The organism is Mycobacterium sp. E3298 (assembly GCF_001666895.1).
Lineage (GTDB): Bacteria > Actinomycetota > Actinomycetes > Mycobacteriales > Mycobacteriaceae > Mycobacterium.
On the sequence record NZ_LZJB01000076.1, the window covers coordinates 1 to 57,069 of the forward strand.

Genomic DNA, 57,069 nt, shown 5'->3' on the forward strand with positions numbered 1-57,069 from the left:
GCTGCGCCGCTAGCTACGGTTGCCGTACTCGACCCGGTTGAGCACTGACGACTGCGGATCGCCCCCGGGGAGTGGCGGTTTCGTGTCCTGCTGCACCATCAACGTGATCCCGAAGATCGCTGCCGCGCCGAGCAACAGACCCACCACCACGCTCGCGGCGGCGGGCGCAATGATCCGGTTCATCGACGGCTCCTCACAGCATCTTCGAAAACGTGGCGGCGGCTTAGCGCCAACCTAGCAGAACCCCGGTCGGCGCTCGTCAGGGCAGACAGTGCCCGTGAAAGCACCGGTCGCCGTATTGCACCAGGTGGGGCTCGAGCGGGATCAGCGCGGCCGGACGGACCGGCACCGCCGTCAGGCCGTGGTCGGCGACGGCGAGCGTGACGCCCAGGGTGGTCGCGACGCCGACCGTCAGACCCACCGCGATGCTGGCCGCAGCCGCCAGGGTGAAACCGGTCATCGCTGGCTCCTTGATCTCGCCCCCCGCTAGCCCAGCTAGCACCTGCCCACGAATGCCCGCGCGGCCGAACAAGAAAACCTCGCCACTCCCCAGACCCGGAGGCCTGGACCCCGCCGTGCAAACATGGCCCGATGTCATTCTCGCGCACCATGACCGTCGCGGGGGCCGTGCTCGCGTCCGTGTCGGCTTTGGTGGCGGGCTGCGCCCACCACGCCGCCCGGCCACCCGGCCCGTCGACCTCGGTCAGCAAGCCGGCGGCCGCGCCGGCGCCGCCGGCCTGCGGTGACGTCACCGCGCTCCCGGTCCGCGACAAGCTGGCGCAGCTGCTGATGGTGGGCGTGAAGAACGCCGACGACGCCCGCTCGGTGGTCGACGGCTATCACGTGGGGGGCATCTTCATCGGAAGCTGGACGGACCTGTCGATCTTCAAGGGCCCGCTGGCCGACATCTCGGCGAAGGCCGGACCGCTCCCGTTGGCGGTGAGCGTCGACGAGGAGGGCGGCCGCGTCTCGCGGCTGCGGGCGCTGATCGGCTCGGCGCCGTCGCCCCGCCAACTGGCACAGACCATGACCCCCGACCAAGTCCACGCCCTGGCGGCCGACCGCGGCAAGAAGATGCGCGACCTGGGCATCACCATCGACTTCGCCCCCGTGGTCGATGTCACCGACGCCACCGACGGCGTCATCGGGGACCGCTCGTTCGGCGGCGATCCCAACACGGTCACGGCCTACGCCGGGGCGTATGCGCAGGGCCTGCGCGACGCGGGGCTTTTGCCGGTGCTCAAACACTTCCCGGGGCACGGGCACGGCTCGGGGGATTCGCACACCGGCGGTGTGGTGACCCCGCCGTTGAGCGAGCTGCAGGGCGTCGACCTGGTGCCCTACCGGACGCTGGTGACCGCGGCCCCGGTCGCGGTGATGCTGGGTCACCTGCAGGTGCCCGGGCTGACCGGTGACGACCCGGCGAGCCTGAGCGCCGCGGCGGTGCGACTGCTGCGCGACGGCGTCGGCTATGGCGCCCCGCCGTTCAACGGCCCGGTGTTCACCGACGACCTGTCCAGCATGGGCGCCATCTCCGACCGGTACGGCGTCGCCGAGGCGGTGCTGCGCACCCTGCAGGCCGGCACCGACGTCGCGCTGTGGGTCACCACGGACGAGGTGCCCGCGGTCCTTGACCGGCTGCAGAAGGCCGTGGCCGCCGGCGAACTGCCCGGGCAGCGGGTCGACGACGCGCTGGGGCGGGTGGCGACGATGAAGGGCCGCAGCCCAGCGTGCGGCCACTAGCGGGTCGGCCACTAACGCGTGTGCGGTCACCGCGCGTTGCTTACTCTGGAGTCAGATAGACGAGCTAGAGAGGCGAGCGATGGCGGGTGGCACCAAGCGGTTACCGCGGGCCGTCCGCGAGCAACAAATGCTCGACGCCGCCGTCCAGATGTTTTCGGTCAACGGCTACCACGAGACCTCCATGGACGCGATCGCCGCCGCGGCGCAGATCTCCAAGCCGATGCTGTATCTGTACTACGGCTCCAAGGAGGACCTTTTCGGCGCCTGCCTGAACCGGGAAATGGGCCGCTTCATCGACGCGGTCCGCGCCGACATCGACTTCAGCCAAAGCCCGAAAGACCTGCTGCGCAACACGATCGTGGCGTTCATGCGCTACATCGACGCCAACCGGGCGTCGTGGATCGTGATGTACACCCAGGCCACCAGCTCGCAGGCGTTCGCGCACATGGTGCGCGAGGGGCGTGAACAGATCATCGAGCTCGTCGCCGGGCTGGTGCGGGCCGGCAGCCGCACCCCGCGGACCGAACGCGAACACGAGATGATGGCCGTCGCGCTGGTGGGCGCCGGCGAGGCGACGGCCAACCAGCTGTCCACCGGGGACATCGACGCCGACGAGGCGGCCGAGATGATGATCAACCTGTTCTGGCACGGCCTCCGGGGCGCACCGGGGGAGCGGGAGGCCGCGGCCGCCGCTCTGCCCAAGAAGGGCGGGAGCGGCGCCGCCAAGCGCTAACCCCTAGATTCGTGATGTGGCTCGACCGCCCGCCCGCCGCAACGTCGACTTCTTCTGCGCCGTAATCATCGTCGGACTGCTGGCCGGCGTGGCCGGGCTGGCGACGACGTTCGTGCTGCGCTTCGTCCAGCACGTCACGTACAACTACTCCTTCGGGGCGCTGCTCGCCGGGGTCGCGGCCAGCAGCCCGGTGCGCCGGGCCGTGGGACCGATGATCGGCGGCGCGCTGGCGGCGATCGGCTGGTGGCTCCTGCGGAGCCGGACCGACGTTCCGCCCATGGCCGAGACCATCTCGAGCCGAGAGCGGATACCGCGGCTGGCGTGGAGCCTGGACGCCATGCTGCAGGTGCTGCTCGTCGGGTCGGGCGCGTCGCTGGGCCGGGAAGGGGCCCCGCGCCAATTCGCCGCGGCCCTCGGTGATTTCGGGACCGCCTGGCTCAGGCGGCTGTCGCCGCGCGACCGCGAGGTGCTGCTGGCCTGTGCGGCCGGCGCCGGGCTGGGCGCGGTCTACGCCGTTCCGCTGGCGGGTGCGCTGTTCTCGGTGCGGATCCTGCTCAACACCTGGCAGCCGCGGGCGGTGGGCGCGGCGTTCATCTCCTCCAGCCTGGCGGTCGCCGTCGGTTCGGCCATCACCCGCGACGAACCGAACCTGCAGTGGCCGATCGGGGAGTCCACCTACCTGCTGACCGCGCACGGGCTGCTGCTGGCGCCGGTCGCGCTCGCGGTGGGGCTGGCGTTCAACCGGTTGATGGCGGCGGCCCGGCCGGCCAAGCCGATGCGGAACTGGGTGCTGGTCCCCGCGCTCGGGGCCGCCGGGCTGGTGATGGGCATCTGCTCGCACTGGTGGCCCGAACTGCCCGGCAACGGCCGAAGCATCCTGACGGTCAGCCTGGCCAGCGGCATGACGCTGTTGTCGGCGCTCGCGATCCTCGCGTTGAAACCCCTGCTGACCGCGCTGTTCCTGCGCGCCGGCGGGGCCGGCGGGATGCTGACGCCGTCACTGGCCACCGGCGCGGCCGCGGGGGCTGCGCTGGTGCTCGCGATCAACTGGGCGGTCGGGACGCACTTGCACGTGCCGGCGGTATCGCTGGCCGGCGCCGCCGGTGTGCTCGCGGTGACGCAGGGCTCACCGATCTGGGCGGCGATCTTCGTCTGGGAGCTCGCCCGGCCGCCGCTGTGGCTGTTTCTTCTGTTCCTGCTGACCGCGACCGGGGCGCACGGGCTGAAAGTCCTTGCCAACGGCCGCGGCCCGACGCATTCGGGCTAGAACCGCTGGAACTAGAGCGCCCGAACCGTCCCGGTCAGGTGCGGATAGCCCTTGGCGATGTTGCGCAGCGAGATGTCCCAGCCGTCATGGGTTTCGTCGACGTAGAGCCCCGCGGTGGCCGGCAGTACCAGCGGCTTGCCGAACCGCACGGAATACTTCACCGCGTCCGGCAGCCGCGCTTCGACGTTAGCCAATACCGCTGCGGCGCTGAACATTCCGTGCGCAATGACGGTGGGGAAGCCGAACAGCTTGGCCGCGATCGGGTTGGTGTGGATCGGGTTGTGGTCGCCACTGACCGCGGCATAGCGCCGGATCAGGCCGGGGCTGACGCGCACGACGGTGCTGGGCGGCGGCAGCTTGGGCTGTTTCTGTGGCGCCGGCTTGGGCTCGTCGGACAGGCTGGTGCGCTGCTGGTGCAGGAAGGTCGTCACCTGATGCCACGCGGTGTCGTTGCCGACGTTCACGTCGGTCACCAGGTCGACCAGCAGGCCCTTGCGGTGCTCGCGCAGGTTCTCCGCGTGCACCTGCACACCGACGGTGTCGGTGACCGCGATCGGCCGGTACTGCGTGATGTGGTTCTCCATGTGCACCGAACCCATTGCGGCGAAAGGAAAGTCGAACCCGGTCACCAGCGACATCATCGTGGGGAACGTCAACGCGAACGGATAGGTCAGCGGCACGTCGTTGCCGTAGCGCAGGCCGGTGACCGCCGCGTACTCGGCCACGTTCGCCTGGTCGATGGGCAATTCCTCGATGGTCACCGTGCGCGTGGGCAGCTGATTGCCACGGGACACCAGCGGCAGCGCACCGGCCGCCGCGCGCAGCATGTTCTTCAGGCCGCTTGGCTGATTCATCGCGATCTCCTCAGGCCTATGCGCCCAGCATGGCCTGGCCGCAGACGCGGATGACGTTGCCCGTCACCGCATTCGAGGCCGGACTGGCGAAGTAGGCGATGGCCTCGGCGACGTCGACGGGCTGGCCACCCTGCAGCAGCGAATTCATCCGCCGGCCTACCTCGCGGGTGGCCAGCGGGATGGCGGCCGTCATCTGGGTCTCGATGAAACCCGGCGCGACGGCGTTGATCGTGATGCCCTTGGCGTACAGCTCCGGCGCCAGCGCCTGGGTGAGACCGATCATCCCGGCCTTGGTGGTGGCGTAGTTGGTCTGCCCGCGGTTGCCGGCGATGCCGGCCATCGAGGACAGCCCGACGATCCGGCCCCCTTCGCCGATGGTGCCGTTGCCCACCAGTCCTTCGGTAAGCCGAAGCGGCGCAAGGAGATTGACGGCCAGCACCGCGTCCCAGCGGGCGTCGTCCATGTTGGCAAGCAACTTGTCGCGGGTGATGCCGGCGTTGTTGACCAGCACGTCGGCGTGCCCGTCGTGGTGCTCTTGCAGGTGCTCGGTGATCTTGTCCACGGCGTCGTCCGCGGTGACGTCGAGCCACAGCGCGGTGCCCCCGACCCGGCTGGCCGTCTCGGCCAGCGCCTCGGCGGCCGATTCGACGTCGATAGCGACGACGCGGGCGCCGTCGCGGGCGAACACCTCCGCGATCGTCGCGCCGATGCCGCGGGCCGCGCCGGTCACGATGGCCACCTTGCCGTCCAGCGGCTGCTCCCAGTCGGCCGGCGGGGTGGAGTCGGCCTCGCCGACGTAGAACACCTGGCCGTCGACGTAGGCCGACTTGGCCGACAGGATGAACCGCATGGTCGATTCCAGGCCCGTCGCAGCCGGTTTGGCGTCGGGCGACACATACACCAGCGCCACCGTGGTGCCGTTGCGCAGCTCCTTGCCCAGCGAACGGGTGAACCCCTCCAACGCGCGCTGCGCGATCCGCTCGTGCGGGCTGGCGGCGGCGTCGGGCGTGGTGCCGACCACCGCGACCCGCGCGGAGTGGCCCAGGTTGCGCAGCAGCGGCGTGAAGAACTCGTACAGCCCCCGAAGGCCCTCCGGCGAGGTGATCCCGGTGGCGTCGAACACCAGGCCGCCGAACTGGTCGGCCCAGCGTCCGCCGAGATTGTTGCCGACCAGGTCGTAGTCCTTGTCCAGGGCGGCGCGCAGCGGCTCGACGATCCGCCCCTCACCGCCGATCAGCAGCGCGCCGGCCAGGGGCGGATCACCGGGCCGGTAGCGGCGCAGCGTCTCGGGCTGCGGAACCCCGAGCTGCTTGGCGAGAAACGATCCAGGACCGGAATTGACAACCTGAGAGAACAGATCGGACGAGACCTTGGGAGCCACCGGAGCTACCTTCCATGAGCGTGCGAAGTCGGGGTGTGCCTACAGCACAACCGTATCGGGGACGAACTTACTTCAGAGTAAGAACAGTGGGTAGTATGGCCCCAGACGGGCATACCAAAACCGACAGACGGCAGATACACGGAGAAGACAGTGGCCCCTGCAAGTTCCGAGGCAAGCAACCAGCGCATTTCGCAGCGGCGACCCGTCGCCGTGCTGGGCGGCAACCGCATCCCGTTCGCCCGGTCCGACGGCGCGTATGCCGAGGCGTCCAACCAGGACATGTTCACCGCCGCCCTGGGCGGGCTGGTGGACCGGTTCGGGCTGGCCGGCGAGCGGCTGGGCGTGGTGGTCGGCGGCGCCGTGCTCAAGCACAGCCGTGACTTCAACCTCACCCGCGAGTGCGTGCTGGGCTCCGAGCTGTCGTCGTACACGCCGGCGTTCGACCTGCAGCAGGCGTGCGGGACCGGGCTGCAGGCGGCCATCGCCGCGGCCGACGGCATCGCGTCCGGCCGGTACGACGTCGCCGCCGCCGGCGGGGTGGACACCACCTCGGACCCGCCGATCGCCCTGGGTGACAACCTGCGCCGCACGCTGCTCAAGTTGCGCCGGTCCAAGTCCAACGTCCAGCGGCTGAGGCTGGTGGGCACGCTGCCCGCCAACCTGGGCATCCAGATCCCGGTCAACAGCGAGCCGCGCACCGGGCTGTCCATGGGCGAGCACCAGGCGATCACCGCCAAGCAGATGGGCATCAAGCGCGTCGACCAGGACGAGCTGGCCGCGGCCAGCCACCGCAACATGGCCGCCGCCTACGATCGCGGCTTTTTCGACGACCTCGTCACCCCGTTCCTCGGGCTGTACCGCGACGACAACCTGCGTCCGGACTCGTCGGCGGAGAAGCTGGCGAAGCTCAAGCCGGTGTTCGGCGTGAAGTCCGGGGACGCGACGATGACGGCCGGCAACTCCACCCCGCTGACCGACGGTGCCTCGGTCGCGCTGCTGGCCTCCGAGGAGTGGGCGGCCGCCCACTCGCTGACGCCGCTGGCCTTCCTGGTGGACGCGGAAACGGCGGCCGTGGACTACGTCAACGGCCGCGACGGCCTGCTGATGGCGCCCACCTACGCGGTGCCGCGGCTGCTGGCCCGCAACGGCCTGAGCCTGCAGGACTTCGACTTCTACGAGATCCACGAGGCGTTCGCCTCGGTGGTGCTGGCGCACCTGCAGGCGTGGGAGTCGGAGGACTACTGCAAGGAGCGGCTGGGCCTCGACGCCGCGCTCGGCTCGATCGACCGGTCCAAGCTCAACGTGAACGGCTCGTCGTTGGCGGCCGGGCACCCCTTCGCCGCCACCGGCGGGCGGATCCTGGCCCAGGCGGCCAAGCAGCTCGCCCAGAAGAAGGCGGAGCAGAAGGGTGCGGCCAAGCCGCTGCGTGCGCTGGTGTCCATCTGCGCCGCCGGCGGCCAGGGCGTGGCCGCGATCCTCGAGGCCTGAGCGCCCCGCCGGGTGGGCGGTTCCATGAAATCGGTCACAGCGGGTTAGTAACTCCGGCGGCTGGGTAACCGTATGCGCGGATGACCCCGTGTTGTGGTCTGACCCCCCGACCCCGACGGCAATACGGGGCATCCCTGAAACGGCCGCCGGTCGGCGTGGACGGGCGTACGAGAAGGGCCGCCGCTGGAGTGAGGGGATCCAGCGGCGGCCTTTTTGTATGCCCGTCTGTGCCCGATTGACCGCGCCCAATCAAAAGCCCCGCTCCCATTTCGGAAGCGGGGCTTTTGATCTGCCTGTCAGAAGGCGGCTTCGTCGAGCTCCATGATGTCGTTGTCCAGCGTCTCGATCACCTCGCGGGTGCTGGCCAGCAGCGGCAGGAAGTTCTTCGCGAAGAACGAGGCCACCGCGACCTTGCCCTCGTAGAAGGACCGCTCGTCGCCGCTGGCGCCGGCGTCCAGCGCCTGCACGGCCACCGCGGCCTGCTGCTGCAGCAACCAGCCGATGACGAGGTCGCCGACACTCATCAGGAAGCGCACCGATCCCAGGCCCACCTTGTAGAGGCTGGTCACGTCCTCCTGCGCCGCCATCAGGTAGCCGGTCAGCGTGGCCGCCATCGCCTGGACGTCGGCCAGGGCCTTCGCCAGCAGCTCGCGCTCGGACTTCAGCCGGCCGTTGCCGGACTCGCTGTCCACGAACTTCTGGATCTCACCCGACACGTGGGCCAGCGCCACACCCTTGTCGCGGACGATCTTGCGGAAGAAGAAGTCCTGCGCCTGGATGGCCGTGGTGCCCTCGTAGAGGGAGTCGATCTTGGCGTCCCTGATGTACTGCTCGATCGGGTAGTCCTGCAGGAAGCCGGATCCACCGAAGGTCTGCAGGCTCTCGGTCAGCTTGGCGTAGGCCTGCTCGGAACCGACACCCTTGACCACCGGCAGCATCAGGTCGTTGACCTTCACGGCCAGCTCGGCGTCGACGCCGTGCACCGCCTCGGCGACCGCCGCGTCCTGGTAGGTCGCGGTGTAGAGGTACAGCGCACGCAGACCCTCGGCGTAGGCCTTTTGGGTCATCAGCGACCGGCGTACGTCGGGGTGGTGCGTGATGGTCACCCGCGGGGCGGTCTTGTCCGTCATCTGGGTCATGTCGGCGCCCTGCACGCGCGACTTGGCGTACTCGAGCGCGTTCAGGTAGCCCGTCGACAGGGTGGCGATGGCCTTGGTGCCGACCATCATGCGGGCCTGCTCGATGACCTCGAACATCTGCGCGATGCCGTTGTGCACCTCGCCGACCAGCCAGCCCTTGGCGGGCACGTCGTGCTGGCCGAAGGACAGCTCACAGGTGGCCGAAACCTTCAGGCCCATCTTGTGCTCGACGTTGGTCACGAAGACGCCGTTGCGCTCGCCCAGCTCGCCGGTCTCGAAATCGAACAGGAACTTGGGCACGAAGAACAGCGACAGGCCCTTGGTGCCCGGACCCGCGCCCTCGGGACGCGCAAGCACCAGGTGGAAGATGTTCTCGAACAGGTCGCCGGAGTCGGCCGAGGTGATGAACCGCTTCACGCCCTCGATGTGCCACGAGCCGTCGTCCTGCTTGATCGCCTTGGTGCGGCCCGCACCGACGTCGGAACCGGCGTCCGGCTCGGTCAGCACCATGGTGGAACCCCATCCGCGCTCGGCGCAGATCACGGCCCACTTCTTCTGCTCCTCGGTACCGAGGTGGTAGAGGATGTTGGCGAACCCGGCGCCGCCGCCGTACATCCAGACAGCGGGGTTCGCGCCGAGCAGGTGCTCGTGCAGCGCCCACACCAGGGCCCGGGGCATCGGCATGCCGCCGAGGACCTCGTCGATGCCGACCTTGTCCCAACCGGCCTCGGTGACGGCGCGCACCGACTTCTTGAAGGACTCCGGCAGCGTCACCGAGTGGGTCTTCGGGTCGAAGACCGGCGGGTTGCGGTCACCCTCGACGAACGACTCGGCGATGGGCCCCTCGGCCAGCCGGCTGATCTCTGACAACATCTCGCGCGCGGTGTCGACGTCCAGATCGCTGTAGTCGCCGGCGCCCAAAGCCTTTTCAACGCCCAAGACCTCGAACAGGTTGAAGACCTGGTCACGGACGTTGCTCTTGTAGTGGCTCACTACGGTTCCTCCTCGTTGAGAATGCCACCTTGTGGTTGGGTACTACTTCTAAGTTACCCACCAGTAACACCGCTAAAATATCGCTCTCGGACAGTTCAACGCAAGTCAATGTGAGCTAAATTTCATCGTCTAATTAACCAACCGGTTGGGAAGCCCGCGCGGTGGGCCTGACCTGCGGCGATAACGAAACGGATCTCAAACTATGGGATGCATCACCTCCCTGCCCGTAGTGGATCTGCGCACGTCGGCGGCCGAATTGCGGCGGGGGTTGCGCGAGGCCGCGCACGAGGTGGGCTTCTTCTACCTGACCGGCCACGGTGTGCCCGGCGAGCTCTCCCGCAGGCTGCTGGAGGCGGCACGCAGGCTGTTCGAGCTCTCCGACGCCGAGAAGGACGCGGTCGCCATGGTCCGTAGCCCGCATTTCCGCGGCTATACCCAGCTGGGTGGCGAGCTGACCCGCGGCCGGGTGGACTGGCGGGAGCAGATCGACATCGGGCCGGAACGCGCCCCGGTCGGCGGCCCCGGCAGGCCCGACTACCTGTGGTTGCAGGGGCCCAACCAGTGGCCGGCGTCATTGCCCGAGCTGCCCGGCATCATCGCCGACTGGGACGCCGCGCTGTCCGGGGTGGCCCGCACCCTGCTCCGGCACTGGGCGGCCTCCCTGGGCAGTCCGCCGGGCGTGTTCGAGCCGGCCTTCGCCGAGACGCCCGCCACCCTGATCAAGATCGTGCGCTATCCGCGAAGCGCGGCCTCGCCGCAGGGCGTGGGCCCGCACAAGGACTCCGGAGTGCTGACGCTGTTGCTGGCCGAGCCGGGCAGCAGCGGTCTGCAGGTCCGCCGGCCCGGCGCCCGGGAGTGGATCGACGTGCCGCCCACCGACGGCGCATTCGTCATCAACATCGGTGAGCTGCTCGAGGTGGCGACCGGGGGCTACCTGCGGGCCACCGAGCACCGGGTGACCCTGGACGGGCAGCGGGCGGATCGCATCTCGGTGCCGTACTTCTTCAACCCGCGCCTGGACGCACAGATCCCCGTGTTGACGCTGCCCCCGGAACTGCGGGCGCGTGCCGGCCGCGTGGCCGACCCGGCGGATCCCATCTTCTCCGTCTACGGCCGCAACGCTTGGAAGAGCCGGTTGCGCGCGCACCCCGATGTGGCTTCAGCGCACGGGTATTCGGCAGGTAGGGTCGGGGACGAGAATCCCGTTCTCGGCTCAAGGGGCGAATGAATTCCGGTGAACTCGCACACGAACCTGACACCGTCCACACTTCGCGAGGCCTTCGGCCACTTCCCCTCGGGGGTGGTGGCCATCGCCGCCGAAGTCCAGGGCACCCGGGAGGGCCTGGCGGCCAGTACCTTTGTGCCCGTCTCACTGGACCCGCCGCTCGTGTCGTTCTGCGTGCAGAACACGTCGACGACGTGGCCCAAGCTCAAAGACCTGCCCATGCTGGGCATCAGCGTGCTCGGCGAGGCCCATGACGAGGCGGCGCGAACGCTGGCCGCCAAGACCGGCGACCGGTTCGCCGGCCTGGAGACGGAATCCCGGGAGAGCGGCGCGGTGTTCATCAAGGGCACCGGCCTGTGGCTGGAGAGCGCGATCGAACAGCTGATCCCGGCCGGGGATCACACCATCGTGGTGCTCCGGGTCAACGAAGTCACCATCGACGCCGACGTCGCGCCGATCGTGTTCCATCGCAGCGTGTTTCGGCGCCTCGGCGCCTGAACACCGCTACGGGCGGCGGCCGAGCTCCGCCCGGAAGCCCGCTATCCGCTGCTCGATCTCGGCGGCGTCGTCGTCCCGGCCTTCCTTGTGCGCAAGGTCGGCGCGGGCCGAGAGCTCCCGGATCGCCGTTCGAATTTCATTGACGCTGGTGGTTTCTCGCATATCTCCCACGCTGCCTTCAGGTTGGGTTGCTATGCGGGTACCCGGCGCCTCGGACGGGCTAACGCCCGGTCAGCGCCGGAACAGCTTGTTGCCCAGCCACACCACCGGGTCGTATTTGCGGTCCGCGACCCGCTCTTTCATCGGGATCAGCGCGTTGTCGGTGATCTTGATGTTCTCGGGGCAGACCTCGGTGCAGCACTTGGTGATGTTGCAGTAGCCGAGGCCGTGTTGCTCCTGCGCCTGGTTGCGCCGGTCCATCGTGTCCAGCGGATGCATCTCGAGTTCGGCGATCCGCATCAGGAAGCGCGGTCCGGCGAACGCCTTCTTGTTCTCCTCGTGGTCGCGGACCACGTGGCACACGTTCTGGCACAGGAAGCACTCGATGCACTTACGGAACTCCTGCGAGCGCTGCACGTCCTCCTGGGCCATCCGGTACTCGCCGGGCTGCAGGTCCTTCGGCGGCGCGAAGGCGGGGATCTCGCGGGCCTTCTCGTAGTTGAAGGAGACGTCGGTGACCAGGTCGCGGATCACCGGGAACGTCCGCAGCGGCGTCACCGTCACCACCTCGTCCTCGGCGAATGTCGACATCCGGGTCATGCACAGCAACCGCGGGACGCCGTTGATCTCCGCCGAGCAGGAACCGCACTTGCCCGCCTTGCAGTTCCACCGCACCGCGAGGTCGGGCGTCTGGGTCTGTTGCAGGCGATGGATGATGTCGAGCACCACCTCGCCCTCGTTGACCTCCACCGTGAAGTCCTGCAGCGCGCCGTCGGCATCGTCACCGCGCCACACACGCATGGTCGCGTTGTAGGTCATTAGCCTCTCCGTCCTGGATGCTCGGCCAGCTCATCGTCGGTGTAGTACTTCTCCAGCTCGGAGATCTCGAAGAGCTCCAGCAGATCGGATCGCATCGGCACCTGATCCTTGCGGGTGATGCTGATGTCCGGGATCACCTCGTCGCCGCCGGCGGCCTGGCAGACCAGCAGCACCTTGCGCCACGACGAATCCATCGACGGATGGTCGTCGCGGGTGTGGCCGCCGCGGCTTTCGGTGCGCTCCAGCGCCGCCTTGGCGACGCACTCGCTGACCAGCAGCATGTTGCGCAGGTCGATGGCCAGGTTCCAGCCCGGGTTGTACCGCCGTCCGCCGTCCACGTGCAGGTTCTTGAACCGCTCGCGCAGATTGTCGAGCCGGGCCAGCGCCTCGGACACCTCGTCCGCCTTGCGGATGATGCCGACCAGATCGTTCATCGACTGCTGCAGCTCGAGCTGCAGCGTGTAGGGGTTCTCCGCCGGGGCGCCGTTGGGCGGTGCCTCGAAGGGGGACAGCGCCCGCTGCGCCGCGGTCTCGACGGCCTCGGCCGAGATCGTCGGACGGCTGCTCAGCGCCCGCACGTAGTCGGCCGCGCCCAGGCCGGCGCGCCGGCCGAAGACCAGCAGGTCCGAAAGCGAGTTGCCGCCCAGCCGGTTGGAGCCGTGCATGCCGCCGGAGCACTCGCCCGCGGCGAACAGGCCCGGCACGGTGGCCGCGCCGGTGTCGGCGTCGACCTCGACGCCGCCCATCACGTAGTGGCAGGTGGGCCCGACTTCCATCGGCTCCTTGGTGATGTCGACGCCGGCCAGCTCCTTGAACTGGTGGTACATCGACGGCAGGCGCCGCTTGATCTCCTCGGGCGTCAGCCGGGACGCGATGTCGAGGAACACGCCGCCGTGCGGGCTGCCGCGGCCGGCCTTGACCTCCGAGTTGATCGCGCGCGCGACCTCATCGCGGGGCAGCAGGTCGGGGGTGCGGCGGGCCGAGTCGTTGTCCTTGAGCCACTGGTCGGCCTCTTGTTCGGTCTCGGCGTACTGGCCCTTGAACACCGGTGGGATGTAGTCGAACATGAACCGCTTGTTGTCGGAGTTCTTCAGCACCCCGCCGTCACCGCGGACGCCCTCGGTGACGAGGATCCCCTTCACGCTGGGCGGCCACACCATGCCCGTCGGGTGGAACTGGACGAACTCCATGTTGATCAGCGACGCACCCGCCCGCAGCGCCAGCGCGTGCCCGTCGCCGGTGTACTCCCACGAGTTCGAGGTGACCTTGAACGACTTGCCGATGCCGCCGGTGGCGAGCACCACCGCGGGCGCCTCGAACAGGACGAACTGACCCGTCTCGCGCCAGTAGCCGAACGCGCCGGCGATCGCGTCACCGTCCTTGACCAGTTCGGTGATGGTGCACTCGGCGAACACCTTGATCCGCGCCTCGTAGTCGCCGAGCTCGGCGAAATCCTCCTGCTGCAACGAGACGATCTTCTGCTGCATGGTCCGGATCAGCTCCAGGCCGGTGCGGTCACCGACGTGCGCCAGGCGCGGGTAGGTGTGCCCGCCGAAGTTGCGCTGGCTGATCTTGCCGTCCTTGAGGCGATCGAACAGCGCCCCATAGGTTTCCAGCTCCCAGACGCGGTCCGGCGCCTCCTTGGCGTGCAGCTCGGCCATCCGCCAGTTGTTGAGGAACTTCCCACCGCGCATCGTGTCGCCGAAGTGGGTCTTCCAGTTGTCCTTGGGGTTGGTGTTGCCCATCGACGCCGCGCACCCGCCCTCGGCCATCACCGTGTGGGCCTTGCCGAACAGCGACTTGCACACCACCGCGACCTTGAGGCCGCGTTCCCGCGCCTCGATGACCGCGCGCAGCCCCGCGCCGCCGGCGCCGATGACGACTACGTCGTAGCCATGCCGCTCGACCTCAACCATGAAAACCCTCGCTAGCTAAGTCCGGAATTGTTGTTCGAATGGCTTCTCAGCCAACAAATCTCAGGTCAGGGATGGTGTTGCTGGCCACCAGCGCGATGTAGAAGTCGGTGAGCATCAGGGTGCCCAGCGTGACCCAGGCGTACAGCTTGTGCCGGGTGTTGATCTTGCTGACCTGGGTCCAGATCCAGTACCGCACAGGGTGCTTGGAGAAGTGCTTGAGCCGCCCGCCGGTGACGTGCCGGCAGGAATGGCAGGACAGCGTGTAGACCCACAGCATGATGACGTTGCCCACCATGATCAGGTTGCCGAGGCCGAACCCGAAGCCGTGCGGGCCCGAGTCGGAGTGGAAACCGATGATCGCGTCGTAGGTGTTGATCACCGAGATGATGCCCGCGATGTAGAAGAAGTACCGGTGGCTGTTCTGGACGATCAGGGGGAACCTGGTCTCGCCGGTGTAGTGGACACGCGGCTCGGCCACCGCGCAGGCGCTGGGGGACTGCCACACCGTCCGGTAGTAGGCGCCGCGGTAGTAATAGCAGGTGAGCCGGAACAGCAGCAGGAACGGCAGGGTCAGCGCCGCGTACGGCAACCACCACACGTCGGGCAAGATCTGGGGCCAGAAGTCGCCGGCCTCGCCGCAGGCCTTGCTCACGCAGGGTGAGTAGAACGGCGTCAGGTAGTGGTACTTGGGGACGAAGAAGTAATCCTGCTGGAACGCGCGCGCGGTCGCGTAGATGAGGAAGGCGGCGAAGCCCAAGTCGATCCGCAGCGGCGACATCCACCACCGGTCGGTGCGTAGGGTGCGTTGCGGGATGCGGGCGCGCGCGGGTGAAAAGACACCTGACGCAGGACGGTTCGCCGTGGGTGCGCTCATCTAGTGTTCCTCTTCGAACGGGCTGTTGGTCGAAGGGTACACAGAGAGCACCCCCTCATTTCCGGGGGGCTTGGGTTGTCCGCGGTTGTCAGGACCTGCTGTGACCCCCGACACCCTCGTCGTCGACATCGCGCCAGAAGTCGCTGTCGTACTGGGTGTCGGGAATGACGATCTTCTCGCCGGACTGCTGCACGGTGGCGCGCGCCAAGTCCAATTCGGACACGTCGGTGTCGAGCAGTTCGACGTCGGAGAGGATCCGGTCGGCATCGATCACGATCCGCCGCATCGCGGGGCTGTCGCCGTATCGACTCTTCAACGAGCCCACGCACCTCCGCAGGCCGCCGATCAGGTCGTGAAGTTCGGCGAGTTCAGTCGTGGTGCTCAACGGATCTCCTCGGGCAGACGGTGTTACGGATCACAGTACGCTTCCGAATACTATCCACCGCACAGCCTTGATGTCAGACGGAACACTTCGGGCGATCGAGGAGCAAACACCTCATGAGCGGTCAAACCGTCGCCGAGCGGGCCACGGCGCTGCTCGCTCTGCATCGGCCCGGCGACCCGGTGATCCTGCCGACCGTGTGGGACGCGTGGTCGGCCCGCCTCGCAGTCGACGCGGGTTTCGCCGCCCTGACGGTGGGCAGCCACCCACTGGCGGACTCGATCGGCAAACCGGACGGGGAGGGCATGTCGTTCGACGACGTGCTGACGCGCGTCTCCCAGATCACCGACGCGGTCGACGCCCCGGTGTCGGTCGACGTCGAATCCGGCTACGGGCTCGCCGCCGAGCGCCTGATCGACGGCCTGCTGGGCGTCGGCGCGGTCGGCCTCAACATCGAGGACACCGTGCACTCCGAGGGCAAGCGGCTGCGGTCCGCCGGCGAGCACGCCGAACTGGTGGGGGCGTTGCGGTCGGCCGCCGACGCGGCCGGGGTGCACGTCGTGATCAACGCCCGCACGGACCTGTTCCTGCGCCAGGACGGTGACGCGTCGGACCGGGTCGACAGGGCCGTCGCGCGGCTGACCCAGGCGGCGGACGCGGGCGCCGACGTGTTGTACCCGGTCGGTCGCCACGACCCGGATACCTTGCGCCGCTTGGCCGCAGAGCTGCCGCTGCCGGTCAACGCGATCGCGCTGCCCGACCAGGACGACCCGTCGACGTTCGGGCCGCTGGGCGTGGCGCGAATCAGCTTCGGCCCGTTCTTTCAGGCCGCGCTGGGCGGCCGGGCGAAGGAACTGCTGGCCCGCTGGGGCTGATCCGCGCCGAACACGCTGTGGCGCAAGCGAATCCGGCGGGGCCACTGACCCCGCCGGCTCGTTGCCTACTTTTTACTTGGTGATCTCGATGCGCTGCGCCTGGCTGCCGGCGTAGGCGCCGGTGACCCGCACGGTGAGGACCCCGGCGTCGTAGGAAGCCGTGATCGCGTCTCCCGTGACGTGGGCGGGCAGGGCGAAGGACCGGCGGAAGGAGCCGTACCGGACCTCGCGCAGGGTGCGCCCGTCCTTCTCCTCCGAGTGCTCATCCCGGCGTTCGCCGTGGATGACGAGGCGGCCGCGGTCCACCTCCACGTTGACGTCCTTCTCGACGTCAACGCCGGGGAGTTCGACCCGTACGATCGCGTCCTCGCCGTCCTTGACGATCTCCGCGGCGGGGTTGAAACCGCTGGTCACCGGCTTGTACCAATCCGATGCGGCGGCGGGGCCGAAGAAGTCGCGCAACCACCGGTCGGTGTTCCAGGCTGGCCGCGACCACAATGCGACGTTACTCATGGCGATCTCCTTGTGCTTCCTTGAGCTTTGTTGTGGGTTTGCTGTGTCCGGCGCCCTTCTGGCCGGCTACAAGAGGAAACATGAGTCGACCACGCTAAAGTTCCACCTAGGCGTTCGCCGTGGGCGAACGAATATTCACAAGGCCCCCTGTGAGTTGTGAGATCCTCGTCATAGGACCGTCACATTGAGCGAAATCGCGGTAATTTCCGGCCGCTAATCTCAAAGCCATGGCTGCAGACGGGATTTCGCGCGCGCACTGTGCGGGCCGTCACATTGTCGTAGTCGGGCACGGCATGGTGGGGCACCGGCTGGTCGAGGCGCTCCGCGCGCGCGACACCGAAGGATTGTGGCGTATCACGGTTTTCGCCGAGGAGGCGGACGCGGCTTACGACCGCGTCGGGCTGACCTCGTACACCGAAAGCTGGGACCGCAAGCTGCTGGCGCTGCCGGGCAACGACTACGCGGGTGACGAACAGGTTCGATTGGTACTGAATGCTCGCGTTACCAAAATCGACCGCGACGCGAAGGCGGTGGTGACGGCCGACGGGCAGCGGCACGGCTACGACACGCTGGTGCTGGCCACCGGGTCGTATGCTTTCGTCCCGCCGGTGCCGGGCCACGACCTGCCGGCGTGCCACGTATACCGCACGCTGGACGACCTCGACGCCATCCGGGCCGACGCCCAGCGGACGGTAGACGCCGGTCGCGCCCCCGCGGGCGTGGTGATCGGCGGCGGCCTGCTGGGTCTGGAAGCCGCTAATGCGCTGCGCCAGTTCGGTTTGCAGACGCACGTCGTCGAGATGATGCCGCGGTTGATGGCCCAGCAGATCGACGAGGGCGGCGGCGCCTTGCTGGCCAAGATGATCGGTGAGCTGGGCATCGCGGTCCATGTGGGCACCGGTACCGAATCGATCGAGGCGATCGACCACTCGGACGGGGTGTCGTCGGTGCGGGTGCGCCTGACCGACGGCGAGGTCATCGACGCCGGGCTGGTCATCTTCGCGGCCGGCATCCGGCCGCGCGACGAACTGGCCAGGGCGGCGGGCTTGGAGCTTGCCGAACGCGGCGGTGTGCTCACCGACTTGGCATGCCGCACAAGCGATCCGGACATCTACGCGGTCGGCGAGGTCGCCGCGATCCAGGGTCGCTGTTACGGCCTGGTGGGTCCCGGCTACACCTCCGCCGAGGTGGTGGCCGATCGCCTGCTGGACGGTGCCGCCGAGTTCGGCGAGGCCGACCTGTCGACCAAGCTCAAGCTGCTCGGCGTCGACGTCGCAAGCTTCGGCGACGCGATGGGGGTCACCGAGAACTGCCTCGAGGTCGCGATCAACGACGCGGTCAAGCGGACCTACGCCAAGCTGGTGTTGTCCGACGACGCGAAGACCCTGCTCGGCGGGGTCCTGGTGGGCGACGCCTCGGCGTACGGGGTGCTGCGGCCGATGGTCGGCAGCGAGTTGCCCGGCGATCCGCTCGCACTGATCGCGCCGGTATCCGGCGAGGCGCCGGCGCTCGGGGTCGGCGCGCTGCCGGATTCCGCGCAGATCTGCTCGTGCAACAACGTCACCAAGGGCGACCTGAAGTGCGCGATCGCCGACGGCTGCGCCGACGTGCCGTCGCTGAAGTCGTGCACCGCGGCCGGCACCTCGTGTGGGTCATGCGTGCCGCTGCTCAAGCAGCTGCTGGAAGCCGAGGGCGTGGAACAGTCCAAGGCGCTGTGCGAGCACTTCAGCCAGTCGCGGGCCGAGCTCTTCGAGATCATCTCGGCCACCGAGATCCGCACCTTTTCCGGCCTGCTGGAGCGCTTCGGACGCGGAAAGGGTTGCGACATCTGCAAACCCGTGGTCGCGTCCATCCTGGCGTCCACCGGCTCGGACCACATCCTCGAGGGTGAGCAGGCCTCGCTGCAGGATTCGAACGACCACTTCCTGGCCAACATCCAGAAGAATGGCAGCTACTCGGTGGTGCCGCGGGTTCCCGGTGGCGACATCAAGCCCGAGCATCTGATCCTGATCGGCCAGATCGCCCAGGACTTCGGGCTCTACACCAAGATCACCGGCGGCCAGCGGATCGACATGTTCGGCGCCCGGGTGGACCAGTTGCCGGAGATCTGGCGCCGGCTGGTCGATGGTGGCATGGAGTCCGGCCACGCCTACGGCAAGGCGCTGCGCACGGTGAAGAGCTGCGTCGGCACCGACTGGTGCCGCTACGGCCAGCAGGATTCGGTGCAGTTGGCCATCGACCTGGAGCTGCGGTACCGGGGTCTGCGGGCGCCGCACAAGATCAAGATGGGCGTCTCGGGCTGCGCGCGGGAGTGTGCCGAGGCGCGCTCCAAGGACGTCGGCGTCATCGCCACCGAAAAGGGCTGGAACCTCTACGTCGGCGGCAACGGCGGGATGACGCCCAAGCACGCCCAGCTGCTGGCCAGCGACCTGGACACCGAGACGCTGGTCCGCTACGTCGACCGGTTCGTCATGTACTACATCCGGACCGCCGACCGGCTGCAGCGCACGGCGCCCTGGGTCGATTCGCTCGAGGGCGGGCTCGACCACGTCCGCGAGGTCGTGTGCGAGGACTCGCTGGGGCTGGCCGGGGAATTCGAGGCCGCGATGGAGCGGCACGTGGAGAACTACAAGTGTGAATGGAAGGGCGTGCTCGACGACCCGGACAAGCTGTCGCGCTTCGTCTCGTTCGTCAACGCCCCGGACGTCGTCGACTCGACGGTGGAATTCACCGAACACGCCGGTCGCAAAATCCCTGTGTCCATTGGGATGCCGAAGATCCGTACGGGAGCTGGAGAACAATCATGACACTTCTCAACGACATTCAGGTATGGACCACGGCCTGCGAGTACGACCGCCTGATCCCGGGACGTGGGGTCGGCGTGCTGCTCGACGACGGCTCCCAGGCCGCGTTGTTCCGGCTGGACGATGGCGAGGTGTACGCCGTGGGCAACGTGGACCCGTTCTCCGGCGCGGCGGTGCTCTCGCGTGGAATCGTCGGGGACCGCGGCGGCCGCGTGGCGGTGCAATCGCCGATCCTCAAGCAGGCCTTCTCGCTGGAAGACGGTACCTGCCTGGATGATCCGAACTATTCGGTGCCGGTGTACCCGGCGCGCGTCACCGCCGACGGCTTCGTCCAGGTCGGTCGGATCGCCGCCTAGCGGGTGATGTCGCCGACGAGGTAGCGCTGCATCGTCGGGCCGATGGCGTCGACGATCGCGTCGACCGACATCGAGTGCAGCGGCTCGGAGCGGATGCCGTAGCGCATGATGCCGAGGCCCACGAGCTGCGAGGCGCACAGCGATGCCCGGGTGGCGGCCTTATCCGCCCCAAGCAGTTTCAGCAGGGGGCCGAAAACCGGGCCGACGAACATGCTTTGCACGGTCTCGGCGGTCTTGGCCATGCCGGTGGACGCTATCGCGCTGGCGGCGAAGGGGCCGCCGCCCGCCGCGTCCCACGTGGTGATCAGCATGCGCAACGTTTGCCGGCCCACCTGGTTGACCCCGCCGGTGACGATTTTGTCGATGAATTCCGGTGTGCCGAAGGGCAACCGCAGCATCTTGGCGACCGGGTCAAGGAGCCCTCGCGACGGCTCTTCGCGACGGGGCATGGTGCCAGGATCGCCGGTATCGGACCAAAGATCAAGCGTCGCCGGTCGTCGGCGCGCCCGTGGCCGAAGCGGTCAGGCCATTCTCAGGCTGCGGAATTCGGCCACATGACCCGGTCGTGAACCAAGCGCTGCGCGCCGGATCGGCGCGACGCGTGCCGGGCGGTGCGGGCGAGGGCCGGTGGCATGGCCCGGCGGAAGCGATTGGCGATCAGGCGGGCGAGGCTGGGATGGGTGCCCAGCGGCTGGCTGACCAGGTCGGCGCCGCAGGCGTGCAGCCGTTCCTGGAAGAGGCCGTCGGCCAGCAGGTACGAGGCGACCACGACGCGCGCATCGCTGCTGCGCGCCCGGCGCCGCGCCTCGTCCACCGCCTCGGGCAGCCGCGGATCCCCCGTCACCGCAAACGCCAGGCTCACCCGTGCCCCGGTCAGCGCCGACACCAGCGTCGCGGTGGTGTGCAGGTCGGCGCGCGCGCGGGTGTCCGATGTGCCCGCCGCCGCAAGGATCACCGAATCGCCTGGGCGCCAACCACATTTGACCAGTTGATCCCCGACGATTCGGGCGACTTGACCGCTGGGGCCCAGTGCCGGTGTGACCACGGCGTTCGGGTGCCCACTGAGCTCGACGTGGGCCGGTAGGTCCGCGCGGACATGATAACCGCGGGACAAGAACGCGGGCAGCACGATGGCGGGCCGGCCCGTGGCCCGCGCCCGCGACAGCACCTCGCTGGGGGTGGGCCCCAACACGTCGACGAAAGCGACCTCCACGGGCCGCCCGATCAGCGAACTTGCTTGCGCGGCAAGGCCTTCGACCATGGCCACGCCCTCGGGCCTGCGGGTGCCGTGCGCAACCAGGATCAGTGCCATGCGGAGTCAGCCCGTTGTTCGGTGGCGAGCCGGTAGCCGCGCTTGACCACCGTCGCGATGATGTTCTTGTCGCCCAAAGCCGTTCGCAGCCGCAGCACTGCGGTGTCGACTGCGTGCGGGTCGTTGCTGCTGCCCGGCAGCGCGCGTAACAGGTCGGCCCGCGGGACGACGTCGCCGGGGCGTTTCGCCAGCGCCCGCAATATCCCCATGCCGGAGGGCGAGAGCACCTTGATCGCGCCGTCCACCAGCACGCAGGTGCCGCGGATGTCGACCGTGTGGCCGGCCGCCCGCACGGTGCACGAACCCAGCAGCGGGAGTTCCTCGGCGACATGACGGGCCAAGGCGCCCAATCGCATTCGCTCCGGCGATGACGTCGGCACGCCCTTTCGGATCAACGGTTTGGAGGTCACCGGGCCGACGCACATCGCGTGCACGTCGGTGCGCAGGGCCCCCAGCAGTTGGTCTTCGACGTCGAGCTCGCGGCTGCGCTCCAGCACGGCCGCGGCCGCGGGCGCCGACGTGAAGGTGACCGCGTCGAACTGCCGGCCCGCGATCCCCATCACGAGCTGATCGAACGTGCCGCCCAACGGTGTTGGCTTCCACCGGTACACCCGGACGGGCACGACGTCGGCCCCCGCCAGCCGCAGGCCGCCTAGAAACTCCGGGAAGGGATCCCACGCATCGGCGGCGCCGTGCAGTTGGACCGCCACCCGCGCCCCCGATACCCCCGACTTCTGCAGGTATTCCAGCACTTCCTGCGAGGATTCGGAATCCGGTGACCATTCCTCGTGCAGGCCCGCGGCGCGCAGCGCCCCGGTGGCCTTCGGGCCGCGCGAGACGATCCGCGCGTTCGACAAAGCGTCGAGCAGCGGGCTGACCAACCCCCAGCCTTCGGCCGCGGCCAGCCAGCCGCGGAACCCGATGCCGGTGTGCGCGACCAAGATGTCGGGCGGCTCGGCGATCAACGCCTCGGTGTTTCTGTGCAGTTCGTCATCGTCGGGCAGGGCGATCATGTTGATCGCCGGCGCGCTGCACACCTCGGCGCCTTGGCGGCTGAGCAGCGCGCAAAGCTCCTCGGAACGCCGACTCGAGGTCACCGCGATGCGGTAACCCGTCAGCGGCGGGGAGTCGGGCTGGCCCATATTTCCTGTGTATGCCTGTCAGATTTCCGTTGCGTTACCCGGCAATTGCTTGCGCATTGCCCACAATGAGGCTGCGCTCACACGCGGGCCAGCGCGGCTGCCGTCTCACTGCCCGCGTCGACGGGCAGCGCCGGACGGCGCGCGTACACCAGCCAGGTGACGAGTCCGGCCACCACGTAGGAACCGAGAAACGCCCAATACGCGGACGTCTCCGTCCCGGTGGCGAGGTAGGACTGGCGCAGCGCGAGGTTGATGCCCACGCCGCCGAGCGCGCCGACCGCCGAGCAGACGCCGATCAGCGATCCCGCCCTGGCGCGCGCCCAGTGCCTGCGCTCCGCCTCACCCATCGCGAGCTCCCGGCTGCGCGCCTCGTAGACCGACGGGATGAGCTTGAACACCGAGCCGTTGCCCATCCCGGACAACACGAACAGCACCATGAACCCGGCGACGTAGCCGACCATGCTGGTCGAGCGACCCCCGCCGTTGTGGTCGTCGAACGCGCTGATGACGACGAGCAATCCGGCGGCCAAAGCCATGCCGGCCAGCACACCGAGCGTGACCCGGCTGCCGCCCTTGCGGTCGGCCAACCGGCCGCCGTAGATCCGGGCCAGCGAGCCCAGCAGCGGCCCGACGAAGGCCACCTGCGCGGCGTGCAGCGCCGCGTGTTTGGCCGTTTCGCCGTTGGCCAGAAAGTTGACCTGCATCACCTGGCCGAAGGCGAACGCGAACCCGATCCAGGAACCGAAGGTGCAGATGTAGAGGAGCGAGATCACGTAGGTGTCGCGCTCGGAAAGGATCGAGCGCATTGTGTTGATCTCGGTGCCGTGGCCGACGTTGTCCATCAGGAGCGCCGCCGCGACCCCGACCGCCGCGAGCATCACCAGGTAGACCGCGCACACCCAGTACGGCGCCTCGTGTCCCGCCGTGGCGAGCACCAACAGCCCGACGAGCTGGATCACCGCCACCCCGAGGTTGCCGACGCCGGCGTTGACGGCCAGCGCCGACCCCTTGAGCCGCTGCGGGTAGAAGGCGTTGACGTTGGCGAGCGAGGCCGCGTAGTTGCCGCCGCCCAGCCCGGTCAGCGCGGCGCACACCACGAACGGCCACAGCGGCAGACCGGGATTGGCCAACAACACGGTCGTGCCTGCCGTCGGGATCAGCAGCACGAACGCCGAGAAGGCGGTCCAGTTGCGGCCGCCGAAGGCGGCGATGCCCAGCGTGTAGGGGATCCGGGCCAGGCCGCCGACCAGGGTTGCGACGGCGCCGAGCAGCAGCTTGTCACCGGCGGAGAAGCCGTAGACGTGCTCGGGCATGAACAGCGCCATGACGGGCCACAGCGTCCAGATCGAGAAGGCGACGTGATCGCCTGCGACGGTGCACAACAGGTTGCGGCGGGCGATCTTGGCGTTGCCGGCCTCCCAGGCAGCCGTGTCTTCCGGATTCCAGTCCGCGATGCGGTGATTGCGGGCCATCCGATTCTCACCTTTCGTCAACGATGAATCCGACTGTGCGCGTTGGGTTGACGGGGCGCCGCCGGCGCTCATGGTGCCGCGCAACCTGGCGTGCATAACTTTCCCTCTCGTCAGGCCCACTCACCGGCGCATTCGGCTTTATCCGCGCCAGGTGTCGTCGCTCACCGGCGCAGCGGGGGGAAATCTGGGCGCAGAGAATGAAGAGGCATGCCCCGCCGTGCATTTCGATGTTCACATTCGGGGCGGGAATGGGTCAACTCAAACGACCCGGAATCGCCTGTTAGTTGATTACCAGTTATCTGGTAAGTACCTGTAGGGCGTCAGGCCGCGAAATCACCGCCGATTAGCGGTGATTCGAGCCCGGCGCGCGGCTCTGTGTGAGCTGGAATACATCACGGTCAGGAAAACGGCCAGCCGGCGCCGGCGGCCGGCGCCTGGGCGGCCACCAGCACCCTCGGGCGTGACCAGTGCAGGCGAACCGACTGCCCGGGACGCACCTGGGCGATCTTGTCGATGTCCTCGTCGATCACCACGCCGACCACCGGGTAACCTCCGGTCACCGGGTGGTCGGGGCCAAGAATCACGGGTAATCCGTTGGGCGGCACCTGAATTGCGCCACGCGTGGTGCCCTCGCTGGGCAGCTGCCGGTCCGGGTAACGGTACTGCAGGGGACGGCCGACCAATCGCATGCCCACGCGGTCGCTGCGGTCGGAGGCGACCCAATTGTTGTGCACCAGAACATCGGGGTCGGCGAACCAATCGTCGCGCGGCCCGGGCACCACGCCCAGCTCGACCGCGTCGCCGGGGATCGCGCCCACCGGGGCCTGGTCGAGTTCGGGGTAGTCGCGGGTGTGCTCGCCGACGGGAAGCCGGTCTCCAGCCCGCAGTGGGGCGGGGCCGATAGCCGACATCACGTCATAGCTGCGCGATCCCAACACCGGCTGCACGGCGATGCCGCCCCGCACCGCGAGGTAGGTCCGCAGCCCGGCGCGCGGCGTGCCGAGCGCGATCACCTGGCCGTCGCGGACGTGCTGAATGCTGTTGGTGCCGAACTTGATTCCATCGACGGTCGGGTCGGTGTCGGCGCCCGTCACCGCGATGTCGATGTCGCCGCCGCGCACCCGGGCCGCGAAACCGCCGAACGTCACCTCGATGGTGGCGCGATCACCCGGGTTGGCCACCAGCCGGTTAGCCAGCTGGTGCGCGCGCCGGTCGGCGGCGCCCGACCGGCTCACTCCCAGGTGGGCCAGCCCGGGCCGGCCCAGATCCTGGACGACGGCGAGCGGTCCGGTGCGAAGGATCTCCAGGGATGGCACCACGATCTCCTTAACTCAGACGGCCCGGAACTGAACCCACATGCCCTGCGTCAGCAGCGCCGGCTCGGGCCGTTCGAGATCCCACAGGACCGCGTCGGTGCGGCCGATGAGCTGCCAGCCGCCCGGCGACTGGCGCGGGTAGACGGCGCTGAACTCCCCGGCCAGGCCGACCGCGCCGGCCGGAACCGACGTGCGGGGCTCCGAGCGACGCGGCACCCGCAGGCGCGCGTCGCCGTCGACCAGATATGCGAAACCCGGTGCGAACCCGCTGAATCCGACGCGCCACAGTCCGCCCGTGTGGGCCTCGATCACCTGCGCGACGGTCAGCCCGGTGTGACCCGCGACCTCTGCGAGGTCGGGTCCGTCGTACGCGACGTCGATGACCACGTCGGCACGCCGATCCGGCTCGGCGGACTCCTCGGCGGTGACTCGCATCTTGCGCAGCCGCTGACGGATCACGCCCTGGAAGCGGGGGCCGTCAAGCCGGACCAGGACCGTCCGGGCGGCGGGGACGACGTCGACGACACCCGGCAACGCCGCGGCGCGCAACTGCGCCGCCCACGCCAATACCTCGGCGGTGCTGCCACATTGCAGCATCAGCGCACTGTCGCCGAAGTCCAGCACCGTGTTGCCGACCCACTCGGTCGGCAGGTCCTTGGACACGTTGCCCGCCAGGTCCGTCACGCTCATTACTCGACGGTAACCCCGCCGGCTCGGAGCGGGCGAGGGGCGAGCGACGGATTTTCGAACACTGCCAGAGCTGCCTTAGCAAACGCTCAAACGCCGCAGGCGCGGCCGGCGTCTAACCGAGGATTCTGCCGATCAGCGGGGGCAGCTGATCGGCCACCAGCGGGTAGCTCAGCGGCGAGGAGAACGCGATCGCGCCGGCCTGATCCTTGGTGGTGAAAATGTGCCGGCTCTGCGCGGTCGCCTGGGACGCGGCCACGTCGGGGTCGGCGAGCAACGCCTTCTGATCGTCGGGGCTCTCGGTGGTCCAGATGATCACGTCGGCGGAGTCGAGCACCGCCCTGACGTGGTCGCGCGGGATGACCGCGCGGTGGTCCGTGCCGAAAGGCCTGATGCTGTCGGCGATCACGAGCCCCATCTGGTTCAGGAAGTCCGTGCGCCAGCCGGCCATGGTCGCGACGACGGTGCCCTGCCAGAGTGTGCCCTGCATCAGCAACGCCTTCTTCCCCGTCCAAGCCGGGTGGTCCTTGCCGACGGCGGTGAACTTCTGGTCGACGGCGTCGATCAGCGACTTCATCTGGTCGGCCTGAAACACCGCCCGGCCGATCGCGGTGGCCTGCTCCTTCCACGGCTCGAAGAAGGCGTCGCCGTCCGACTGCGGAACGGTCGGGGCGATCGCGGACAGCTTCTGATAGGTGTCGGCGTCCACCCCGGCGTTGGTGGCCACGATCAGGTCCGGTTTGAGGCCGGCGATCTGGTCGACCGGAATCCCGTTGTCGAGGTTCAGCACCACCGGCTGCGCCCCACCGAGCTTCGGCTGGGCCCACGGCCACACCGCGAACGGCTGATCACCGAACCAGTTGGTGACGGCGATGGGCACCACGCCGACCGCGAGCAGGTCGTCCTGCTCGGTGTAGCCGGCGCTGACCACCCGCTTGGGCGGTTCCTTGATCACGGTCTGACCGAAGAGATGGTCGATGGTCACCGATTTGCCGCCGGAGCCATCCGACGACGGCTTGCGTGACGAGCACGCGGCGGGAGCCCCGGCGACCGCGGCGACCGTCGCAGCCCCTGCGAGCTGCAAGAATCCCCGGCGATTCCAACCCTGTCGCATCGCGTGAGATTAGCGCGTCCGGTGCCCGCGACGCCCGTCGCCGCGCGGTTGCCCGCTCAGCCCAGCGGCATGCCGGCGTCCAGGAAGTCCAGCGCCCGATAGATGGTGTCGGCCGTCTTCGGCGCGCTGTCGTACGCCGCCATCATGGCGCCGACCATCGCACCCACGAACACCCGCACTTCGAAATCGCTTGCAGCACGGCCGATCCGGCGCCCGATCGCCTCCGCCATGACGTTCACGGTGCGGTGGTACTCGTCGTAGAGGGCGGCCTTGAGCTCGGGTATGGAGAAGATCAGCCGTTGCCGGGTGTTCTCGAACTCCAGCTGCTCGGCAGACAGGCCGGCCATCGTGGTCGCGTAGGCCCGCCGAATGGCCTGGCTGGGCGACAGTTCGGGCGGCTGGGCGTCGAACGCGGCCAGTATCAGCGGATCGAGGTCGTCGGCCAGCAGCAGCGACTCCTTGGATCCGAAGTACCGGAAGAATGTGCTGGGCGACACCTCGGCGGCCTCGGCGATCTGCTCGACGGTGGTGGCGGCGTAGCCGTTCGCGTCGAAGAGGCGGAACGCCTCGCGCCGCAGGGCATGGCGGGTCTTGATCTTCTTGCGTTCCCGCAGCCCCAGGGGCTGGTCAGTCGCCGGCATGTGGCAATTCTCCCGCATCGGGCGGCCAAAAAGATCTGACAAGCGGCGACCGGCCGTTGCGAGATCCACGTATCTCCGACGTAACTGCGCCCAAGCAGGCCGGTAACAGACCTTCCATAGCGTCGGGGCGTGACTACGACGACCTCCGCGGAGCCGACGACTACCGTCCTTGCGCCCGCGCCCACGCGCCCGCCGCACCGGGGCGGGCACTGGATCGACGACTGGCGGCCCGAGGACCCCGAGTTCTGGGAGACGACGGGCAGGCCGATCGCCCGGCGCAACCTGATCTTCTCGATCTTCGCCGAGCACGTCGGGTTCAGCGTCTGGATGTTGTGGAGCATCGTGGTGGTCCAGATGACCGCGGGGCCGCACGGCCACCCGTCCGCGTCCGGCTGGGCGCTGACCGCGAGCCAGGCCCTGTGCCTGGTCGCCGTGCCCAGCGGGGTCGGCGCGTTCCTGCGCCTGCCCTACACCTTTGCGGTGCCGATCTTCGGCGGCCGCAACTGGACCACCATCTCGGCGGCGTTGCTGCTGATCCCGTGCGGGCTGCTGGCCTGGGCGGTCGGGCATCCCGGGCTCTCGTTCGGCGTTCTGGTCGCGATCGCCGCGACCGCCGGCTTCGGCGGCGGCAACTTCGCCTCGTCGATGGCCAACATCTCCTTCTTCTATCCGGAGAAGGACAAGGGGTGGGCGCTGGGCCTGAACGCCGCCGGCGGCAACATCGGCGTCGCGGTGGTGCAGAAGATCATCCCGCCCATCGTCGTCGCCGGGGGCGGGGTGGCGCTGTCACGCGCCGGGCTGTTCTACGTGCCGCTGGCCGTGGTGGCCGCCGTATGCGCATTCCTGTTCATGAACAACCTGTCGGAGGCGAAGGCGGACGTGAAGCCGGTGTGGCAGTCGCTGCGGCACCCCGACACCTGGGTCATGTCGCTGCTCTACATCGGCACGTTCGGATCGTTCATCGGCTACTCGGCGGCCTTTCCGACCCTGCTCAAGACGGTGTTCGGCCGGGGTGATATCGCCTTGACCTGGGCGTTCCTCGGTGCCGGTATCGGCTCGGTCATCCGGCCCCTGGGCGGCAAGCTGGCCGACCGGGTGGGCGGGGCGCGCATCACCGCCGCCAGCTTCGTCATGCTCGCGGCGGGGGCCTCGGCCGCGCTGTGGTCGGTGAACGCCAAGAACCTGCCGATGTTCTTCGCCAGCTTCATGTTCCTGTTCGTCGCGACCGGCGTCGGCAACGGTTCGACGTACCGGATGATCTCGCGGATCTTCGTCATCAAGGGTCAGCTCGCGGGCGGCGACCCGGAAACGATGGTGCACATGCGCCGCCAGGCGGCGGGCGCGCTCGGCGTCATCTCGGCCGTCGGCGCCTTCGGCGGGTTCGTCGTGCCGCTGGCCTACGCCTGGTCGAGGTCGCAGTTCGGCAGCATCGAGCCGGCGCTGCGGTTTTACGTGGGGTTCTTCCTGGCCCTGCTGGTGGTCACCTGGTACTGCTACCTGCGCAAAGGCAACGCCGTGGCGCGGGTCGGGGTGTAGCGGAGCCTCACGGCCTCTGCTTGCCCCCGTAACCTTCCCAGGGGCTGTAGTCGGCGATCAGCTCCTCCTGCGGCGGTCGCTGGCCGGCGGGGACGTGCTGCAGGTTGATCCGGATGCGGTACCAGATCGAACTCGGCCCGCGCATGCCGTCGACCAGGACGTCTGCCGGCTGCAGCAGGCGCGCCGCGGCGGGGTGGCGGCCGCGCCAGGTGTCCAGCGCGGCGAGCGCCTCGTCCTTGGTCTTGGTGCGGGCGATCTCGACGAGCGGCTTGGACGAGACCCGCCCGCTTTCGGTGCGCGTCCCCGAACCTTTGGGCGCCCGCTCGGGCGGCCCCATCTCCTCGGCCAGCATCAGCAGCCGATCCAGGTCGCCGACCGCGTCGTCCATCCCCTCCCACGGATCACCCATGTCGGCGAACCGGCGGGGCACGGTCTCGATGGTGAACGCCTCTGGCCTGCAGCCGGCGACTTCCTCCCACAGCAGCGGCGTCGACACCCGTGCGTCCGGGGTCGCGCGGACCGAGTACGCCGACGCGACCGTGCGGTCCTTGGCGTTCTGGTTGAAATCGACGAACACCCCCTCGCGCTCCTCCTTCCACCAGCGGCTGGTCGCCGCGTCGGGCACCCGCCGCTCGACCTCGCGGGCCACGGTCTGGGCGGCCAGCCGCACCTGCCGGAACTCCCAGCGCGGGGCTATCCGGGCGTAGATGTGAAAGCCTCGCGACCCCGACGTCTTCGGCCAGGCGACCAGGCCGTAATCCTCCAGCACCCCGCGGGCCACCAGGGCCACCTCGACGATCCGCCGCCAGGACACCCCGGGCATCGGATCCAGGTCGACCCGCAACTCGTCCGGGTGGTCGAGGTCGTCGGCGCGCACCGGGTGCGGGTTGAGGTCGACGCAGCCCAGGTTGACCGCCCACACCAGGCCGGCGGCGTCGTCGATGACGGCCTCGGCGGCCGACGTGCCGCGTGCGTAGTGCAGTTCGGCGACGTCGACGTAGTCGGGCCGGTTTTTCGGGGCGCGCTTCTGGAATACCGCCTCTTCCGCGATGCCCTTGACGAAACGCTTGAGGATCATCGGCCGGCCGGCCACCCCGCGCAGCGCCCCGTCGGCCACGGACAGGTAGTAGCGGACCAGGTCCAACTTGGTGAACGGCCCCTTGCCGTCGTGGGCCTCGAATACCACCCTGTCGGGATGGGTGACGGTGACCCGGCGGCCGGCCACTTCCAGTGACGCCGGACCGCTCATGTTCATCATCGTAAGTGGATGGGTACTTACCCCTCGGAATGCGACGGACGTCACATAGGGTGGATCCATGCCTAATCTGATCGGCCTGCCCGGGCAGGCGGTTGCCAAGGTCCAGCAATACCTGGAGCGCGGCTCAGCCGAATTGCACTACGTGCGCAAGATCTTCGAAGCGGGCGCCTTCCGGCTGGAGCCGCCGCAGAACTACGCCGCGATGGCCAACGACATCTACAAGTGGGGCGAGTTCGGCATGCTCCCGTCGTTGAATGCCCGGCGCCATCCCGACCGGGCCGCGTGCATCGACGAGGACGGCGAGTTCTCCTTCAAAGAGCTCGACGAGGCAGCCCACGCGGTGGCGAACGGCCTGATCGAGATGGGCGTCAAGGGCGGTGACGGCGTCGCGATCCTCGCCCGCAACACCCGCTGGTTCCTGATCGCTTACTTCGGAGCCGCCCGGGTCGGCGCCCGGATCATCCTGCTCAACAGCGAGTTCTCCGGCCCGCAGATCAAGGAGGTGTCGGAGCGCGAGGGCGCCAAGCTGATCATCTACGACGACGAGTACACCAAGGCGGTCAGCAAGGCCGAGCCGGAACTGGGCTTCCTGCGCGCGCTGGGCACCAATCCCGACGCGGACGAACCGTCGGGCAGCAAGGACGAGACGCTGGCCGACCTGATCGAGCGCAGCAGCAAAGATCCCGCGCCCAAGGCGAGCAAGCACTCGTCGATCATCATCCTGACCAGCGGCACCACCGGCACGCCGAAGGGGGCCAACCGCAGCACCCCGCCGACACTGGCGCCCATCGGGGGCATCCTGTCGCACGTGCCGTTCAAGGCCAACGAGGTGACCTCGCTGCCCGCCCCGATGTTCCATGCGCTGGGTTTTCTGCACGGCACCATCGCGATGTTCCTGGGCTCGACGCTGGTGCTGCGGCGCAAATTCAAGCCGCCGCACGTGCTCGAGGACATCGAGAAGTACAAGGTGACCGCGATGGTCGTGGTGCCGGTGATGCTGTCCCGCATCCTCGACGCGGTCGAGAAGATGGACAAGAAGCCGGACCTGTCCAGCCTGAAGATCGTGTTCATCTCCGGCTCGCAGCTGGGCGCCGAGCTGGCCAGCCGCGCGCTGAAGGACCTCGGTCCGGTCATCTACAACATGTACGGCTCGACGGAGATCGCGTTCGCGACCATCGCCGGGCCGCAGGACCTGGAGCGCAACGCCGCAACGGTCGGGCCGGTGGTCAAGGGCGTGAAGGTCAAGATCCTGGACGACAACGGCAAGGAGAGGCCGCAGGGCGAGGTCGGCCGGATCTTCGTCGGCAACGCGTTCCCGTTCGAGGGCTACACCGGCGGCGGGCACAAGCAGATCATCGACGGCCTGATGTCGTCCGGCGACGTCGGATACTTCGACGAGCACGGCCTGCTGTACGTCAGCGGCCGCGACGACGAGATGATCGTCTCCGGTGGCGAGAACGTGTTCCCCGCCGAGGTCGAGGACCTGATCAGCGGCCACCCGGAGGTGGTCGAGGCGACCGCGATCGGCGTCGAGGACAAGGAGTGGGGTCACCGCCTGCGCGCCTTCGTCGTCAAGAAGGACGGCTCCGACGTCGATGAGGACACCATCAAGCACTACGTGCGCGATCACCTGGCCCGTTACAAGGTGCCGCGTGAGGTGGTCTTCCTCGAGGAGCTGCCGCGGAACCCGACGGGCAAGATCCTCAAGCGCGAGCTGCGCGAGATGGAGGTCGACTAGCCGCGGTCAGCGGCGGTCCTTGATGGCGCGGGTGATCTGCGCCGCGAGCTTGGGGTCGACCAGGAGCTGGTCGATGAGCGCGGTGAGAACCTCCTGCCCGGTCACCCTGGCGACGCCCAGGCGGTCGGCCGCCTCCCGCTGCCAGATGTCGAGCGCGCGGTGGGTGGCCGCCGGGAGGTCGACGGTGCGGCGCGTCCGCTGAACCCGGCCCGCCTGGTTCGCCGCCGGCTGGCCGCCCATCCGCTGGGGGGCCTGCCCACCGAGTCCCATGAGGCGTTCGGTTGGCGCGGCGTCTCCCGTCGGCGCGGCCGACGGCCCGGGGCGAAACGTTCCGGCGCCGGGTCCGATGTGGCTGGGGTTGAAGTTCACTGTGGCGGTCGTCCTCCGAATGAGTGGCCAATCAGTAAATCAGCGCTCGAGTGTGTCAATACTGATTCTTCCACCGACGGCGGCGGAAGTCGCGCCGCCGGGCCGTGGGCGCGGGGCGTCGCCCCACCGCGGGCCATCCCAGCAAATTCACTTGATTAGCTGCGTAAACGATTGTTCGGGTCTGTGTGATGCGGGCCATGGGGACATCGTTGCGGGGTCGGGCAATCTGCGGTTCAGGCATTCCGCTAATACGGAACAACGCAAGCCAGTATGTCAGTATATCGCGCCTGAGCTGGAAATATGTCTGGGTAGCGACCATTCAGTACCGGTTAAAATCCTGAACTGAGAAAGTCATTAAATCCGCCCACCGTCGCCTCGATAAAACTCAGTTAAGCATTTGTTACATAATTCACAGGACATATTTCGTGTGCGGATGTTGTTTGCCGGGAAACATCTGGCTAACGTTTTCTTTGTCGGCATCAGTCTGGAAGGGAGCTCTCGCGATGACGATCTCCACGCGATCGCTGCGCGGCGCGGCCGTGGGCGCAGTCGGCGCATCGGCGGTGGCCGGCGCGCTGCTGCTGGGCCCCAGCCCCGCGGCCCAGGCTGCCCCGGCGCCATGTATCGACACCAGCTTCACCACCGCCGGCCCCCACGGTGCGCCCGGCGGTCCCGGCATCATCCCTGACCGTCCAGGCGGGGGTCATGGCGGCCATGGATGGGGTGGCCACGGATGGGGCGGGGGAGGCCACCCCGGATGGGGTTCGGGCAACCGCGGATTCTGGGCCCCCGGTCACTGGTGGAACTGGTGGTGGTGAACCACCCTCCCCGTGGTAACCGGTCAACCTCGACGTGCCGATCCACTCCAAGGTTGACCGGCCCACGGGATGGGGGGGAAACCATGCCGGCCTGACCACCCCTCAGGTCGGCATGGCCCCTCTCCGGGGCAATGCCCAAGTGGCGGTCAGGGATCGCGAGGAAGCCCGAGCAACCGCTCGGCGATGATGTTCAGCTGCACCTCGGAGGTGCCGCCGTAGATCGTGGTGGCGCGGCTCGCCAGCAGGTATTCGCCCCATTTGCCGGGCGGTTCGCCGGGGTCTCCGATGGCGGCATCCGTGCCGAACGAGGACACCGCGAACTCGGCGTACCCCTGGCCGGTCCGCATCGACAACAGCTTGGAGATGGCCGCCGACGGCATGGCATCCCCGCCGGCCAGCGTCAACAGCGTCGAGCGCAGATTCAGCACCTTGGCGGCGTGGCCCTCGGCGATCAACTGACCGGCGCGGTGTCTGGCGACCGGGTCGAACTGTCCGTCACGAACGAACTCGACGAACTGGCCCAGGGTGGCCAGGAAGTTCGCCTCGCTGCTGCCGATCGAAACCCGTTCCGCGGTAAGGGTATTGCGGCTGACTTCCCAGCCCCGGTTCACCTCACCGAGCACGCACTCGTCGGGCACGAACACGTCGTCGATGTAGACGGTGTTGAACATCGCGTTCCCGGTGAGCTCGCGCAGCGGCTTCACCTGGACACCCTCGCTCTTCATGTCGAGCAGGAAGTAGGTGATGCCATTGTGCTTGGGGGCGCTCGGGTCCGTTCTCGCCAGCAACGCCCCCCACTGGGAGAGCTGCGCCGCCGTGGTCCATATCTTCTGGCCGGTGATCCGCCAGCCGCCGTCCGTCCTGGTCGCCTTGGTGCTCAGCCCCGCCAGGTCCGAGCCGGCGCCGGGCTCGGAGAACAGCTGGCACCAGATCATCTCGCCGCGGAAGGTCGGCGGCAGGAACCGCTGCTGTTGCTCCTCGGTCCCGAAGGCGACGATCGACGGGATGATCCAGGTCGCGATGCCCATCTGCGGGCGCTTGACCCGGCCGGTGGTGAACTCCTGGGCGATGATGATCTGCTCGACCGGACCGGCGGCGCGGCCCCACGGTTTCGGCAGATACGGCAGCGTCCATCCGCCCTCGGCGATGGCGACCTTGCGCTCGTCGCGTTCCATCGCCTTCAGCGCGCCCACTTCGGCCCGGATCTCCTCGCGCAGCTTCTCGGTGTCGGGGTCGAGGTCGATGTCGACCGCGCGCAGGCCGGTGCTCGTCGCGGTGTGCACCACCTTCTGCGGGTACTCCGACCCGCGGCCGAAGGAGGCGGCCAGGATCAATGCCCGGCGGTAGTACACGTTGGTGTCGTGCTCCCAGGTGAAGCCGATCCCGCCGTGCACCTGAATGCAATCCTGCGCGCACCGCTGGGCTGCCGCCGGGGCCAGCGTCGCCGCGACGGCGGCCGCGAACTCGACGTGGGAACCGGTGATGTCCCAGTCGTTTTCGCGCGCCTCGTCGATGGCGCGGGCGGCGTCCCATACCGCCGCGGTGGCCCGTTCGGTGTCCGCGATCATCTCCGCACACTTGTGCTTGATGGCCTGGAACTGGCCGATCGGCCTGCCGAACTGCTCGCGGATCTTGGCGTATTGCGACGCCGTGTCGGTGGCCCAACGCGCCACCCCGATCGCCTCGGCGGACAGCAGTGTGGTCATCAGCGCGTGCGCCGTGGCCATGCTCAGGTTGCGCAACGCGGCGTCGGCGCCGACCTCGACGGCGTTGGCCCGCACGTGGGCGACGGGTCGCAGCGGGTCGATGCTCTTGACGGGCTCGATCTCGAGCTCCTCGGCGCGCAGCACCACCCATTCCTCGCCACTGTCGATCGCGACCGGTAACACCAGCACGGACGCCTGCGCCGCGGCGGGCACCGCGCGGACCTCGCCGCGCAGCACCAACGTGTCGCCATGGCGGGTCGCGGTCAGCCCGCAGCAGTCCATCGCGTAGGCGGCGATCGCGGCGCCGGACGCCAGTTCGGAGAGCACCTTCGCGTCGGGGTCGTTGGCGGAGATCAGGGCACTGGCGATCGCGGAGGGCACAAAAGGTCCGGGCACCGCGCCGTAACCGAACTCGGCCAGCACGACCGCCAATTCGAGGATCCCGAAGCCCTGCCCGCCGACGGACTCGGCGAGGTGCAAACCCTGCAGGCCCTGTTCGGCCGCCGCCCGCCAGTACGGTGGCGGATTGTCGATCGGCGTTTCCATCGCCGCGTGCAACGCCTCGGATGGCGCGATGCGCGCCACCAACGACCGCACGGAATCGGCCAGGTCTTGATGCTCAGGAGTGATAGCGATCGGCATTGGTCGCCTTCCCATGCTTTCGAGTCGTGTCTCGGCCAAGCACCTTCCAAACTAACAACCGGTCGGTTGGTTGACCACAGCGGTCACCGGGTGGCGGTTCTCAGCGAAACCGCTTGGCGATCCACTTGGTGATCAGATCGGCTTGCTCGCCGCGGGCGCCCGGGGTGGTGAAGTAGTGGTCGGTGTCGACCGACGCCTGCGTCTTGTCTCCGCTGGCGAGCGCGGCGTAAATCCGTTGGGCGTCCGACGGAAAGACACCGGTGTCGGCCTCGGCGTTGATCACCAGCGCCGGGCAGGTGATCCGGGCCAGGTGCGGCTCGGCGCGAGTCTGTGCCACCCGCAGGCTCCACATGCCCAGCCAGCTGCGCAGCGTGCAGGCCGCGGCGATGCCGTGCGCGGAACGGTTCGCCTTCGCCGGGTGCCCCGCGTAACACGTGTTCGGTTGACGCCTCGTCGGCTCGATACTCGGGTCCACCATGCGGGGATCGGCCCACGTGCGCATGACGCTGAACGGGCGGTCGGAAAAACCCGCCGCGCGAACGCGTTTGAGTTCCTTCTCGGCCCAGTCGGTGATGGCATGGTTGCGCGCGGTCTGCGCGCGCCGATAGCGGTCGAGGAACTCCGGCGAATAGGGCGGTCCGTTGCGGTCGTTGAACAGGTCCAGGTCGGCGTCGGTGGCCACGGGATCGTTCTCGTCGACGACGGCGGCGTCCATCCAGGCTGTCAACACGTCGGGTCGCCCGGGATGCGCGGCGGCCGCAACGTATCCGTCCGCGGCCGGCAGCTCGGTCAGTCCCGCCGCGGGCCGCATCCCGTCCAGCGGGGTCACGTTCGGCTCCACCGCCTGCGACTGATAAGCGGCCATCAGCGATCCGCCACCCGAATTACCGAGCAGGACAACGGTTTCAACGCCTTGAACCTCGCGCAACCAGCGCACCCCGACGCCGATGTCGACCAGCGCGTGGTCCAACAGGAAACTGCTTTCGAAGCCGCGGAACCGGGTGTTCCAGCCGAGGAAACCGACCCCTCGGGTGGCCATGTAGTCGGCGAGGTAGTGCTCGGAGAAGTCGATCTGATAATGCGTGGCGATCATCGCCACCTTCGGCTTGCGGCCCACCCCGCGGTGGTACAGCCCCTGGCAAGGATGCCCACCCGCCCCGGCACGCCCTGCGGTGCGCGACGGTAGCCCGACGAATTCGCGGACAACCCCTGCGGCACCGGTGTGAGGAGTCATTTCAGCGGCCCTGTTGGCGATCGACATCTCGAAAGAAAACTGAAGCTGATGTTAGATTCAGAATCACATCTTCGCCAGGACTTCAAGCCGGGGACCGAGGGGAGCCGCGCGATGATCAAGCCGCAGAACACCAACACGGAATTCGAACTCGGCGGAATCAACCACGTCGCGCTGGTGTGCTCGGACATGGCCCGCACCGTGGACTTCTACACCAACATCCTCGGCATGCCGTTGATCAAGTCGCTGGACCTGCCCGGCGGCGCCGGCCAGCACTTCTTCTTCGACGCCGGCAACGGCGACTGCGTGGCGTTCTTCTGGTTCGCCGACGCCCCCGACCGGGTGCCGGGCATCTCGTCGCCGGGCGCCATCCCCGGCATCGGCGACATCACCAGCGCGGTGAGCACCATGAACCACCTGGCATTCCACGTGCCGGCCGAGAAGTTCGACGCCTACCGCCAGCGGCTCAAGGACAAGGGGGTGCGGGTCGGCCCGGTGCTGAACCATGACGAGAGCCCCATGCAGGTGTCCGCGACAGTGCACCCCGGGGTGTACGTCCGGTCGTTCTACTTTCAGGACCCCGACGGCATCACCCTCGAATTCGCTTGCTGGATAAAGGAATTCGATTCCAGTGATGTTCAGGCCGTGCCCAGGACCGCGGCGGACCGCCGGCCTCCGGTGGCCGCCGGTCGTCGATGACCGACGGCATCCTGACCGACGCGCAGATTGCGGCCCTGACCCCCGAGCAGCGTCGGCAGCTCATCTCCCGGCTGGAACAGCCGGTGAGCGACGTCATCGACCCCCTCTTCCTGGCCCGCGTGCGACGCATCCGGCTGAGTCTGATGGTCGGTGGTTCGGCGGTGATGATCCCCTGGGTGGGGTATCTGTCCACCACGCTGCCGGAGAACTACGTCGTGCACGACTGGCCCCTCACCTGGGTGGGCTTCGACATCCTGTTGATGACGTTCATGGTGGCGACCGCCGTTCTGGGCTTCCTGCGTCGTCAGGTGCTGATTCCGGCCGCGTTCACCACCGGGGTGCTCCTGATGTGCGACGCCTGGTTCGACCTGATGACCGCGGGCCCCAACGACCTCTGGCTGTCGGTGGCCACCGCGGTGCTGGTCGAGCTGCCGCTGGCGGCCTTCATGGTCGTCAGCGCGTTGCGGCTGATGCGCCTGACCATGGAGCGATTTTGGTTGCTGGATCCCGGGATGCGGCTGTGGGATCTGCCCCTATTGCCGTGAGGCGGTGACGGTTTGGCTTGCCGGTCCGGCGTCGGAACACAACCGAAGGGAAAGAAGACTACTGGCGAGGCGGCGCCGACACACGCCAATTGCGAATCTTCGCAAAACGGCGTAAAAGACCGTCTTCCTCGACTAATGTCCAATAGCAGCGACACAGGGGGGTGCAAGCGACGCCGTAACTTCAGCCCGACCTACGGCGTCCAAGAATCCCGACACGAAGGTTTATTTTGTGCTGCGCGGAAAGTCCGTTGCCGCACGGCTTCTCGGCTCCTCCCATGCCGCGCACAACATCGGCACCGCAGAACGGGGACTGGGGGAGATGGTCGCACTCGGAAACATCTACGAATGGCAACCGGCCCAGGGGCCGCTGACCATGTGGACGGCTTCACCTTCGGCGTGCGAAGCGGCTCGCGCCGCGCAACGAAGTGATCTGGCTCCGAGTTATCAACAGTCTCAACACCTCTGGGCCGCCTACCATGGCAGGGCGATGAACCGGGCGCTACCGCGCCTGATGATCGTATCGTGGGACATTCCCGGAACGTGTGACATCCCGGCGATGACGGCCGCGGTCAACGCGCACGTCCGCCGGCACGACACCTACCACAGTTGGTATGAATTCGATAACGGCGTCATCGTGCGCCACGCGATCGAGGACCCCGGCGTCATCGACTTCGTTCCGATGTCGTTCGGGCACAGGACGGTCGACCAAGTGCGCACCCACGTGCTGACGACGACCCCCGCAACGCTCGAATGGGGTTGCTTCACCTACGGCGTCGTGCAGCACGCCGACTACTTCACGTTCTATGCGAGCGTGGACCATCTGCACATCGACGGCCTGTCGGCGGGTGTGATCTTCGTCGACATCCACCTGGCCTATCAGGAACTCGTCCAGGGCCGGCGGTCCGCAGCGCTTCCCGAGGTCAGAAGCTACCGCGACTACACCGCGCGGCAGCGCGCGAAGGTCGCCGGGCTCACCCTGTCGTCTTCGGAGATCAAGGACTGGATCGCGTTCGCGCGCGACACCGACGGCGAATGGCCCAGCTTCCCGTTGCCGCTGGGCGAGACCTGGACCAACAGCCAGGGTGACCTGGTAACCGTCGATCTGCTGGATGCGGCCGGCACGGAGGCTTTCGACGCCGTGTGCTGTGCGGCCGGCGCCCGGTTCATCGGCGGGGTCCTCGCCTGCACGGCGTTGGCGGAGCGGGAATTGACCGGCGGCGCCGTGTATCACGGGTTCACGGCCAGGGACACCCGGACGCCGGGCATCGACACCATGACGGTGGGTTGGTTCGCGAGCCTGGTCCCGGTCACGGTGCCGACCGCGGGAATTACCTTCCCCGAGGCCGCCCGGGCCGCCCAGAAGTCGTTCGACGCGGCCAAGGATCTCGCCGGTGTTCCGGTCGAGCGACTGCTGGAGTTGGGCGCACCCGACGAACTCGGCATCAAGCTGCCCACGCGTCTGCCGATGATGCTGTCCTTCCTCGACTTTCGGAAGATCCCGCTTGCCGGGTTGTGGGCGGAGACCAATTTCGGCACCTACGGCGACAGCCTGTCGCACGGCGGGATCAACATGTGGATCAACCGCCACGCCGAGAAGACGACGGTGACGATGTCCTTCCCGGACAACGCGACGGCGCGCGAGTCCGTGGATCGCTACATCGCGACGTTGGGTGAGATGTTCGCGCGCGTCGTCGACGCCACCGGAGGCCAGCCGGGCATTACCGCGCCGACCAAGAACGACGACGAGGCGGCCTAGCGATGAGCAACCTGCTGGACCTGGCCGACCAGACCCTTTTCCTGGGCGAGCGGGCGACCGCCACGACCAGTGTGTTGCAGGCGATCTGGGTGTACGACCGCCCGATCGACATCGACGGTTTGCGCGCCTTCCATCGCCACCTCGGTCGGGGCCGCTTGCGCCGCCGCATCGAACGGTCCCCGTTGCCGTTCGGCCGGCATCGCTGGGTGGCGCCCACCAGCCAGTCGGACCTCGAGATCGTCGCGACGCCCCGGCCTCGCGACGATCTCGAAGCGTGGCTGGCCGAACAGGCGGGTAAGCGGCCGGATGCCGAGCATGGCCCGGGCTGGCACCTGGGGGTGCTCCCGCTGACCGACGGCGGCGCGGCGGTGAGCCTGGTGGTGACCCACTGCCTCACCGACGGCGTCGGGCTGTGCGAGGCCTTGGCGGATGCGGCGTGCGGCCGCGACGACGCGATCGACTGGCCCGCGGCGGCATCCCGGGGACGGTGGCAGGCGCTGCGGGAGGACGCGCGCCAAAGCGCGCGGGACACAGCCCATGTGGGCCGCGCCGTGGTCGCGGCGGCACGCATGGCCCGGGCCGGCCGCGACGCGACCGCCGTTGCGCCGGCCAACAAGCGGCCCGCGCCGCCCGCCGGGCCGGACCGACCCCTCGAGCTGCCCATGGCGACCATCTTCGTGGACGCCGACGAGTGGGACGCCCGCGCAACCGCGTTGGGGGGAACCAGCAACGCGCTGCTCGCCGGATTGGCGGCCCACCTTGCACAACGCGTGGGCCGGGTCGCCGCGGACGGCACCGTCAACGTGGGGATGCCCGTCAACGAGCGCACCCCGGGCGACACCCGTGCCAACGCCGTCGTCAACGTCGACATCACGGTCGACCCCACGCCCGCGACGACCGACCTGCGCGAGATCCGCGCCGGCATCAAGGAGGCGCTGTCCCGCCACGAGGATGAGCCCGACGAACGCTGGGCCTTGTTGCCGCTGGTTCCCTTGATCCCGCAAGGTGTCATGCGGCGACTGATCGGTGTGGTCACCGGCAGTGCCGTCACCGTCGTGTCGTCCAACCTCGGGTCGATGGACCCGGCCGTCAATAGGCCGGACGGCACCGAGGCCGACCACTTCGCGATGAAGACTGTCTACCCGGGTGTGACCACCGCGACCATGTACCGCACCAACGGCGCGCTGGCGCTGCTGTCGGGCAGGGTGCACGGCCGGGTCTTCGTCTCGTTCCTGGCCTACGAGCTGGGTCGGCACAACTCCCAAGCCGAGTTAGGGCAGCACATTTCGGAGGCCCTGACCGACTTCTCGCTTACCGCCACCTCGGGTTGGGGCCGGCTGCCAACCGGGCCGATGGCCGTCTCTTAACTTCGGGCGCAACGGCCGCTCGGGCAACGACTCCTCCCCTCGAGCGCGCCCTTATATAGGCGCGCCACCGAAGCGACTGATCGGCAAACCCGGCCGCCGCATCGCCGGTCCGACTGGAGCGATGTGGGATGCTTCACAGCACCGCGCAATTGTTGCCTTCGTCGCAACCGTGCGCTACCGTCCTCAGCGGCGACACAGGGGGTGCATAGCGACGCCATAAGTTCGGGTCCCGACATCCGGGAAGCACGTCGCAAAGTATTCAGCCCAAAGGGAATTCGTGCTTGGCTAAAAGCCATGCGAAAAAGCCCGCCTGCATCCCTGCCCCCGCCAAGGCAATTCGGCATCGGAAGAACGGGGACTTAAGCAGATGGTCTCGCTCGGCAACATCAAGGAATGGCAACCGCCCCATGGCCCGGTCACCGCGTGGACGGCCTCACCGCTCACGCAGGAAGCAGCTCGCAACGCGCCACAAAGCGACTGTGCTCCGAGTTACCAGCAGGGGCAACATATTTGGGCCGCCTATCACAGTGGTGCATTGCGCAGGCAGATACCGCGATTGATGATAGTGGCCTGGGACATTCCCGGCGTATGTGACATACCAGCGATGACCGCAGTGGTCAATTCGCATGTCCGTCGCCACGACACCTACCGCAGTTGGTTCGAAATCGAGAACGGTGTAATCGTGCGTCGCGCGATCGACAACCCCGACGCCGTAGAGCTTGTGCCCATGGAGTTCGGACACATGGCCGCCGATCAAGTGCGCAACCATGTGCTGACGGCGACGCCGGGAACGCTCGAATGGGGTTGCTTCACATTCGGAGTCGTGCAGCACGAAGACTATTTCACGTTCTATGCCAGCGTCGATCACCTGCACATCGATGGCCTGTCCGCCGGTGTCATCTTCGTCGATATCCACTTGGCCTATCAGCAACTCATGCAGGGTCACCCGTCCCTCGCGCTTCCCGAGGTCGGGAGCTATCAGGACTATGCCGCGCGACAGCGTGAGAAGGCACGGAGCCTGACGCTGGACTGCCCCGAGGCAAAGGAATGGATTGCGTTCGCCCGCGATGCCGACGGTGACTGGCCGAGTTTTCCTCTCCCCCTTGGGGATACATGGTCCAGCAGCAAGGGCGACTTGTTGACCGTGGAGCTGCTGGACGCCACCGGCACGGAGACTTTCGACGCCATGTGCAGCGCCGCCGGCGCGCGATTCGTCGGCGGAGTTCTTGCCTGCACCGCTTTGGCCGAGCACGAGTTGGCCGGCGGTGAGGTGTTTCACGGGTTCACGGCCAGGGACACCCGGGCGCCCGGCATAGACACCATGACGGTGGGTTGGTTCGCCAGCCTCGTGCCGGTCACGGTGCCGACCGCCGGGACCACATTCGGCGAGGCGGCCCGAGCCGCCCAGAAGTCGTTCGATGCGGCCAAGGATCTTGCCGACGTGCCGGTTGAGCGGGTCATGGAGCTGGCTGCGGCATCGGACGATCTGGAGATAAAGCCGCCCACCCGTTTGCCGATGATGTTGTCGTTCCTCGACTTTCGCAAAATCCCACTCGCCGGCCTGTGGGCTGAGCTGAATTTCGGTACTTACGGTGACAATCTGTCCGCCGGCGGCATCAACATGTGGATCAACCGGCAGGCCGCGAATACCACGGTGACCATCTCCTTCCCGGACAACCCGGTGGCCCGCGAGTCGGTGGATCGCTACATCGCGACGCTGACCCGGGTGTTCGGGCGCGTGGCCACCGGCATCGCACAGCAGGCGGACGTCGTAGCGCCGCGAGGTGGGCCGGCGAGCACGAAAGCCCCAGGGGAAGACGACAACGAGGCGGCCTAGCGATGAGCAACGTGCTGGATCTGGCCGACCAGACCCTCTTTCTCGGTGAGCGAGCAACCGGAACCACCAGCCTCGTGCAATGTGTGTGGATCTACAACCGCGCCGTCGGCATCGACGGCCTGCAAGAGTTCCATCACCATTTGCAGCGGGGCCGGTTATGCCGCCGGATCGAACGGTCCCCGTTACCGTTTGGCCGCCATCGGTGGGTCACGCCCGGCGATCAGCCAGGCATCGAGTTCGTCGCGGTGCCCCGGCCGCGCGATGCCGTCGACTCCTGGCTGGAGGTGCAGGCGGCCAGGCGACCGGACGCCGAACGCGGGCCCGGATGGCAGCTCGCGGTGCTGCCGCTCACCGATGGGGGAGCGGCGGTGAGCCTTGTCGTCACGCATTGCCTCAGCGACGGGGTCGGGTTGTGCGAGGCGCTGGCGGACGCGGCCCAGGGACGCGACCGCGCGAACGGCTGGCCCGCCGCGGGATCGCGGCCGCGGTGGCGGGCGCTGCGCGAGGATGCATACCAAGCCGCGCGCGACGTGCCGCGGGTCGGCCGCGCCGTGGTCGCCGCGGCGCGACTGGCCGGCCGTGGCGGCGGCGGCACCGTGGCCGATGTCCGGTCACCCAACCGGCGACCGCTCACCGGGGCTGACGAAACCGTCGCTCTCCCAACGGCAACCATCTTCGTCAATGCCGACGAGTGGGACGCCCGCGCGAACGCCTTGGGGGGAACCAGCAACGCGCTGCTGGCCGGGTTGGCGGCCCGCCTGGCCCAGCGGGTGGGACGGGTCGCCGCGGACGGCACGGTCACCGTCGGGATACCCGTCAACGAGCGCGGCCCGGCTGATACGCGCGCGAACGCGGTCACCAATGTCGACGTCATGGTGGGCCCCGCGCCCGTGACGGACCTGCGCGAGATCCGCGCCGCGCTAAGGCAGGCGTTGCTCCGCCATCAGGATGAGCCGGACGAGCGCTGGGCGTTGCTCCCGCTCGTTCCTCTGATCCCACGACGCGTCATGCGCCGGCTGATCGGCGTGGCCACCGGAAGCGCAACAGCCGTCGTGTCGTCCAACCTCGGTGCGGTCGACCCGGCTGCCAACCGCCCCGACGGCACGGACGCCGACTACTTCGCCATGAAGTCCCTGTACCCCGGGGTGACTGCCGCGACGATGCGCCGCACGAACGGGGTGTTGGCGTTGCTGTCGGGCAGAATGCGCGAACAGGTGTTCGTTTCGTTCCTGGGCTACGAGGCGGACGGCCAGAACTCGAATGCCGAATTGGGACAACAGATTTCGGGCGCCTTGAGCGACTTCTCGCTCACCGCGACCACGGGGTGGCCCACCGGGTGCCCGGTGTGAGAACGCCGCGTCAGGATTCCGCGCGCGCCTCGGTCGGTCGGTAGAGGTTGGGCTCGGCGAGCTCGTCGAGCAGGGCGGCCAGGTGATCGACGAGCTCTTCCGGTTCGAGTCGGACGTCGCCGGCTAGCCAGGCGCTGATGGTCTGCCCGACGCCGCCGACGACGAAGTGCGCCGCGGCCTTGATGCGGTCATTGGCAGGCACTCGCAGCGCGTCTCCGACGTGCTGGCCGGACAGCATCGCGAACAGCGCGGTGGATTCGGCGCGCTTGCGCACGATCACCGGATCGGCCAGTTGCGTGCTGAACAGCAGGCGCCCGAGGCGCGCGTCGTCGGCGATGGTGCGCACGATGTTGGCCATCCCAGCCCGCGTCTGCTCGTGCGCCGGCACGGCAGCGACTGCGGCCTGGGTGGTGGCCGCCAGCTCGGCGACCACCGAGTCGAACACGGCGGCGACGAATTCGTCTTTGTCGGCGAAGCTTTCGTAGAAATACCTGGCCGCCAGGCCGGCCTGGCGGCACACGCCGCGAACCGTGACCGCGGAGATGTTCTGCTGCTCCGCCCCGAGGAGGTCCAAGCCCGCGGCCAGCAGCCGACTCCGGCGCGTGGCCAGGCGCTGCGCGGCCTCGACGCCGCGGTACGGCCGCGCCCCCGAGGTTTCGCTCATGCGAACCATCTTGACACCAACGCGAGGCCACGACAATATCAGGAAACGCGCGTTCGCACATTCCCGGGCGGCGCCGTTGGAGGGGTTGACCATGGCACTACACGAGGCTGTTCGCGAACCGGTCCGGCACGTCGAGCGCCCCGTCGCCGATGCGCCACGGCGATCCCCCGCGCGGCGGCGCCGACGGCCGCTCGGCATCGACGAGGGGTTGATGGGAGTGGCACTGCTGGCCGGCCCGGCGAACGTGATCATGCAACTGGGGCGCCCCGGTGTCGGCTACGGCGTCATGGAGAGCCGCGTCGAAAGCGGCCGAATCGACCTGCACCCGATCAAGCGCGCCCGCACGACCTTCACGTACCTGGCGGTGGCGACCAGAGGCAGCGACGCCCAGAAGGACGCGTTCCGCCGAGCGGTGAACCGGGCACACGCGCAGGTCTACTCCACCCCCGAAAGTCCGGTGCAGTACAACGCTTTCGATCCCGACCTGCAGCTCTGGGTGGGGGCCTGCCTGTACAAGGGCGGCGTGGACATCTACCGGATGTTCATCGGCGAGCTGGAGGGCGAGGACGCCGACCGCCACTACCGCGAGGGCATGGCCCTGGCCACCACGTTGCAGGTGCCGCCGGAGATGTGGCCGCCGGACCGCGCGGCGTTCGACCGGTATTGGCAGGAGTCGCTGGCCAAGGTGCACATCGACGACGCCGTGCGGGAGTACCTGTACCCGATAGCCGCCAGTCGCATCCCGGGGCTGACGTTGCCCCACCGCCTGCAGCGCGCCTCCGACAGCTTCGCTCTGCTGATCACCACGGGTTTCTTGCCGCAGCGGTTCCGCGACGAGATGCGACTGCCCTGGGATGCCACCAGGCAACGGCGCTTCGACCGGCTGATCGGGACGCTTGCGCTGGTGAACCGGCGCTTGCCGCGGTTCATTCGGCAGTTTCCCTTCAATGTCCTGCTGGCCGACGTCGATCGCCGGATCAGGACGGGCCGCCCGTTGGTGTAGCACCGGGGCGGCCCGGCCCACCCGCCGAGTTGATAACGGAAATCATTTTCATTAAGCTCTCCTCTGCCTGGTAAGACCTCCAGCCCGAGGAGTACCCATGACGGCGCCCATCTGGATGGCCTCGCCACCGGAAGTGCACTCCGCCTCGCTCAGCAGCGGCCCCGGTCCCGCGTCGCTCCTTTCGGCGGCAGGGGCATGGTCCGAACTGAGCGCCGAATACGCCTCGGCCGCAGCACAACTCAGCGGCGTCCTGGCCGCGACGCAGGCTGCCTCGTGGGAGGGGCCCAGCGCGGAATCGTATGTGGCCGCCCATGCGCCATACCTGGCGTGGCTGACGCAAGCCGGTGCGCACAGCGCGGCGACCGCCGCCCAACACGAGACGGCCGCAGTCGCCTACACCGCGGCGCTGGCGGCCATGCCGACGCTGCCGGAACTCGCCGCCAACCACGCCGTCCACGGGGCGTTGGTGGCGACGAATTTCTTTGGCATCAATACGATCCCGATCGCGGTCAACGAGGCCGATTACGCGCGGATGTGGGTTCAAGCGGCCACCACCATGACCACCTACCAAGCGGTGTCCGCCGCGGCTGTGCAGTCCACGCCGCAAACGGACCCCGCCCCGCCGATAGTCAAATCCGATGCCTCCAGCCAAGACTCGGGCGGCGACATCCACGACCCCACGATCGACAACCCGCTCGACGACTTCATCGCCAACATCCTGAGGAACCTCGGCATCAACTGGGACCCCGCGCAGGGCACCGTCAACGGCTTGCCCTACGACGCCTATACCAACGCGGGAGACCCGCTGTTCTGGGTGGTCCGGGCGCTGGAACTGCTGGAGGATTTCCAGCAATTCGGCTATTACCTGGTGCACAATCCGGCGCTGGCGTTCCAGTACATCGTTCAACTCATGCTGTTCGACTGGCCGACGCACATCCTCGAGATCTTCACGAGCCAGCCGGAATTGCTGGCCCCCGCGGTCCTGCTCGCGGCCGCCCCCTTCGGCGCCGTCGGTGGCTTCGCCGGGTTGGCCGGCCTGGCGAGCATGGCCCCGCCCGCCGTCACGCCGGCGCCACTGCCGGCGGCCGCCCCACCGCCCAGTCCCACTCCGGCCGTCGCGGTCGCGCCGTCCACCGTCGCGCCGGCCCCGGCGCCCGCCTCCGCCCCGGCGTCCGCACCCGCTTCGACCGTGACCACCGTCGCCAGCTCCGCGCCACCCGCCCCGCCGCCACCGCACGCCGCGGGTTTCGCCCCGCCCTACGTCATCGCCCCGCCCGGCATCGGGTTCGGCTCGGGCATGGGCGCCGCGGCCAGCTCCAGCGCCAAAAGGAAAGCGCCGGAACCGGATAGCGCCACCGCCGCCGCGGCCGCCGCGGCACGCGGACAGGCCAGGGCGCGACGGCGCAAGCGGGCGACGCGGCGCGACTACGGCGACGAGTTCGCCGACATGAACGTCGGCGTCGATCCGGATTGGGGCGCCCCGGCCGGCGAGCCTTCGGCGCTCGCATCGGAGAACGGCGCGGGAAGGCTGGGGTTCGCGGGCACCGGCCGCCGCGAGGCGACCGCTGCGGCAACGGGACTGGCCACTCTGGGCGGTGACGAGTTCGGCGGCGGCCCAAAGATTCCCATGCTGCCGGGGAGCTGGGACGCCGACGGCAGCGAGACGCGGTAGTGCACGTCGCGGCGGCGCTTTAGACCTTGGTGCCCTTCGGGGCGCTGACTTCATAGCTGCCCGAGTCGTCGGTGAAGGTGACCACGAACTGGTGTTTGAGGTGATCGATGGTCACCTGGCAGGTGAAGGTGCCGCCCTTGGTGACGGTCGGGTTCTGCCCGTCGTTGCAGGTGACGTCGCTGACGTCCCGGGCGCCGTAACCCGCCGGGTCGGACAGGACGTGTGCGACGCCGGACTGGACGGCGGCGACATCGAGCTGCCTGGTGACGAAGAATCCCGGCACCCAGAAACCCGCGATGGCCGCGATCGCGGCGGCCACGGCGGCCGCCGCTCCCAGATAGAGCGGCAGGTGCCCGCGGCGGGGTGTCCCGCCGGCCGCACGGAAGGTGGCCGGCGCCCAGGCGTTCGCACCGATGGGCGGCGGCGGGTAAGGCACGGGCTGCGGCCTCCACGCGACGGGCCGGCGCAGCGGTTCGGTGCGCGGCTCGTAACAGCGTCCCGGTGCAACCGGTTGGGGGTTTTGCCGTGGCGCCAGGGGCGGGTGTGGCTGCATCGAGGGGCCCTCTCTTCCGTGCCTCGCGGCGGATCGGCCCGCCACTGCTTCAACTTTAACCGAAGCGGTAGTCGCGCGCAACGCTTTTAAACGGTGCGCCATGGCGTGGTCGAGCGCAGTGACGGCGTCGGGCGCAGTGCCGCTTTGAACTGCGCAGACGTGCCGGGGCTGCGACGCGGTACGGCGTGCAGGCGGGCCAGGGCTCGGCGACACCGCCGCCGCATGGTGGATTTCCCGGGACCGGTGCACGCGGGTCGGATGTAGCATGCAGCAGTGGTGCACCGAGTCCTACCGCAGCAGTGGGGCGCCTACTCGACCGAGGAGCGATCAGTGACATTCGACCAACCGACGACCGCGCTCACCGTGCGGGTCGGCCAGGCGACGCGCACCCTGGCGCCCGCGGCCGGCGTCGCCGTCATCGGGCGCGACGCCGGGACCACGGTAGCGGTGGACGACGAGCGGATCTCGCGGTCACACGTTCGGCTCGAGCCGCACCGCGACGGCTGGCAGGCCTTCGACACCAGCACCAACGGGATGTTCGTCGACGGGATACGTCGCAGCTCGGTACTGATCACCGGGCCCATCACGATCTGTCTCGGCGCCCCCGACGGGGTCCCGGTGACCCTGACCCCGCAGCACCAATCGGACGCGCCACCAGAGGAATCGACCCAAATCATGCGCCCGTTCGAGGCCGAGGACGAGCAGTGGTGGGACAACGAAAGCGACCCCGGCGTCGTGCGCGCGGGCAACGCGGTCGCAGAGCGGCGTCAGCAGCTGGGGATTTCCCAGCGCAGCCTGGACCGCGACGGAATCATCAACGCGGGCGCCCTGATCAATTTCGAGAAGGGTCGCAGCTGGCCGCGCCGCGCCACGCTGGAGAAGCTCGAGCGGGTGCTGGACTGGCCCACCGGCCACATCACCCGAATCCGCCGCGGCGCGACTGCGCCGCCGACCGGTGGTCCCATCAGGACCGGCGGGCCGGTCGCGGGTGCCCTCGAGGAGGCCACCGAGTCGTTCACCGACTCCGTCCAGGCGCCGCTGATGGCCGAGACGGTCGAACTGGCCATGCACACCCTGCACACCGCCATCTCCGAGTTGCCCGAGCCCACCGATCCCGACTTCACCCCCAAGGCCACGAAGACCCTGGCCGACCTGCGCAGACTGGAGCGGCTGGCATCGAGCGCCGCGCGCAACGCCAAGGGCAGCCCGTCGGTCATCCTGGCGTTGAGCGGCGTGCGGCGCAGTTACAACGACTTGATGATGCGCGCGGCGCGTTCACCGGGGGCCACCCTCGGCCAGCGGCTCTACGGCGCCCGCCACCGCGCGGAGTTGAACCTCGAGGAGGCGGCCAACGGCGCCGGCCTGCCGGTGTCCGTCCTCGAAGACGCCGAGGCGGAGCGCTCCATCGCGCCGGAGGCCGCACGGGCCATCGAGAACCTCATCGCCCAGCTGACGATCAGTTAACGCGGCGGTCCGGCGATCCAGGGCGGTGTGGCGGGCGCGGTGTACGCCCGCGCGGCGGCCTGGCGCCGCAAATGCTTTCGCGCATTGTGGTTTTCGAGTAGGGCCACCCAATTCCAGACCAGCACGGAGGCCAAACTCCACCACCCGGCCAGCAGGTTGTGGAGCAGGGCGTTGTCCAGTGCGGCCTCGCATTGGGCGAGCGTCCCGGTGACCGTGTAGGCCTGGTTGAACATCAGAATGACGGCGCCGGTGTGTTTCCTGACCCGCACGGCGAAGAGCGGTTCCGCGCCCCTTGGCGGCGGCGGATAGCCGGGCGGCGGGGCGTGATGCGCCGACGGGTAGGGATGCGCCGGCGGGTGGGGATGCGCGGGCGGGTATTGATGCGGCTGGGGGTAGCCGTAAGCGTGCCGGTGGCCTCGGTGCGGCGCGGACATGATTCCTCCGTAGTGGGTAAGGGTTCGGGTGGGCGACGGGCGAGTCACGCTTGCGAGATCACGGCCGTGGTTTTCGAGACGATGTCGGTCGCTTGGGTGGTGGTGTCGAACCCGCACCACAGGGTGTCGACGATGACGTTGTTGACCAGCCCGATGGCCCGCTGGCAGGTGGGCCCGCGGCCGCTGGGTTGGGTTTGAAGGATGGCCAACGTGGAGTCGCTGGCCTGCAGCTCGCCGAGCTCCCAAACGGTGGGGGCGTGCCCGGGGGCCGTGACGATGATGGAGCGGTTGGCGCAGCCGGACCAGCGCGCTTTGGATTGGCCGAAGAATTGCCGGGCCGAATCGGCGTCACGGAAACCGATCAGGACTTGCATGAGCGCGTGCTCGCGCACGGCGGGTGTGGCGTCGTCGAGTATCTGCCCCTGCACCGCCGTCCAGTTGCTGCCTTTGTACGCGGTGGCTTCGGCGGGCGAGTAGGTATCGACGCAGGCGGGGTTGGACAGCATCTCCTCGTCGTGCCACATCCGCGAGACCGGCTTACGCACCGTCATGCCGGTGGTGTGCGCGATCGTGTTCACGTCGTCCTCCTTGAGCAGCAGGTCGGCGAGGTGCTGGGGCAGGATCGCCGGCGGTTGCCAGCGGCCCAGGTCCGCGGCGGCCGCCGGGCGCCCGCTGGTGGTCGCGGTGCACCCCGTCAGCAGCAGGGCCAGGCCGACGGTGGCAACCAGCGCCCAGCGCACGGCGGGTGCCAGGTGCGGTCCGCGCCTCGCGGTGCCCGACCCGGGTGCGCCGCTCGACGGTTTGGCGTGGTGTTGCAGCGATGCAGCGCTCATGGGGTCCTCCTGCCAGGTCGTCCGGTCATGGTGGAACGCTAGCAATAAAAACGGAGCGGTGCAACGTTTCAAAACATTGCGCACCGCAGAACGCTGTGTTTCAATTCGGAGCAATGCGGCGGAGGCGCCGCACACGACAACCCGTTCCGAAGGACCGCACATGCCCAACCACCCGCACCCGCCGATGACCCACCCGACACCGCCGAACCCGGAGCAGGTCACCGCGGTCTTGCCGCGCCGGCCATTCGCGATGGCGGGCCCTCCGCCGAGACCGCCCCTGCTGCCGGGGGCGCCCGCCTGGGGACCCTCGCCCGGATACCCGCCGGCGTTCGTCCCCGCGCCTTCGCGGCGCTGGCCCACCTGGGCGCAGATCGCGGTGGGGGCCGCGGTCGTGGTCACCCTGGGGGCCGCGGGCCTGGCGATCAACGTCGCAGCCAGCCCCGACGACACGGCGAGCTCGACGGTCCTGCCGGCGCCGAAGACTTCCGCGGCGCCGGTCAGCCCGGGCCCGGCACCGGAGGCGCCCACGGTGCCGTTGTCGGCGCTGCCCGGCCTGTTGCTGGACGTCGCGATGATCAACAGCATCGAGGGCGCCACCGATATCGCGCCCGCACCCGACTCGGGCAACGACCACACCGCCTACAGCGGCCTGACGACCGACCGGCCCGAATGCGGTGAGATCCAGGCGCCCGCACTCGAGTCGGAACTCGACGGCAGCGGCTGGATCGGTGTTCGGACCCAGTCGCTGCAGGACCGCGACGGCGCCCGGCACCTCAACCACAGCGCCGCGATCTACTTCGGCACCGCGAAAGCGGCCAACGACTTTGCCGCCAAGCAGGCGCAGGCGTGGCCGAGATGCAACGGCGCCAGCCTGCACCTGACCACCCGCCGGGAGCCGACCAGCGTCTGGACAGCGGGCACCGCCACCAACCGTGACGGAATGCTGAGCATCACCAACACCCAGGAGGGCGCCGGAGGCTGGCAGTGCCAGCGAGCCCTGGCGGCGCGCAACAACATCGTCATCGACGTGCGCAGCTGCGGCGAGAACCGCACCGATCAAGCGATCACGATCGCCACGCGGATGGCCGAGCGCGTCACCACCGGCTGACCGCCGAACTCATCGCGAAGGAGGGATGATGATCAGCCCTGGCAAAATCGGCGAACGAATCTGATGCGCTGGTGGTAGCGACTACCATTCTGCTGGTCTGGTCGGGATCGCCGCGGGTGGCCTGCAGTGGGCGCCGAAACGAGGGGACAGGGATGGGGGATCGGCACGCGCCGCGTAACCGCTCCCCGCGGATCGGCCAGCTGCACCGCACTGCCGCCCGGGCCGACGCAGGGGCCGAATGGTGCCGAATCCGCGAGGACCAGAAACGGATTCGCGCCCGGCTGCGATCGCCGGCGTTGCTGATCGTCACGCTCGCCGCGGTGACCGCACTGGGCGTCGGCTGCTCGACCGTGGTCACCGGCAACGCCGTCAAGTCGGGCGGCCCCGCGCCACCGGCGGCCAACGTGGCGCTGCTCGATCCCGGCAACTATCCGCGCCGACCGCGCCCGCCGCTGGGCACCGTTGCCGACGACGCGGCCGGGCGCCGGACCGAAGCCCAGCGGATGGCGGACATGGTGGCAGGCCCGTGGCAGGTCGACGGGACGTTGATCAGCCCGCTGAGCGCCGAAATCGCCCCCACCACAGCACTTCCCGAGGCGGGACGGCTCTCGGCGCTGGTGCGCGGTGACTCGATCGCCGCGATCGCCGCGGCGCATCACTTCGTGGCAGGCTTCGTCAGTGGGCGCGTCACCCCGCCACCGCCACGCGGCCAGCCCCCGACCGACAAACCCAAGATCCTCGACAACGGTGTCTTCCGATTCCCCGGCGCACAGGACGCCAGCGACGCCGCCGCTGCCATGGCCGCCGCCGACCTGGCCACCATCCGGCCGGGCAACATCCCCGCCACCCGGCTGCCGATCCCGCGCTACCCCGACACGGTGGCGAACGTGGCGCCGTTGTCGGGCGGCTTCGAAGCCGAAGCGTTCACCGCGCACGGCCCCTACGTGTTCTTCCAGTTCGCCGGCTCCAAAGAGAGCGCCGGCGCGGCCGCCGACCTGATCGCCAAAACCCTTGACCTGCAAGGCCCGATGGCCGACCACTTCCAGGCCACCCCGGTGGACCAGCTGGCCGCCCTGCCCGCCGACCCGACCGGACTGCTGGCCCGCACCGTGCCCGCCACCGACCCCGGCGCCAACCAGGCCACGGTCTATCCACCGCACGGCGCGCTGCATTTCCGGCCCGACCCCGTGGCCACCGAGGCGATGTTCGCCGACGCCGGCATCGGTCACGTCGCCGCCGACCGCACCACCGTCTACGAGGCCGTCGACACCACCGGCGCCCAGCGGGCCGCCGACGGGCTCGCCCGCATCGACGTTCCCTTCCTGGGCTACCGCTCCGCCCCCGGCGTCAACGGGCTGCCCTCGGCGCGCTGCTTCGACCGCGGGCCCGATACTTCCGAGTTGGGCTCGGTGCGCTTCCTGTGCCTCGGCACCGCCGACCGCTACGCGTTCAAAGTCACTGCCGCCCAAGAGGTAGAGGCGCACCAGATCGTCGCGGCCCAATACCTGATGCTGACGGCGCCATGACGAGCCTTACCCGCCCGTTGGCCCTCGCCGTCGCGGTCGCGGCGCTGACGGTCGCGTGCAGTTCGACCGTCGCGGGAACCGCCGTCAGGGCCCCGGGGACGGACGGTTCCGACGGCGTCGACCTCGCCCTGCTCGACGCCGGGAACTTCCCCACCACCCCGCGCGACCCCCTGGGCACGGCCGGCGACGCGCTGCGGGGCGGCTGGGCCGAAGGACGCCGCCTGGCCGGCGCCGTCGTCGGTCCCTGGGAGGTCGACCGTGACCTGACGGCTTACGCCCAAATCGATTCCGGCGTGGTCAAAGACACCGACGGGGTGAACGCGCTGCTGGGCATCCCGATGGGCGACGCGCTGCGGGGCCATAACCTGGTGGCCGGGTTTTCCAGCTCACGGCATACCGACAAGGGCCCCTACAAGGGTCTGCTCAACATTGTGTTGGAGCTGGCCAGCCCCGCCGACGCGATCGCCGCGGCCGCCGACATGGCCGCCAAGGGCACCACCCTGACGATGCCATTTGACAGTAAACCGCTTCCCACACAGCCCTTTTCGATTCCACGTTATCCGGGGACGGCCGCACTGACTTTCCGCTGGACCGCACAGTACCCCGCCCCGGGCGGCCCACGCTTCTCGGTGACCGCCCTGAGCGCCCACGGCCAATACCTCCTCGCCCAAACGGCGACGTCGGACGACACGGCCGACGTCGCAGCGCAATTCATCGCCACCACCCTGGATCTGCAGCAGCCCCTAATCGATGCCTTCAAGCCCACTCCGCCGGATCGGATGGCTCAGCTGCCGTTGGATCCCGACGGGTTGATGGCGCGCACCGTGCCGCCCCGACAGGAGAACGAGTCGATCAACGACGGCATCTATGACGCGCACGGAGCGTTACACCTGGAGGCCGATGACCCGGTGCACCTACAGGCATTGTTCAAGTCCGCCAACGTACAAGAGGTTGCCTACGTGCTGGAAACGAGGGTCTATCAGACCCCGGACGCCGGGGCGGCGGCGCGCATCGTCGCCGACATGTCCGGCCCACACCAAGTCGGCGGGATAAGCGGGATGCCCAAGGCGAGATGCTTCAATGAGGCGTTGGGCTACTGGTGCGTGGCGCGCGCGGATCGCTACGCCTACGAGATGCAGAACGAGCAGGAGAACGCGCTGCACCAGATGATGGCCGCCCAATACCGCTTGCTCACCGGGAAATGAGCGCCTGATGCCTCTCGCCGTCGGAACGGTCATCGCCGGGTACCGTATCGAAGGTGTGCTCGGTTCCGGGGGGATGGGCACGGTGTACCTGGCCCGCCACCCGACACTGCCCCGCAGCGACGCGTTGAAGATCCTGTCCGCCGAGCTTTCCGTGGACCACCAGTTCAGGGTCCGCTTCACCCGCGAGGCCGACCTGGCCGCCACCTTAAACCATCCGAACATCGTGCGCGTGTACAACCGCGGCGAAACCGACGACGGGCACCTGTGGATCGCCATGGAGTACGTCGAGGGAACCGCGGCCAACGACCTGGACCGCGCCAACCTCACCCCGGCCCGCATCGTGCGCATCGTCACCGACGTCGCCGCCGCACTCGACTACGCGCACTCCCGGCGGGTGCTGCACCGCGACATCAAACCCGGAAACTTCCTGGTAGCAGCGCCGGGCAGCGACCACGAACGAGTCTTGTTGGCCGACTTCGGGATTGCGCGCGCCCTCGACGACGCCACCACGCTGACCGCCACGGGCTCGATGGTCGGCACCGCCGCCTATGCCGCCCCGGAGACGATCGAGGGCCGGGCGGCCGACCCCCGCAGCGACATCTACTCGTTGGGGTGCGCCCTGTTCAGGCTGCTGACCAGCCGCACCCCCTACGAGGACAACTCGTTGTCGGCGATGTTGGCCGGACACCTGATGCGGCCCGTTCCGCACCCCACCGACGTCAACCCCGCCCTGCCCCGCGAGATCGACGACGTGATCGCCCGGGCGCTGGCCAAGGACCCCGCCGAGCGCTTCCAGACCGCCGGCGCACTGGCGGCTGCCACCGCCGCAGCGTTGACCGGCACCCCGGCGACGCGTCCCGGCCCCACCGGGCCACCGGCAAGCAACGCGATCAATCCAACCAGCAACGCGACCAATCCAACGGTGACGTATCCGCCAACCGTGCCCCCCGGGCTGGCATCGGCGCCCGGGTGGCCCGCGTACGACCCCCGCGGGGCGGCCGGGCCCCCGCACCACGCCGCGCCCCAACAGTTCGCGGGCATGCCCCCGTCGTTAGGCGGGCCCCACATCTCACCGAAAGCCAAGCGGCGCAAACGGACTCGTCTCGTCGTGGCCGCGATCGTTCTTGTCGCGGCGCTGGCCGCCGCCACCGTCGTGGGCATCCATCTGTTCGGCGGCAGCGGCGGTGGCCTGGGCCCCTATGAACCGCAAACGCTCGCAACCAAATTCGGCACCGTCAAGATCCAACACCGCCCGATGGCCGTCGCCGCGCTGGGGCCCGGCGATCCCGATGCCGTCCTGTCGCTGGGCGCTCAGCCCGTCCTGATGAACGCGGCCAACGCCACCGTTCCGAATTGGCTGCAACCACTGGTGCACTCATCCCCGCCGGTCTTCGCCGCAGCCGACACCGCGGCGATCGCCGCCGCCAAGCCCGACCTGATCATCGACACCGGTGACATCGACCAACCCACCTATAACGCGCTGTCGGCCATCGCGCCCACTCTCGCCCAGCCCGCCGACAACACCGGAGACTGGACCTGGCAGGCGCAGCTGAATTGGATCGCCACCGCCCTCGGCCGCACGGGCACGGCCAAAACCCTTATCGACAAGGCGCAATCCGAACAGAACACCATCCGCTCCGAGCACGGTGCCTTTTCCGGGAAGTCCATCGTGGTGGTCAACTACACCGGCACCGCCACGACGGCCGCCGTGACCCCCTCTCCGCCGAGCGGCTACCTGGAGAGCATCGGCTTCACCTACAACGCCTATTACAAGCGCAGCCCCGGCGGTCCGGCGCAAGTCCCGTTCGACATCAACGACACTGACTACCTCTCCCAGCGCAGCGACGTCATGTTGCTGCTGCGCACCGACCCGGCTGCCGGCGGCGGGGGATACGCCGGCCTGCCCGCCAGATACAGCAGTTTCGGTGGCACCCTGGTCATCATCGACGACCCCGCCACCATCGTCGCCCTCAACTCCGGCGGCCCGGCCGCCACCACTTATCTCAACAGCGCGCTGGTCACCAAGCTCGCCAACCAGATCCACTGACGATGC

52 protein-coding genes are annotated in these 57,069 nt (G+C 68.7%); 25 read left to right on the forward strand and 27 right to left on the reverse strand.

The genetic code is table 11. The annotated features are described in order from the left end of the window. Positions 1-9 precede the first annotated feature (9 nt). Both A9X05_RS03210 and A9X05_RS03215 read right to left on the reverse strand, forming a co-directional pair. Positions 10-183: a DUF2613 domain-containing protein gene (locus A9X05_RS03210; RefSeq protein WP_065443914.1), complete on the reverse strand. Its 174-nt coding sequence runs from the start codon at positions 181-183 to the stop codon at positions 10-12. Positions 184-259: 76 nt separating this feature from the next. Beyond that, entirely contained in the window at positions 260-460 is a 201-nt protein-coding gene (locus A9X05_RS03215; protein ID WP_067779142.1) for a DUF2613 domain-containing protein, read from the reverse strand. Between the two features lie 131 nt (positions 461-591). Between A9X05_RS03215 and A9X05_RS03220 the strand changes: the two genes are divergently transcribed. The 3 genes from A9X05_RS03220 (at position 592) to A9X05_RS03230 (ending at position 3,743) form a co-directional block, all read left to right on the forward strand. Next, a complete protein-coding gene (locus A9X05_RS03220) occupies positions 592-1,743 on the forward strand; it encodes a glycoside hydrolase family 3 N-terminal domain-containing protein (protein WP_067779145.1) in 1,152 nt (383 codons plus the stop codon). Positions 1,744-1,822: 79 nt separating this feature from the next. Then, positions 1,823-2,476 (forward strand): TetR/AcrR family transcriptional regulator, encoded by a 654-nt coding sequence (locus tag A9X05_RS03225; protein ID WP_067751506.1) that lies wholly within the window; start codon positions 1,823-1,825, stop codon positions 2,474-2,476. Positions 2,477-2,492: 16 nt separating this feature from the next. After that, entirely contained in the window at positions 2,493-3,743 is a 1,251-nt protein-coding gene (locus tag A9X05_RS03230) for a chloride channel protein (protein WP_067779148.1), read from the forward strand. An 11-nt stretch (positions 3,744-3,754) separates the two neighbouring features. Here A9X05_RS03230 and A9X05_RS03235 read toward each other — a convergent pair whose 3' ends face one another. Both A9X05_RS03235 and A9X05_RS03240 read right to left on the reverse strand, forming a co-directional pair. Beyond that, entirely contained in the window at positions 3,755-4,597 is an 843-nt protein-coding gene (locus A9X05_RS03235) for a MaoC/PaaZ C-terminal domain-containing protein (RefSeq protein WP_067779151.1), read from the reverse strand. 16 nt (positions 4,598-4,613) lie between these two features. Next, entirely contained in the window at positions 4,614-5,978 is a 1,365-nt protein-coding gene (locus tag A9X05_RS03240) for a 3-oxoacyl-ACP reductase (protein WP_067779154.1), read from the reverse strand. A gap of 186 nt (positions 5,979-6,164) precedes the next feature. Between A9X05_RS03240 and A9X05_RS03245 the strand changes: the two genes are divergently transcribed. Then, positions 6,165-7,466 (forward strand): acetyl-CoA C-acetyltransferase, encoded by a 1,302-nt coding sequence (locus A9X05_RS03245; RefSeq protein WP_197498897.1) that lies wholly within the window; start codon positions 6,165-6,167, stop codon positions 7,464-7,466. 296 nt (positions 7,467-7,762) lie between these two features. Here the strand turns inward: A9X05_RS03245 and A9X05_RS03250 are convergent, their stop codons facing one another. Beyond that, the gene (locus A9X05_RS03250) at positions 7,763-9,598 is read right to left on the reverse strand and encodes an acyl-CoA dehydrogenase (protein WP_067749739.1); all 1,836 of its coding nucleotides are present in this window, start codon (positions 9,596-9,598) and stop codon (positions 7,763-7,765) included. Between the two features lie 202 nt (positions 9,599-9,800). Here A9X05_RS03250 and A9X05_RS03255 point away from each other — a divergent pair, with 202 nt between their 5' ends. Together A9X05_RS03255 and A9X05_RS03260 are read left to right on the forward strand one after the other, a co-directional pair. After that, positions 9,801-10,826 (forward strand): isopenicillin N synthase family oxygenase, encoded by a 1,026-nt coding sequence (locus tag A9X05_RS03255; RefSeq protein WP_067779156.1) that lies wholly within the window; start codon positions 9,801-9,803, stop codon positions 10,824-10,826. Between the two features lie 6 nt (positions 10,827-10,832). Continuing rightward, positions 10,833-11,321 carry a flavin reductase family protein gene (locus tag A9X05_RS03260; protein ID WP_067749742.1) on the forward strand — a complete coding sequence of 163 codons (489 nt, stop codon included), beginning with the start codon at positions 10,833-10,835 and terminating at the stop codon, positions 11,319-11,321. 6 nt (positions 11,322-11,327) lie between these two features. On the opposite strand, the gene A9X05_RS31485 is transcribed toward A9X05_RS03260, so the two are convergent. The 5 genes from A9X05_RS31485 to A9X05_RS03280 form a co-directional block, all read right to left on the reverse strand. Further along, positions 11,328-11,483, reverse strand: coding sequence for a hypothetical protein (locus A9X05_RS31485; protein ID WP_197498898.1), 156 nt, complete (start codon positions 11,481-11,483; stop codon positions 11,328-11,330). A gap of 69 nt (positions 11,484-11,552) precedes the next feature. Further along, positions 11,553-12,299: a succinate dehydrogenase/fumarate reductase iron-sulfur subunit gene (locus tag A9X05_RS03265; protein WP_067749744.1), complete on the reverse strand. Its 747-nt coding sequence runs from the start codon at positions 12,297-12,299 to the stop codon at positions 11,553-11,555. Further along, complete coding sequence (locus tag A9X05_RS03270) at positions 12,299-14,215, reverse strand: fumarate reductase/succinate dehydrogenase flavoprotein subunit (protein WP_067749746.1); 1,917 nt, start codon at positions 14,213-14,215, stop codon at positions 12,299-12,301. The genes A9X05_RS03265 and A9X05_RS03270 overlap by 1 nt, the downstream gene beginning before the upstream one ends. A gap of 46 nt (positions 14,216-14,261) precedes the next feature. Further along, a complete protein-coding gene (locus A9X05_RS03275; protein WP_067749748.1) occupies positions 14,262-15,089 on the reverse strand; it encodes a hypothetical protein in 828 nt (275 codons plus the stop codon). Between the two features lie 88 nt (positions 15,090-15,177). Continuing rightward, on the reverse strand, positions 15,178-15,474 hold the full coding sequence (locus A9X05_RS03280; RefSeq protein ID WP_067749751.1) for a hypothetical protein: 297 nt from the start codon (positions 15,472-15,474) through the stop codon (positions 15,178-15,180). 113 nt (positions 15,475-15,587) lie between these two features. Here A9X05_RS03280 and A9X05_RS03285 point away from each other — a divergent pair, with 113 nt between their 5' ends. Next, complete coding sequence (locus A9X05_RS03285; protein ID WP_067749753.1) at positions 15,588-16,346, forward strand: isocitrate lyase/phosphoenolpyruvate mutase family protein; 759 nt, start codon at positions 15,588-15,590, stop codon at positions 16,344-16,346. 72 nt (positions 16,347-16,418) lie between these two features. On the opposite strand, the gene A9X05_RS03290 is transcribed toward A9X05_RS03285, so the two are convergent. Further along, positions 16,419-16,859: an Hsp20 family protein gene (locus tag A9X05_RS03290; protein WP_067749755.1), complete on the reverse strand. Its 441-nt coding sequence runs from the start codon at positions 16,857-16,859 to the stop codon at positions 16,419-16,421. Positions 16,860-17,086: 227 nt separating this feature from the next. Between A9X05_RS03290 and nirB the strand changes: the two genes are divergently transcribed. Together nirB and nirD are read left to right on the forward strand one after the other, a co-directional pair. Then, positions 17,087-19,666, forward strand: coding sequence for a nitrite reductase large subunit NirB (gene nirB, locus A9X05_RS03295; protein ID WP_082970853.1), 2,580 nt, complete (start codon positions 17,087-17,089; stop codon positions 19,664-19,666). Then, complete coding sequence (gene nirD, locus A9X05_RS03300) at positions 19,663-20,019, forward strand: nitrite reductase small subunit NirD (RefSeq protein WP_067749760.1); 357 nt, start codon at positions 19,663-19,665, stop codon at positions 20,017-20,019. The genes nirB and nirD overlap by 4 nt, the downstream gene beginning before the upstream one ends. Here the strand turns inward: nirD and A9X05_RS03305 are convergent. The 8 genes from A9X05_RS03305 to A9X05_RS03340 all read right to left on the reverse strand — a co-directional run bounded on the left by A9X05_RS03305 (position 20,016) and on the right by A9X05_RS03340 (position 27,703). Continuing rightward, positions 20,016-20,468 (reverse strand): hypothetical protein, encoded by a 453-nt coding sequence (locus A9X05_RS03305; RefSeq protein ID WP_067749762.1) that lies wholly within the window; start codon positions 20,466-20,468, stop codon positions 20,016-20,018. The two genes, nirD and A9X05_RS03305, sit on opposite strands and share 4 nt — an antisense overlap. An 83-nt stretch (positions 20,469-20,551) precedes the next feature. Then, positions 20,552-21,331, reverse strand: a complete 780-nt coding sequence (locus A9X05_RS03310) for a sirohydrochlorin chelatase (RefSeq protein WP_067779162.1) — start codon at positions 21,329-21,331, stop codon at positions 20,552-20,554. Next, entirely contained in the window at positions 21,322-22,473 is a 1,152-nt protein-coding gene (locus tag A9X05_RS03315) for a uroporphyrinogen-III synthase (RefSeq protein WP_067779165.1), read from the reverse strand. The genes A9X05_RS03310 and A9X05_RS03315 overlap by 10 nt, the downstream gene beginning before the upstream one ends. 77 nt (positions 22,474-22,550) lie before the next feature. Next, complete coding sequence (locus A9X05_RS03320; RefSeq protein WP_067779168.1) at positions 22,551-23,945, reverse strand: MFS transporter; 1,395 nt, start codon at positions 23,943-23,945, stop codon at positions 22,551-22,553. Between the two features lie 398 nt (positions 23,946-24,343). Beyond that, positions 24,344-25,261, reverse strand: a complete 918-nt coding sequence (locus A9X05_RS03325; RefSeq protein WP_067779187.1) for a 5-oxoprolinase/urea amidolyase family protein — start codon at positions 25,259-25,261, stop codon at positions 24,344-24,346. A gap of 15 nt (positions 25,262-25,276) precedes the next feature. Next, positions 25,277-25,951: an allophanate hydrolase subunit 1 gene (locus tag A9X05_RS03330; protein WP_067779170.1), complete on the reverse strand. Its 675-nt coding sequence runs from the start codon at positions 25,949-25,951 to the stop codon at positions 25,277-25,279. 112 nt (positions 25,952-26,063) lie between these two features. Beyond that, positions 26,064-27,062 (reverse strand): ABC transporter substrate-binding protein, encoded by a 999-nt coding sequence (locus A9X05_RS03335; protein ID WP_067779173.1) that lies wholly within the window; start codon positions 27,060-27,062, stop codon positions 26,064-26,066. Between the two features lie 56 nt (positions 27,063-27,118). Continuing rightward, positions 27,119-27,703: a TetR family transcriptional regulator gene (locus tag A9X05_RS03340; protein WP_067749776.1), complete on the reverse strand. Its 585-nt coding sequence runs from the start codon at positions 27,701-27,703 to the stop codon at positions 27,119-27,121. A gap of 129 nt (positions 27,704-27,832) precedes the next feature. Between A9X05_RS03340 and A9X05_RS03345 the strand changes: the two genes are divergently transcribed. Next, the gene (locus A9X05_RS03345; protein WP_067779176.1) at positions 27,833-29,239 is read left to right on the forward strand and encodes an MFS transporter; all 1,407 of its coding nucleotides are present in this window, start codon (positions 27,833-27,835) and stop codon (positions 29,237-29,239) included. Between the two features lie 7 nt (positions 29,240-29,246). Here A9X05_RS03345 and A9X05_RS03350 read toward each other — a convergent pair whose 3' ends face one another. After that, entirely contained in the window at positions 29,247-30,497 is a 1,251-nt protein-coding gene (locus A9X05_RS03350) for a DNA polymerase domain-containing protein (RefSeq protein ID WP_067779179.1), read from the reverse strand. A gap of 58 nt (positions 30,498-30,555) precedes the next feature. Between A9X05_RS03350 and fadD2 the strand changes: the two genes are divergently transcribed. Further along, positions 30,556-32,235, forward strand: a complete 1,680-nt coding sequence (fadD2, locus tag A9X05_RS03355) for a long-chain-fatty-acid--CoA ligase FadD2 (RefSeq protein ID WP_067757510.1) — start codon at positions 30,556-30,558, stop codon at positions 32,233-32,235. A gap of 6 nt (positions 32,236-32,241) precedes the next feature. Here fadD2 and A9X05_RS03360 read toward each other — a convergent pair whose 3' ends face one another. Next, entirely contained in the window at positions 32,242-32,604 is a 363-nt protein-coding gene (locus A9X05_RS03360; protein ID WP_067757513.1) for an ATPase, read from the reverse strand. 503 nt (positions 32,605-33,107) lie between these two features. Here A9X05_RS03360 and A9X05_RS29160 point away from each other — a divergent pair. After that, a complete protein-coding gene (locus tag A9X05_RS29160; protein WP_082950264.1) occupies positions 33,108-33,422 on the forward strand; it encodes a hypothetical protein in 315 nt (104 codons plus the stop codon). A 146-nt stretch (positions 33,423-33,568) separates the two neighbouring features. Here the strand turns inward: A9X05_RS29160 and A9X05_RS03370 are convergent, their stop codons facing one another. Together A9X05_RS03370 and A9X05_RS03375 are read right to left on the reverse strand one after the other, a co-directional pair. Next, the gene (locus tag A9X05_RS03370; protein ID WP_067757517.1) at positions 33,569-35,770 is read right to left on the reverse strand and encodes an acyl-CoA dehydrogenase; all 2,202 of its coding nucleotides are present in this window, start codon (positions 35,768-35,770) and stop codon (positions 33,569-33,571) included. Positions 35,771-35,870: 100 nt separating this feature from the next. Further along, a complete protein-coding gene (locus A9X05_RS03375) occupies positions 35,871-37,004 on the reverse strand; it encodes an alpha/beta hydrolase (RefSeq protein WP_067757587.1) in 1,134 nt (377 codons plus the stop codon). Between the two features lie 111 nt (positions 37,005-37,115). On the opposite strand from A9X05_RS03375, the gene A9X05_RS03380 reads away from it, so the two are divergent. The 6 genes from A9X05_RS03380 to A9X05_RS03405 all read left to right on the forward strand — a co-directional run bounded on the left by A9X05_RS03380 (position 37,116) and on the right by A9X05_RS03405 (position 44,554). Then, on the forward strand, positions 37,116-37,700 hold the full coding sequence (locus A9X05_RS03380; RefSeq protein ID WP_067757521.1) for a VOC family protein: 585 nt from the start codon (positions 37,116-37,118) through the stop codon (positions 37,698-37,700). Next, positions 37,697-38,245 (forward strand): hypothetical protein, encoded by a 549-nt coding sequence (locus A9X05_RS03385; protein ID WP_067757525.1) that lies wholly within the window; start codon positions 37,697-37,699, stop codon positions 38,243-38,245. The genes A9X05_RS03380 and A9X05_RS03385 overlap by 4 nt, the downstream gene beginning before the upstream one ends. Positions 38,246-38,564: 319 nt before the next feature. Then, a complete protein-coding gene (locus tag A9X05_RS03390; protein WP_067757529.1) occupies positions 38,565-40,001 on the forward strand; it encodes a condensation domain-containing protein in 1,437 nt (478 codons plus the stop codon). Positions 40,002-40,003: 2 nt separating this feature from the next. Next, positions 40,004-41,368, forward strand: a complete 1,365-nt coding sequence (locus A9X05_RS03395; protein WP_067757532.1) for a hypothetical protein — start codon at positions 40,004-40,006, stop codon at positions 41,366-41,368. 367 nt (positions 41,369-41,735) lie between these two features. After that, positions 41,736-43,205 carry a condensation domain-containing protein gene (locus A9X05_RS03400; RefSeq protein ID WP_067757536.1) on the forward strand — a complete coding sequence of 490 codons (1,470 nt, stop codon included), beginning with the start codon at positions 41,736-41,738 and terminating at the stop codon, positions 43,203-43,205. Positions 43,206-43,207: 2 nt separating this feature from the next. Beyond that, a complete protein-coding gene (locus tag A9X05_RS03405; RefSeq protein WP_067757539.1) occupies positions 43,208-44,554 on the forward strand; it encodes a hypothetical protein in 1,347 nt (448 codons plus the stop codon). A gap of 10 nt (positions 44,555-44,564) precedes the next feature. Here A9X05_RS03405 and A9X05_RS03410 read toward each other — a convergent pair whose 3' ends face one another. Next, positions 44,565-45,227, reverse strand: a complete 663-nt coding sequence (locus A9X05_RS03410) for a TetR/AcrR family transcriptional regulator (RefSeq protein WP_067757590.1) — start codon at positions 45,225-45,227, stop codon at positions 44,565-44,567. An 82-nt stretch (positions 45,228-45,309) separates the two neighbouring features. On the opposite strand from A9X05_RS03410, the gene A9X05_RS03415 reads away from it, so the two are divergent. Beyond that, positions 45,310-46,221 (forward strand): oxygenase MpaB family protein, encoded by a 912-nt coding sequence (locus A9X05_RS03415; RefSeq protein WP_067757542.1) that lies wholly within the window; start codon positions 45,310-45,312, stop codon positions 46,219-46,221. Between the two features lie 97 nt (positions 46,222-46,318). Further along, complete coding sequence (locus A9X05_RS03420; RefSeq protein ID WP_067779185.1) at positions 46,319-47,893, forward strand: PPE family protein; 1,575 nt, start codon at positions 46,319-46,321, stop codon at positions 47,891-47,893. A 19-nt stretch (positions 47,894-47,912) separates the two neighbouring features. Here A9X05_RS03420 and A9X05_RS03425 read toward each other — a convergent pair whose 3' ends face one another. Continuing rightward, entirely contained in the window at positions 47,913-48,329 is a 417-nt protein-coding gene (locus A9X05_RS03425) for a DUF4333 domain-containing protein (protein WP_067757546.1), read from the reverse strand. Positions 48,330-48,719: 390 nt separating this feature from the next. Between A9X05_RS03425 and A9X05_RS03430 the strand changes: the two genes are divergently transcribed. Beyond that, complete coding sequence (locus A9X05_RS03430) at positions 48,720-49,910, forward strand: FHA domain-containing protein (protein ID WP_082954754.1); 1,191 nt, start codon at positions 48,720-48,722, stop codon at positions 49,908-49,910. On the opposite strand, the gene A9X05_RS29165 is transcribed toward A9X05_RS03430, so the two are convergent. Together A9X05_RS29165 and A9X05_RS31490 are read right to left on the reverse strand one after the other, a co-directional pair. Next, positions 49,907-50,344, reverse strand: a complete 438-nt coding sequence (locus A9X05_RS29165; protein ID WP_082954755.1) for a hypothetical protein — start codon at positions 50,342-50,344, stop codon at positions 49,907-49,909. The genes A9X05_RS03430 and A9X05_RS29165 overlap by 4 nt on opposite strands. A gap of 44 nt (positions 50,345-50,388) precedes the next feature. Then, positions 50,389-51,177 carry a sensor domain-containing protein gene (locus tag A9X05_RS31490; protein WP_197498895.1) on the reverse strand — a complete coding sequence of 263 codons (789 nt, stop codon included), beginning with the start codon at positions 51,175-51,177 and terminating at the stop codon, positions 50,389-50,391. 160 nt (positions 51,178-51,337) lie between these two features. On the opposite strand from A9X05_RS31490, the gene A9X05_RS30330 reads away from it, so the two are divergent. From A9X05_RS30330 to A9X05_RS03460, 4 genes are all read left to right on the forward strand, one after another. Next, positions 51,338-52,285: a sensor domain-containing protein gene (locus A9X05_RS30330; protein WP_197498896.1), complete on the forward strand. Its 948-nt coding sequence runs from the start codon at positions 51,338-51,340 to the stop codon at positions 52,283-52,285. Positions 52,286-52,437: 152 nt separating this feature from the next. Beyond that, on the forward strand, positions 52,438-53,811 hold the full coding sequence (locus A9X05_RS03450; RefSeq protein ID WP_231968748.1) for a hypothetical protein: 1,374 nt from the start codon (positions 52,438-52,440) through the stop codon (positions 53,809-53,811). Continuing rightward, the gene (locus A9X05_RS03455; protein ID WP_067757557.1) at positions 53,808-55,016 is read left to right on the forward strand and encodes a hypothetical protein; all 1,209 of its coding nucleotides are present in this window, start codon (positions 53,808-53,810) and stop codon (positions 55,014-55,016) included. The genes A9X05_RS03450 and A9X05_RS03455 overlap by 4 nt, the downstream gene beginning before the upstream one ends. Positions 55,017-55,023: 7 nt before the next feature. Continuing rightward, on the forward strand, positions 55,024-57,063 hold the full coding sequence (locus tag A9X05_RS03460; protein WP_067757562.1) for a serine/threonine-protein kinase: 2,040 nt from the start codon (positions 55,024-55,026) through the stop codon (positions 57,061-57,063). Positions 57,064-57,069: the final 6 nt, after the last annotated feature.

Coding starts and splice junctions, on each gene's coding strand:
- A9X05_RS03450 (WP_231968748.1), top strand. CDS start 52,438: ATGGGGGATCGGCACGCGCCGCGTAACCGCTCCCCGCGGATCGGCCAG.
- A9X05_RS03265 (WP_067749744.1), bottom strand. CDS start 12,299: ATGACCTACAACGCGACCATGCGTGTGTGGCGCGGTGACGATGCCGAC.
- A9X05_RS29165 (WP_082954755.1), bottom strand. CDS start 50,344: ATGTCCGCGCCGCACCGAGGCCACCGGCACGCTTACGGCTACCCCCAG.
- A9X05_RS03400 (WP_067757536.1), top strand. CDS start 41,736: ATGGTCTCGCTCGGCAACATCAAGGAATGGCAACCGCCCCATGGCCCG.
- A9X05_RS03330 (WP_067779170.1), bottom strand. CDS start 25,951: ATGAGCGTGACGGACCTGGCGGGCAACGTGTCCAAGGACCTGCCGACC.
- A9X05_RS29160 (WP_082950264.1), top strand. CDS start 33,108: ATGACGATCTCCACGCGATCGCTGCGCGGCGCGGCCGTGGGCGCAGTC.
- A9X05_RS03385 (WP_067757525.1), top strand. CDS start 37,697: ATGACCGACGGCATCCTGACCGACGCGCAGATTGCGGCCCTGACCCCC.
- A9X05_RS03225 (WP_067751506.1), top strand. CDS start 1,823: ATGGCGGGTGGCACCAAGCGGTTACCGCGGGCCGTCCGCGAGCAACAA.
- A9X05_RS03220 (WP_067779145.1), top strand. CDS start 592: ATGTCATTCTCGCGCACCATGACCGTCGCGGGGGCCGTGCTCGCGTCC.
- A9X05_RS03255 (WP_067779156.1), top strand. CDS start 9,801: ATGGGATGCATCACCTCCCTGCCCGTAGTGGATCTGCGCACGTCGGCG.
- fadD2 (WP_067757510.1), top strand. CDS start 30,556: ATGCCTAATCTGATCGGCCTGCCCGGGCAGGCGGTTGCCAAGGTCCAG.
- A9X05_RS31485 (WP_197498898.1), bottom strand. CDS start 11,483: ATGCGAGAAACCACCAGCGTCAATGAAATTCGAACGGCGATCCGGGAG.
- A9X05_RS03270 (WP_067749746.1), bottom strand. CDS start 14,215: ATGGTTGAGGTCGAGCGGCATGGCTACGACGTAGTCGTCATCGGCGCC.
- A9X05_RS03235 (WP_067779151.1), bottom strand. CDS start 4,597: ATGAATCAGCCAAGCGGCCTGAAGAACATGCTGCGCGCGGCGGCCGGT.
- A9X05_RS30330 (WP_197498896.1), top strand. CDS start 51,338: ATGCCCAACCACCCGCACCCGCCGATGACCCACCCGACACCGCCGAAC.
- nirD (WP_067749760.1), top strand. CDS start 19,663: ATGACACTTCTCAACGACATTCAGGTATGGACCACGGCCTGCGAGTAC.
- A9X05_RS31490 (WP_197498895.1), bottom strand. CDS start 51,177: ATGAGCGCTGCATCGCTGCAACACCACGCCAAACCGTCGAGCGGCGCA.
- A9X05_RS03405 (WP_067757539.1), top strand. CDS start 43,208: ATGAGCAACGTGCTGGATCTGGCCGACCAGACCCTCTTTCTCGGTGAG.
- A9X05_RS03320 (WP_067779168.1), bottom strand. CDS start 23,945: ATGGCCCGCAATCACCGCATCGCGGACTGGAATCCGGAAGACACGGCT.
- A9X05_RS03290 (WP_067749755.1), bottom strand. CDS start 16,859: ATGAGTAACGTCGCATTGTGGTCGCGGCCAGCCTGGAACACCGACCGG.
- A9X05_RS03285 (WP_067749753.1), top strand. CDS start 15,588: ATGAGCGGTCAAACCGTCGCCGAGCGGGCCACGGCGCTGCTCGCTCTG.
- A9X05_RS03410 (WP_067757590.1), bottom strand. CDS start 45,227: ATGGTTCGCATGAGCGAAACCTCGGGGGCGCGGCCGTACCGCGGCGTC.
- A9X05_RS03395 (WP_067757532.1), top strand. CDS start 40,004: ATGAGCAACCTGCTGGACCTGGCCGACCAGACCCTTTTCCTGGGCGAG.
- A9X05_RS03210 (WP_065443914.1), bottom strand. CDS start 183: ATGAACCGGATCATTGCGCCCGCCGCCGCGAGCGTGGTGGTGGGTCTG.
- A9X05_RS03275 (WP_067749748.1), bottom strand. CDS start 15,089: ATGAGCGCACCCACGGCGAACCGTCCTGCGTCAGGTGTCTTTTCACCC.
- A9X05_RS03335 (WP_067779173.1), bottom strand. CDS start 27,062: ATGCGACAGGGTTGGAATCGCCGGGGATTCTTGCAGCTCGCAGGGGCT.
- A9X05_RS03375 (WP_067757587.1), bottom strand. CDS start 37,004: ATGACTCCTCACACCGGTGCCGCAGGGGTTGTCCGCGAATTCGTCGGG.
- A9X05_RS03340 (WP_067749776.1), bottom strand. CDS start 27,703: ATGCCGGCGACTGACCAGCCCCTGGGGCTGCGGGAACGCAAGAAGATC.
- A9X05_RS03310 (WP_067779162.1), bottom strand. CDS start 21,331: ATGGCACTGATCCTGGTTGCGCACGGCACCCGCAGGCCCGAGGGCGTG.
- nirB (WP_082970853.1), top strand. CDS start 17,087: ATGGCTGCAGACGGGATTTCGCGCGCGCACTGTGCGGGCCGTCACATT.
- A9X05_RS03215 (WP_067779142.1), bottom strand. CDS start 460: ATGACCGGTTTCACCCTGGCGGCTGCGGCCAGCATCGCGGTGGGTCTG.
- A9X05_RS03370 (WP_067757517.1), bottom strand. CDS start 35,770: ATGCCGATCGCTATCACTCCTGAGCATCAAGACCTGGCCGATTCCGTG.
- A9X05_RS03455 (WP_067757557.1), top strand. CDS start 53,808: ATGACGAGCCTTACCCGCCCGTTGGCCCTCGCCGTCGCGGTCGCGGCG.
- A9X05_RS03380 (WP_067757521.1), top strand. CDS start 37,116: ATGATCAAGCCGCAGAACACCAACACGGAATTCGAACTCGGCGGAATC.
- A9X05_RS03315 (WP_067779165.1), bottom strand. CDS start 22,473: ATGGGCCAGCCCGACTCCCCGCCGCTGACGGGTTACCGCATCGCGGTG.
- A9X05_RS03390 (WP_067757529.1), top strand. CDS start 38,565: ATGGTCGCACTCGGAAACATCTACGAATGGCAACCGGCCCAGGGGCCG.
- A9X05_RS03420 (WP_067779185.1), top strand. CDS start 46,319: ATGACGGCGCCCATCTGGATGGCCTCGCCACCGGAAGTGCACTCCGCC.
- A9X05_RS03415 (WP_067757542.1), top strand. CDS start 45,310: ATGGCACTACACGAGGCTGTTCGCGAACCGGTCCGGCACGTCGAGCGC.
- A9X05_RS03350 (WP_067779179.1), bottom strand. CDS start 30,497: ATGATGAACATGAGCGGTCCGGCGTCACTGGAAGTGGCCGGCCGCCGG.
- A9X05_RS03305 (WP_067749762.1), bottom strand. CDS start 20,468: ATGCCCCGTCGCGAAGAGCCGTCGCGAGGGCTCCTTGACCCGGTCGCC.
- A9X05_RS03460 (WP_067757562.1), top strand. CDS start 55,024: ATGCCTCTCGCCGTCGGAACGGTCATCGCCGGGTACCGTATCGAAGGT.